This is a genomic window from Raineya sp., assembly GCF_053497555.1.
This window is the reverse complement of record NZ_JBRCWE010000016.1, coordinates 1-49,666: the sequence shown is the minus strand read 5'-3', so window position 1 is coordinate 49,666 and position 49,666 is coordinate 1. Positions and strand designations below refer to the sequence as shown.

Below are 49,666 nucleotides of genomic sequence, written 5' to 3'. Positions count from 1 at the left end.
AGGAGGGGAACAAGGGGTGGTTTAAGTTATTAAAAATAAAAACTTGATAATCAAATTTTTAATCTTGCAACTCACGTTAAACGAACTAATTACTTGCCAGAGGCAGATTATACATCAAAATTTGGTTTAGTCCGTAAAGTACAAGTTTTGGGACTGCAAAAGTACCTGCTTTTTTGATATTTTCAAAATAAATACTATCTCCACCACATAAAATAGTTTGCAGGTCGGGGTGTAGGATTTGATAATACTCTCGCAAGCTATGGATTTCGCCTTTTACACCATTTACCGCACCGCTCAATATGGCTTCTTCGGTGGTGCTGGCTGTGATAGGCACTTCTTGTTCAGGCTTCCATTCTACAAGAGGTAATTTTTGAGTAAATTCGTGCATAGCTTTGAGCCTCATTCTCACGCCTGGGGCAATCATTCCGCCCATAAATTTGTTATCGGCAGTTACAAAGTCGTAGGTAATGCAAGTCCCTAAATCAATAACAAGGCAGGGTTTATCAGGAAAAAGGGCTTTTGCTCCGATTGCCGCCGCCAGCCTATCTGTTCCCAGCGTTTGCGGACTTTTGTAGCAGTTTTCAATAGGAACAGGTACGTTGTTATCAAAAATAAGCGGCTTTTTGGGTAGCTTTCCTGCAAGCAAATCAGTATCTTTTCTTACGGAACTTACAATAAAATTATCGGCATTGTAGCTTTCAATAGTTCGTAAAAGCAAATCGGTATCGGTAGTTTCCAGCCCTTCTACGAGCCGATTGTCTTCAAAAAGGGCTGTTTTAGAGCGTGTATTTCCTAAATCTATGGCTACGTTTTTCATTGGAAGTCAGCTTTTGATGTTTGGGTTCATAGGCTTGGTTTGAAAGTTTGAACTTTCAACCTATAAACTCTTATTTTTTGGCTCAAAATTAGCAAATATCATTCCAAACAATCAAGAATTTGTCTAAAAGATTTTGCATAAGGAAAACATTTTTTTACAGATAAAGTTGTATTTTGCAAGCAAAAAATATTTCAACCCTAAAATTTACTTCTATGGCAGATGCTTATATTTATGATGCACTTCGCACACCACGTGGCAAAGGCAAAGCCGAAGGTGCTTTGCATACCATTCAACCAGTGGAATTGGTGAGTACCTTACTGAAAACATTACGAGAAAAAAATCAGTTGGACACAAGTCTGATTGAGGATATTATTTTGGGCTGTGTTACACCTATTGGTGAGCAAGGAGCAGATATTGCTCGTACGGCGGCTCTGGTGGCGGGCTATGCCCAAACTACCGCAGGTGTACAAATCAATCGGTTTTGCTCTTCGGGCTTGGAGGCTATCAATATGGCGGCGGCATACATTATGTCGGGACAGATAGAAGCTATCATTGCGGGTGGGATAGAGTCTATGTCAAGAATACCTATGGGCTCAGACGGAGGAGCCTTATTTACCAGCCCTGCCGTTATTGCTAAGCATAAAATTGTACCACAAGGTATTTCAGCAGATTTGATTGCCACTAAATACGGCTATTCTCGCACCGATTTAGATACTTATGCCGTTCATTCGCATCAAAGAGCCTTTAAGGCACAAACCGAAGGGTACTTTAAGAAATCGGTTGTTCCTGTAAAAGACCAAGCAGGTTTTGTGATTTTAGATAAAGACGAAACCATTCGTCCTGATACTACTTTGGAAACTCTTGCCAAACTGCCACCTTCTTTTGCAATGATGGGGCAAATGGGCGGTCTGGACGGCTTGGCTCAGTTGCGTTATCCCGAAGTGGAACGCATAGAACATTTACATCACGCAGGAAATAGCTCAGGAATTGTAGATGGGGCTTCTGTTACGCTTTTGGGTAGCAAAGCATTTGGTGAAAAAACAGGCTTGAAGCCAAGGGCAAAAGTAAAGGCTTTTACTATCATTGGCTCTGAACCTACCATTATGCTTACGGGTCCTGTGCCTGCGGTGCAAAAGCTCCTTAAAAAACAAGGTATGCAACCTAATGATATTGACTTGTATGAGGTAAATGAGGCTTTTGCAGTGGTGCCTTTGTATTTTATGGATATGCTTGGCATTGCTCACGATAAAGTAAATGTAAATGGTGGTGCTATTGCAATGGGACACCCTCTTGGAGCAACAGGCTCTATTATTTTGGGTACGCTTTTAGATGAATTGGAGCGAAGAAATCTGCAAACAGGCTTAGCAACACTTTGCATAGGTGGTGGTATGGGTATCGCTACAATTATTGAACGAGTGTAAATATCAAGAAGGTCGGTAACTACCGACCTTCTTGATTTAGAATCTTACTTCGTAAATAGCTCTAATGGGAATTATTCTGCCTCCTTTTAGGGTAATAACATCTTCGCAAATAGCCCAAATGGTGGTATGAACATAGAAATTTTCGCTATTCACATCACGGAAGTAAATAAAGACTTTTTGTTGGTACAGATTGCCCAATTTTAAGCCTTTTTCTATGTTTATTTGCCGTAATTTACGTTCCTCTTCCGAGGTAAGCACATCAAACTTGGTAAAAGAGAATAGGTGTAAATCCTCTTTGCCAACTTCCTTACAATTGAAATTTAGTAGCTTCATAAGCATAAGAGTTTTAGGAAGTTCATAAAAAAATAAAAGTCATCTCTATAACTAATGTTTGAGCAATTTTGTTTTAGAAAAGCGATAACTTATTAAGAAAAGCGGCTTTGCTTTGGTAATTAAATGTGAACTTTTCCGTGAATGGTATAAGCAAAAACCCTTCATACTGCACGTATGAAGGGTTTTTAGTAGCGGAGGCAGGACTCGAACCTGCGACCTTCGGGTTATGAGCCCGACGAGCTACCAACTGCTCTACCCCGCGATGTAATTTGCGAGTGCAAAGGTACGAATAAAAATCTATTCTGCAAATTTTTTTGCAAAAATTTTTATTTTTTTGCAAAGCATATTACAAAAATATACCTTTGCAAGACCTTGAAGTTAAATTTTATGCAGTATCAAAGTCAGGATATAAGTCGTTACAATTTTTTAGTTACAGGTGGGGCGGGCTTTATAGGCTCTAATATTGTTGCTTATCTACTTGATAATCAAGTAAAAAAAATTAGAATTTTAGATAATCTATCTACGGGCTATCTGAAAAATATAGAACCTTTCCTGAGCCTTCCGAATGTTGAGTTTATTCAGGGAGATATAGCCTCGTCAGAAGTGTGTTTGCGTGCTTGCGAAGGGATTGATTATGTATTTCATCAAGCCGCTTTGGGTTCAGTGCCTCGTAGTATTCAGAATCCACTGGCAAGCCACGAAGCCAATGTTACAGGCTTCCTAAATATTCTTTGGGCTTGTAAAGAAAACAAAGTAAAACGCTTGGTATATGCCTCTTCTTCTTCTGTATATGGCGATAGCCCCATTTTACCCAAAAAAGAACACCAAATAGGCAAGCCACTTTCGCCTTATGCTCTTACCAAATCTATCAATGAGCAATATGCAGAAGTATTTGCACGTGTGTATGGCACGGAAAGCATAGGCTTGCGTTATTTCAATGTTTTTGGCTACAATCAAAGTCCCGAAGGGGCTTATGCGGCAGTGATACCACTTTTTATGAAAGCCTTGCTAGCTCAAAAATCGCCTATCATACACGGCGATGGCAAGCAAACACGCGATTTCACTTTTGTAGAAAATGCTGTACAAGCCAATATCAGAGCAATGTTTGCAGAAAACCCAGAAGCGGTAAATCGGGTGTATAATATTGCTTGCGGAGAGCAACTTTCGGTGCTGGAAATTTTTGAGATACTAAGAGAAATTTTTGCTGTCCAGATAGAGCCTCAATTTACAGAGCCTCGTAAAGGCGATATTCGCAATAGTCTTGCCGATATTTCTGATGCCCAAAATCTTTTGGGCTATCAGCCTACTATTTTTGCCAAAGAAGGCTTAAAACTCACGGCAGAATGGTTTAGAGAAAATCTTTAAGCCGTAGCTACGATTTTGAGAATATCCTCAACAATTTCTCTGCTATTAGAAAGGCGTGGAACTTTGTATTGCCCGCCTAATCTGCCTTTACGTTTGAGCCACTCATAAAAAGTACCCGCAGGCAAACTATGTACAATAGGCTTTTGCAGAGCTATATCCTGATAGCGTTTGGCATCATAATCGGAATTGACTTCTCGGAGGGTTTTATCTAAAATTTCTATAAAAAAATTTAAATCGGTAGGTTGTTGTTCGAACTCTATGAGCCACTCGTGTCCGCCTTTGGTGCCATCGCCTATGTAAATAGGACAAGCAGTGAAATCTACAATGGTAGCGTGTGTGTATTCGCAGGCTTTGGCAATGGCTACATCTGCATTTTCTACCATTAGCTCTTCGCCAAAAGCATTGATAAAGTGCTTGGTTCTGCCTGTAATCTTGATACGATAAGGATTGAGCGAAGTGAATTTCACAGTATCACCAATTCTATAACGCCAAAGCCCACCATTCGTAGAAATAACCATAGCGTAGTTGGTATCTGCTTCTACTTCTGAAATGGTAAGTGTTTTGGGGAACGGCTTATCCCATTCATCAATAGGTACAAATTCATAGAAAATGCCATAATCCAGCATCAGAAGCATATCGTCGCGGCTCAAATCGTCTTGTAAGCCAAAAAAGCCCTCGGAAGCATTATAGACTTCCATATATTTGAGGTTGGGGGCAATTTGGTTGAAAAGTGTTCTGTAAGGCTGAAAAGCCACTGCTCCGTGGAAAAATACTTCCAAATTTTCCCAAACTTCGTGGATTGTTTTTTTACCTGTAATTTCTAAGATTCTTTGCAAAAGTACCACCATCCAAGTAGGCACGCCCAAGAGGCTTGTGATATTCTGCCCAATGGTTTCTTGAGCCATTCTTTCAATTTTTTCTTCCCACTTGGCAAGCATAGCTACTTCAAGGCTGGGGGCTCGGAGTTTTTGAGCCCAAGCAGGTAGTTGTTGCGTAACAACTGCCGAAACATCACCATAAAAAATGCCTTTGGTTTCAAGACTTTCCTGAAAAGTACCGCCTATCCCCAAACCTTTGCCAAACATAAATTTGGTTTGAGGATTATTTTCCAAATACAAGGCAATTAGGTCTTTACCACCTTGAAAATGGCATTTTACAAGCGATTCTCGGGAAACAGGAATAAACTTGCTTCTGGCATTGGTTGTTCCTGAGGATTTGGCAAACCAATGGATAGGGGTACTCCAAAGAATATTTTGCTCGCCTTTCATCATTCGCATAATGTAGGGAGCAATCTCTTCATAAGCCGATACAGGTACTCGTTTGATAAATTGTTCTACATTGCGAATAGAAGCATAGTCGTATTTTTTGCCCCATTCGGTAGATTTGGCTTTGCTGATAAGGTAAAAAAATTGCCTTTCTTGCACCTCGGCAGCGTTTTGCATAAAGTGCCTAATGCGACGATAAGGGAAATGTAAGATTTTTTTTATCAGTGGTAAAGCCAAACGTACTAATCCATTCATACGAAATATAAAATCAGGAAACCAGATTTAGAAAGCAGGAACAATTTTTGAAATAATAACCGCAAAATTATAGTTTTTTGCTTGCAAAGTCAAATTTTGCTTTGCCACAATTTGAAAAATTTGCTTATTTGCGTCTTGCTAAAACGAAAAAGCTATGACAGGAAAAATTGCACTCATTACAGGAGCAACTTCGGGCATAGGGGAGGCTACAGCTCGGCTTTTTGCCCAAAATGGTCTGAAAGTTATTATTTGTGGCAGAAGAAAAGAACGCTTGAAAGCATTTGAAGCGGAGCTTTCAAAAATTACAAAAGTTTATACACTCTCTTTTGATGTAAGCCAGCAAAAAGAAGTTGCCGAAAGCCTTAATTCCCTGCCTGATGAATGGAAAAACATAGATATTTTGGTGAATAATGCAGGAAACGCTCACGGATTAGAGCCTATCCAGTCGGGCAAATTGAGTGATTGGGAGGCAATGATTGATATAAATCTCAAAGGTTTGCTTTACGTAACGCAGTGCGTTTTACCTCAAATGATAGAACGAGAGGAGGGGCATATTATCAATATTGGTTCTATTGCGGGCAAAGAAGCCTATCCTAATGGAAATGTATATTGTGCATCCAAGGCGGCAGTAGATAGCCTTACGAAAGGTATGCGTATAGATTTGAATCCATATGGCATAAGAGTTACGCAAATAGCCCCAGGACTTGTAGAAACGGAGTTTTCGTTGGTACGCTTCAAAGGAGATGCTCAAAGGGCTAAAAAGGTATATGAAGGCTATCAGCCACTTACAGCCCAAGATATTGCTGATGCCATTTGGTATGCCGTTTCGGCACCTGCTCACGTACAAATTGCCGATATGGTCATTTTCCCAACAGCACAGGCTTCTGCAACTATTGTTAGAAGAAAACTATCCTGATTTTCAAGTTTTTGTAGTTGCAGTTTTATATTTCCTTTTCCAACCTTTATAGGGGTTGTAGCCATTGGTATTTTTTTGATAGTAACCTGTACCATCGTAGGGGCGTTTGTCGGGGTGGCTTTTACATTCTACCGAGCAAGCACCTTCGTAGTCCCAGCCACATTTTTCGCAAATACAAACGTGATTGTTGCAATGAGGGTTTGCACAATTTATCATTCTATCACATTCGGTGCCGCAAATGTAGCAATGAGAAATCACTTTGGGATTTACCTTATTGACCTCCACGGCGATTCGGTTATCAAAAACATAACATTTGCCTTCAAAATCTTCGCCGCCTGCTTCCAAACCATATTTAATAATGCCACCGTGCAACTGATAAACGTTTTCAAAACCTTGTTCCAAAAGATAGGCACTTGCTTTTTCGCATTTAATTCCTCCTGTGCAGTAGGTAACAATCTTTTTACCTTTTAGCAATGGGAAGACTTCTTTTACCTTCTCGGGAAACTCTCGGAAGTTTTCAATATCCAGCGTAATTGCATTTTTGAAATGCCCAAGTTTGTGTTCATAATTGGAGCGGGCATCTAAAATGACTACATCGGGGTCATTTTTGAGTTTTTTGAAATCTTCGGGGGAAAGATGAATACCTGTTTTTCGGGTAGGGTCTATGTGGCGTAAGCCCGAATGTACAATTTCAGGCTTTACCCTTACGTGAATTTTCGTAAAGGTATGTCCTTGTACTTTTTCAATCTTAAAATCGGTATTCTTGAAGCGTTCATCAGAAAGAACATAGTCCATATACTTCTGACAGGCTTCTTTGGTGCCAGAAACCGTACCATTCAGCCCTTCGTGGGCAATAATGATACGCCCTAAAATGCCATTTTCAATGCAAAATAAATGATGCTCTTCACGATAGGCTTCGGGGTCGGCAATATGGGTATAGCAATAATACAATAGCACCCAATACTCTTGCCCTTGGGTAAGATTTTGATTTTCCATAAATAACCTTGCGTTTAGCTCTGCTTCAAACAGAGTGGTAAAATTTTTCGCAAAGTTAATATTTGTTTTTGAAACGAAAAAATGATTTTTGTCAGGGAAATTATATCAAAACACAATCTTTTTCCTAACTCAACATAAAGGCAATATCTTCGGCAGAAAACTGCTTAAAAAGACCTTCTTCGGCATTTATCAGATTTTGAGAAAGGGCTTTTTTTCGTTCTTGCAAGAGCAAGATTTTTTCTTCAACACTGCCGTGTGTGATAAACTTGTAGGCAATTACATTTTTGGTTTGCCCTATCCGATAGGCTCTATCAATGGCTTGGGCTTCTACGGCAGGATTCCACCAAGGATCCAGCAAAAAAACATATTCGGCGGCAGTAAGGTTCAGCCCTACACCACCTGCTTTGAGAGAAATGAGAAACACTGCCGTATGAGGGTTTTGCTGAAAATCATTGACTTGCTCTTGCCTATTGGTAGTGGCTCCGTCCAGATAGGCATAACGAATACGATTTTCTTCTAAATATTTACGGAAAATAGCCAAATGTTTCACAAATTGACTAAAAATAAGCACTTTTTTACCTTCGGATAAAAGCGTTTGCAACTTATAGGTAACATCTTCCATTTTGCCCGAAACACCCTGAAAATCCTTGTTGATGAGCTGTGGGTGATTGGCAATCTGACGCAATTCGGTAAGGGCTTTGAGAATAACAAATTGCGATTGAGCTACCCCAAATTTTTCTATTTGCTCTAAAATTTGATTTCTGTGTTTAGATTTGGTTTCTTCGTATATTTTCGCCTGTTCGGCACTCATTTCGCAAAAGGCGATATGCTCCATTTTGGGGGGTAGTTCGGTAGCGACTTGCTCTTTGGTACGCCGTAGAATAAAAGGACTGATGATTTTCTGCAATTTTCCCAGTTGTGCTGTATTTTCTTCTTTTTCAATGGGTTTAAGAAAATTTTTCTTGAAAAAAGATTGCTCGCCCAGCAAACGAGGGTTAGCAAAATTCATCTGCGACCACAAATCCAAAAGGCTATTTTCCACAGGCGTACCCGTGAGCAAAAGTCTTTTTTCGGCTTTCAGTAGGGTTACAGCTTGTGAAATATACGATTGTGGGTTTTTGATTGCCTGCGACTCGTCTAAAATTACATAATTGAAAGCAATTTTTGAAAGTTCCTCAATATCCATTCTCACCACGCCGTAAGAAGTGAAAATTACATCAAATTTGCGTAAAAAAGGCAATTTTTGCTCTCTTTGCGAGCCTGTATAGGTGGTTATTTGCAAAAAAGGTGTAAATTTTTTTGCCTCCAATTCCCAATTATACAGCAAAGAAGTGGGCATAATCACAAGCGAAGGTTTTGAAGTACCTTTTTCTTTTTCATTTTGCAGAAGGGCAAGGGTTTGCAAAGTTTTTCCCAAACCCATATCATCTGCCAAAAATCCGCCCAATCGGTTTTCGGATAGAAAGCAAAGCCAGTTGAAACCTGCTTTTTGATAGTTTCGCAGAGTTGCCTTCAAGCCTTGTGGCAAGGGATAGTCTTGTATTTCTTGCGATAGCAGATTTTTCAGTTTTTCCTGAATATTTAGCTCAAATTCTTCATTTTGGGCGGCTTCTTGCAAAATGGGTAAATGGTATTTTTCTAATCGGATTTCATTGTTTTCGCTTTGAGCCAAGTAAAAAATATCGCCATAACGGCTAAACCATTCATCAGGGATAAGGGCTATTTCGCCATTGGGCAAAGGAAATTCTTTGATATTTCCTAAAATGTAAGGGCGTAATTTTATGAAAGGAACTTCATACTCTCCGAAACGAATAATAGCTTTCAAATCCAACCAATCCGCTTTTTCAGTGGTTTTCAGCGAAATGAAACTTTTACCAAAAAAGTATTTTTTCCCACTTTCAAAGTTTTGCTCCAGAATAATCTGCTCGCTGGGTAAGTTTTCAGCATTTTTTTCAAGCCACTGCAAAGCCTTTTCAGGGGGCAGATAGAGCCTTCCTTTGCTGATTTCCAAATTTTTATTTTTCAGAAACTCAAAAGTGTTCTGTTCAAAAATTTTGTTTTTGATGATTTTACGAAAAAGATAACCTTCTGCGTTTTTTTCTAACTTCACAAAAGCGGGTTTGTGGTCGTTTTCGGCGGCAAATACATAAGAGCCATATCGGAAGAATAGCTCAAACAAAAAATCTACTTCCTGCTCTACGGCTTCGTTTCCTGCTTCAAACAGGTTGTTTTCTGCCACTCTGCAAACTGAGCCAATACGCAAAATTGCCTTTGGAGCAAAACTTTCAGTAATGATTTCAAAGCCGCTCCCTTTGGCAGAAACATCAAAAGAGGCTATCAGAGGCAAAACGAATTTCTGAAAATAGTTTTCTTCTACATTGCGAGGAACATTGATATACCATTTTTGCAAGAAAGGTCGCAGTTTGTTGCCGTCAATGTTTTGTTTGAAATGATACAAAGTATTTTCCAAAAGCAACCAAGCCATCTGGTTGCATAAAATTCGGGCATCTTTGAACTGAAAAGTAAGTTTTTTGCCTTCGTATTGTAAAGTAGGGAAGTAGTGAGTTTCTTTTTCATCTCTTACAAAATGAAACAGCACCGAAACAGGGTTTTGTGCAATCTGAATAGCTTTCCAAGCAGGATTGCCGTCTGTTCCCATTACAAAAAAAGGCTTTTGGTGCGTTTGAATAAGTTTGAGAATTTCGCCAATTCGGCTATCTACAAATTCATCAATGAGTGTTTGCAGGTTTTTATCGCCTTTGGTTTTGTCATATACTTTCAGAAAAAACTCGTTTGGGTGAATCCGTTTGTTGTAAAATTTGCTTACAATGTATTCGGGCTGAATGGCATCGGCAAATTTGATAATTTTGAGGTCGGTTTCGTCTATATTTTTTTGAAACTCTTTGGCAGTTTTCGCTGAAAGGGCTTGATAGGAAAAAGTTAATTCCCCTTTGCTATTGATTTGCACCACAAAAGGGGCTATCAGATAGCCCAAAAATTGATGATTGAAAAGCGAATAAACTACTCGGAAAGGTTGTGAGGTAACTACTTTCATAGCAAAAAACGCTTGGTGTAAGTTTCAAAAATAAGGTTTTCTTTCGTTTGAGCCAAGCGTTTTTTGTAATTTTTGTTTTATGTTTATGTGAATTTTACCATTTTATTTGTAGCGTTCCATAAAACCCTCTGCCATCGGCAGGAATAATGCCCGGACCTGGGTAGCCTTCGGCTCGGCGAGTAAAATAGCTTTCGTTGAGAAGGTTATTGATAGAAAACTCAGCACGAAAGAACTTCCAAGCATACGCAAAAGACCAATCTAAAACTTGATAAGCAGGAATAATACCCTCTATGGCAGAAGCGGTTCGGCGGGTGTTGGTAGCATCAGAAAAATGCTCGGCAGTGTGGGCGTATTGTAGGGTAGTGCTGAAATGTTTGTATTGAAGCGTATTTCCCCACCGCAAAGTAATAGGCGGCACCATTTCTACTTTTCGGTTTCGGATAGCGGTTTCTTGGGTGCTTATGTAGCGGGCATCAATGAGTGCAAAATTGGCAAATACTGCCCATTTCCACGCAGAATTTTCTTTGCCCAAAAGTGGTAAAAGTGAAATTTCTCCGAAAGCCTCTATCCCTATGTTGCGGGCATCGGAAACATTGGTACGAAAGCGATAATCGTTGAATAAGATGGTATCGGTACGCAAAACCTGACCAATTTTGCCGTTGTATTTCAGCAGAAATAGCGTAATTTCGTAATTAAATAAATGGTGAGCTTTGCTTCGCAAGCCTAAATCGGCAGTAAAGCCCTTTTCGTCTTGAATATTGGCATCAATGCGTAAATTAGGGTTATTGATACGCAAATCGGTAAAGTTAATGGCTCGGTAGTTTTGAGAGAAATTGGCATACAATTCTGTTTGGGGCTTCATTTTATAGCTTACGCCCACGCCCGCAAACACAAAACCGCGTTTGCGTGCTAAATTTTCAGAAATTTTGTCTTGTACAATGATATTGCCTGCTCCGTCTTTTACATAACGCTTGTAGTAACCTTCGGCGAAGGTTTGAATATTTTCGTAGCGAATACCCGGGGTAATGCTCCATTTATCATTGATTTGAAAGATATTTTCAGCAAAAAAGGAATAATTCGTATTAGGAAAACGATAGTTAGAATCTTCTACGTCATCAGGATTAAGAAAAGTAAAATTAGCATCAGAGCTGTTTGTGCCGAAACCTTGTTGGGCGGTACTATTGCCTTGGTAGATTCTTGCACCGAGTAAAATTGTATGTTTTTGGTTGGAAACTTTGTAATGATGTAAAAACCTTATTTCGGAGCCAAAATTTTGGAATTTTCCTGCAATTAGGGTTCTTTCTTTGCCAAAATCAGCCACGTTGGCACGTTCCAAATTACCCAAAGCAAGCCTTTGAGCAAGCAAGCCAAAATTACGAATATTGATTTGGCTATTATCGTTGAGTTTGTACGTAAAAAGTAGAGCAAGCAGGTTCCAATCTACACAAAACCAGTTCCTTTCTCTCAATGATTGTCGTGGGTTTTCTTCAAAATTCTTGTCGGTAAGTCCGCCCGGTTGCTGGGCTAAATATTGCATTTTAGTAAATTGCCACGTAGCTGAAAATTTTTTGGAAAAAGCATATTCCAAAGAAGTGTAAAAGTTATGATAATTGAAAGCGGAATTGGGTCGGTAGCCTTTGCCTGTTTTGTAGAGGTAATACGCATAATAGTTTAGTTTGCCGATTGTTCCGCCTGCACTATTAAAAGCACTCCAAAAGCCCCAAGAACCCACCGACTGACGGCTTGTGAGTTCTATTTTTTTCTCACTGCCTCGCTTAAACTTGAAATTCAACATTCCGCCAAATTGCGTGCCATATTGCAAAGAAGCCGCTCCTCGTACAATTTCTATGCGTTCCAAAGCCTCCACGGGAGGCGTGTAATAAGATTCAGGGTAGCCCAAAGCATCGGCAGAAATATCATAACCATTTTGCCGAACATTGAAATTGGAAGTGCGATTCGGGTTCAAGCCTCTGCCGCCGATGCCTAACTGCAAGCCTGCTTGGTCGCTTTCCCAGATGTTCAGCCCTGTGATACGAGAGAAAATTTGTCGGGCATTGTTTGTGGCAAAGTTGGCTGTAAGGTTTTCAACATCAACGACTTCACTTTTTTTCCCTTCGTAAATACCAAAATTTTCTACATTTTGTAAGCGGGTAAGCCCCAAAAGGCGTTCCTTTTCGGCTTGTATGGTAATGGCTTCAATTTCATTTTCAAGGTTTTCTAAAACAATGTTTAGAAATAAATCGCTGTTTAGTTCTATTTCCTGAAAGTAAGTTTTAGCATTTTCGGCAAAGGCAATTAGTACATATTTTCCCTGTGGAACGGCAGTCAGGGTGAAATTTCCATTGGCTTGTACTTGGCTTTGAAATTTTGTACCCTGCAAAGCCACTATCCCCATAGCGATTGGCTCTCGGGATTGCCTTAAAGCGATTTTACCCGAAATATTGAAAGTCTGCCCCCAAGTTATCAAGGGTAAAAGTAACATTGTATAAAAAAGCTGTTTCATAGCCGCAAAATCAAAAGCGAGGCAAAATTACAAAATTTATTTAGACAAAATCTAAACAATGTAAAAAATTTATTTTTTTGTAGAAAACGAATATACTACGAGGGCTACATTTTCTTGGAAATTTGAAAAAAAGCACGTAGAATTGCGTATGTTATGAGTTAGTAATAATTGTAAAACGACACCTTAACAGATAAAAATAAGCAAAAAATGAAGTATCCGAATATACGAGAAGAAGAACTCAAAAATAAAGTAGCACAGGATTACTTTTGGCTTTATGATTGCACTCGAATTATTGGTAATGTAGATTTTTGTGTAAGTATGCTCCAAAGCCAAAAAGAACTTTTTGAACGGGAATCTCTGCTTTGGGCAGAAGCTAAAAAAGGTGTTTCTGATATTTACAAATCTATCGTACAACTTATACTTACCATTGGTAAGGCAAGAACTTTTGATAAACACTTGCCTCCTACATTTTTAGGAGCATTTGATGCCGAAAAAATTGCCTTTATCCCCTATAATGATATTCACGAAGTTTTTTACATCAACGATTTCAACTGGAATGTAACTCCTTCCAACTATGATACTAAAGAGTTTAAGTTCGTTTATGAAAAAGTAAAATCAGTAATTGATACGAAAGCCTTACTTTTTAGCTTCCTAAATGATGACCGAGAGCTAAAAAAATTCATTAAAAACAACTTTGTTGTTGGTAAATTTGGCTTGACCAAAATCAAAATTGATAAAAACAATTTTATGGTCATTTACAACAAATGGTTGCAAGCCGTAAAGCCTACCATTGCTGTTAATTGGGAAGTTGCTAAAAAAAATGGAATTATTGATGGCGATTTTTACCTTGCTGACTTGCTTTCCCAAGAAAATGTTACTTTGAAAGATAAACTTTTCGTTTTACTCAATAAAGATCACTATGAGCTTGACCGAAAGATTGATGAGGCGGGAATGTTTAGCAGTAAAAGAACCGAATTCAAAGATAAACAAGTTGCTCATACGCAATTTTGGAATAAATACCACCGACCCCCAAAAGAAGATTACTGGGATTATATTGTTGCAAGGCGTGATTTGCTTGTTCCGCAAGATGTGAGAGAGCGAAAAGGTAGTTTCTTTACCCCTCAAATTTGGGTAGAGCTTTCTCAAAAATATTTGACTGATGTATTGGGCGAAGACTGGCAAGACGAATATTATGTGTGGGATTGTGCCGCAGGAACAGGCAATTTGCTGGCGGGGCTTACCAATAAGTACAACATTTGGGCTTCAACCCTTGATAAACAAGACGTAGAAGTAATGCACGACCGCATCAACAACGGTGCAAACCTGCTGCACGACCACGTTTTTCAATTTGATTTTTTGAATGATGATTTCTTGCCCCAATCCGAAGGCGGTAAAATGCCCGATAGCCTCTTTAAAATTATTTCCGACCCCGAAAAAAGGAAAAAATTAGTGGTATATATCAATCCGCCTTATGCGGAAGTTTCAAGTGTTGGCGTTAAAGGGAAAGCAGGTGTAAATAAATCTAAAGCCCACGACAAGTATTCAAAAAAAATTGGCACAGCAGGTAGAGAAATTTTTATTCTCTTTTTAGCAAGGTTATTTGACGAATTAAATGGTTGTATAATTGGAGAGTTTTCTAAATTGAAAGCGTTGCAAGGGTCTGCATTTTCAGAGTTCCGTGACTTCTTTAAAGCCGAGTTAGTTAAATCATTTGTTGTTCCAGCTTACACTTTTGACAACGTTAAAGGCAACTTCCCTATTGGCTTCAAAATTTGGAATACTTCTGTTAATAGCCCATTTGAAGAAACACAATCCGATGTATATGATGAAGCAGGTAATTTAATTGGTCAAAAGACCTTTTCTGTTACAGAAAAGAGCGACTTTATAAACAAATGGATTTCCAAATACAAAGTAAAAACAGACTTTATTGGTTTTTTAGTAGGAACTAACGGGAATGACTTTCAACAAAATGGCATTGTTTACATTCTCAACAAGAAGGAACAAATGGCAAATCCAAGGGGCATTTGGATAAGCTCACAAAATTTAATTCAGGCTTCAATTTATTATGCGGTTAGACGTTGTGTTGCTCAAACTTGGCTCAACGACCGCGACCAATTCCTCTATCCAAACGATGGCTGGCAAACCGATACCGAATTTCAAAGCGATTGTTTAGCTTTTACGCTATTTCACGGGCAAAATCGTATTTCATCAAAAGAAGGCACAAATCACTGGATACCCTTCACGGAACAAGAAGTTAATGCCCGAGAAAAGTTTGATAGTAATTTTATGAGCCAGTTCATAAACGGCAAACTGAAAACCGACAATAACGGAAATTTGTTTGGCGACCAAACCCAAAGGACAACGCCACTTGTTTTTTCAGCCGAAGCCCAAGCAGTCTTTGACGCAGGGCTTGAGCTTTGGAAATATTACCATAAACAGCCCAATTGTAATGTAAATGCTTCACTTTACGATATAAAAGAACATTTTCAAGGCAGAAACGAAGCAGGGAAAATGAATCATAAAAGTTCAGACGAAACTTATATGAACCTAATTGGCGACTTGAGAGAAAAACTCAAACAACTTGCCGAAAAAATAGAACCCAAAGTTTACGAATATGAATTTTTAAAGAAATGACAAGATAAGAACAACTGGTACTAACAGCGATTGGGCATAATCGCAGGTTCAGCACTTCGTATGACTTTTTTTCATATAATTGAAGTACGGCTCTTCGTACCAAGTGTAGTGCTAAAAATCCGCTACAGAAGATAACTTGCTTATTGATAGTGTGTTTGAGGACGAAAATTGGGACTAAAAAATGATGGCTTTTTACCAAACGGCTGTGGGAAATTTTTATCGCAAAATCCACTTTTTGGGGGCGAAGGTATCTTTTTCTTTCATTAAATCTATGTGGGGGTCAATGAGCAAACGGCTGGGGTGTCCGTTAAGCGTAACATACACTTCTGCTCTTACTTGGGGCTTGCAAATGCCTTTTTGTTGGTAGTATTTGCCTAAAAAATGAGCAAATTGTAAAATCATATCGGGTTGCATAGCCATTTGTTTTTCCTGATGAGCGTTGAGAAATTCACTATTATCTACTGCACCCTCTCTGCCTGTGCAAGTATCTTTCACGTAAAAAGTAGCCGTTCCTGCTTTTTCCATAAGCATCACACGCCAAGAAAACCGATAGCCCTCCTCTGTCCAAAACAAATTTCCTTCGTATAGCAAATACCGCCAAGGAAATAGAAACTGAAAGATAAAAAATACTCCCAAAAAAATCATTGTTAAAGTTTGGCGTATAGAATATTGTCTTGCTTCTGCAATCATAGGAGAGGTTAAAGGATTTTTTTCAAACTCAAAAAAAATTAGTGTTCCACCAATCATTACAAGGGGGAAAACACCAATCTGAAACAACAGCCCCACAAGCGTATGAAACACAATAACAGCAAGATACGCCCAAATTCGTGTTTTTCGCCACATCAAAAAAAACGGAATGGTACAATCGTAAATCATTCCTGCCCAAGAAAAAACATAAGGAGTGATTTTCCAAGTAAAAATTTCACCTATAATGGGCAGTTTGTCGCTTGCAGGAAGCCAAATTTTAAGCGGTAGAGCATTGATGAGCCAATCGTAATTGATTTTGGCAAGTCCTGCATATACATAAACAATTGTAATTTGCAATTTGAAAATACCTATTACCCAACGAGGTACAAAATAACCTCTTTTCAGCACAGGTGGAGGTGAGGGTATGATACAAAGTAAAAGACAAACTAAACTTACAAAATAATAATGATTGAGATAGTACGTTAGGTCAATTAGTTCGGTGTAGGTGAAAGTTAGAAAAAGGGCAATAGCTGAAATTCTGTACCAAATACGAGTAGCGAAAGCTACCCCCAAAGCGGCGAGTATCATTGCAAAATGCACCACATAGAGCCAAAAACGAGGCAAAGGTTCTACCCATTCAAAACCCCAGTATTTGAAATGAAACATCGGTTCGGTGTAATGGTCTTCTATCCAGCCCAAAGCCATAAAACGTACCGTTCCGAAAACCAGCAATAGCCCAAATGCCAAACGAAAAACCCCTAATGGATAAGCAGGAATAGGGGCTGAAAGATGATGAACAAACTTTTTCATTGTTTGTTTAATTCTTGCATAATTTGTTCTATTTCTTGGGTAAGAATGGGTAGATATTTAGTTATTATTAGCCAAATAATATCACAGGAAACCGTATCATAGCCGTGTATAATCCTATTGCGAGTAGCTATAATTTGCCCTCTTAATGTCTTCAAGCCATACTTTTATGTTTTCCTGCATACACTAATTTCTTTGTCCGATTGAGTATTTCTCTAAATATTTCATTTTTAATAGTTTTAGCCTCTAAAAGGTCGATAGGTCTTTGAAAAATATCCTCTAACGTAAATTTCAAGGAAAAATAATTTTCCGCATAAAGGATAGGGTCTTCGTCATAAAAAGCGACTATAAAGTCTATATCGCTATTTTCATTGAATTTGTTTGAAAGAACTGACCCAAAAACAGATAATTCTTTTACATTGAGCCTTTGACAAATTTGCTCTATTTCTTTTTGGTGTTTTTCAAGTAATTTCATAAATTATTTTTCCTCAAATTTACACAAAAAATCTTTTTGTGTATCAATCTCCATCGCCACTGCTGTATGTAATGGCAATTCCTAAAAGCGAACTCATATCACTTTTGAAAAAACGTGTGTGTTTTTGCAATTCGGTGTGTAATTTGTCAAAAGGTGTAGGGTTAGAGGTAATTTGTTCGGAAATGCGAGGGATTTGAGGAATACTGTTGTAGGTATTCATTACGATAGCCCATTGAGCTTCGGTAGAGGTAATTAGGGTAGTTCCACCTTCTACACTTTCTAAATATTCTTTGAAACCAATGCCGTCGTTGCCGTTTTTATCTTTGCCGTACCAAATATTTTCAATAGCTTTCAAATGCTCGCCTATCATTTTGAGCGTTTTACCCGAATAATACGCTTCTACGCGTGTAGGTTCGGTTTGGGTTTGCCCAGGACGCTTTCCCAAAGGCAAGCCAACTTTGTAATTTTTAATGCTTTCAAAACTTTTAATAAATTCATTGTAAAGTTGTGAAGTACTGCTACCTACGTCTGTGCCTGCATTGCTGATAAATTCGTTGTAATAGCTTCCGTTCCACGCAGAAACTACTTCATCAACACGCGTTTTGATGTTATTTACCACACCTACCAAAAAACTTTTACGATTAGCAGAACTGAAATTGCTTAAAATGTCGGCATTATTGCCATTGAGGTCAAAAATAAGATATTCTACTGCTAAAAAGCCCCGAGCATCACGATTGAAATCATTGAAATTAGCGTTATTGTTGGCAATAAAATTTTCAATTTTAGTTACGGAAACAGGAAAAGTACCGATTTCCTCTATCAATCCCTTGCGAAGCCCTTGCTCGCCTGCGGGACCGAAATTGTAGGCATTCGCATATTGCCAAGTAGTGTAGGCATTTTCCCAGGCTAATTGCAAGGTTTGCAAATTTTGTAATGTAGTATTTTGAACGAAGTTATCCGTAGCGGTTTTAAGTATATTTACCTGATTTTGCAATTCTTGAAAAGCAGGTTTGATAAGGTTTTGAGCGAAATTTTCAAGCATTTTTGTTCTATCAAAGCGGTCAGAAGGTTCAGAGCTTTTTTTCTTGCAGGCGAAGGCAAGTGTTGCGAATAGTACTATACAGAGAAATTTTTTCATTTTACGAAAATTTTGAAATTCAAGAAAAAATACCCTCTCTTTCCTGAAAAAAGAGAGGGGAAAGATATATTTAACGCCCTTGCAGAGCTACCCAATTATTTTTGAAACTTTCAATTTCGGCATTTGTGAAGCCGTAAATGTTTTGTAATTTGCTGATAGCCTGTTGTAATTTAGGCAATTGATTTACGGCATCGGTTACGAACAAATAGCAAGTAGGGGTAGCGTTGTAGGGGGCATTGAAAAGGGTAAGAATTTCATCTATTTGTGCATCGGTGATTTTCTTGTGATTTTGGGGAATAGTCCGAAATCCGTGAATGAAACCAATAGCTTCGCCGAGAGCGTGTAAAGCAGAGCCTTTTTGGGCATCGGTGGGGTTGGTTTGGCTTAATGTTGCTATTACGCTGTGGCAATAATTGATAGCTGTTGCGGCAATGGCTTTTTCCCAAAGCAGTTTAATTTCAGCGATAGCATCATCTCTTTCTTTGTTGTAAGCAGTTCCTGCCTTAATAGCCGCTTGCAATTTGATAAATTGCTTTTTGATTTGCACATAAAGGCTGTTATTATCGTTGATGTCGCTACGACGAGCGGCGTAATTAGCGGCAAATCTATCTCTTACGTTAGCGGGTACGTTGTTTGAACCTGAATTTGAAAAATTAGGTGTTGCACCGAAAATAGCTACCAGTTGGTCGGCAGTGGCTTCGGTGAAATTGCCTGCATTGATAAGGTCAAGGGCGTGTTTGTAGAGGGTAGCTCCGAATTGTCCTTTTTCGATGAGCTGTTCAATTTCCAAGCCGTTTTCATCAAAAAGATAACCGCCGAGTACGCCTCCTTGTCCTGTAGGAGGTGCAGGGGTATAAGAACCTTGTCCGCTGGCTTTGGCGAGTTCATCAAACCAACCGCCTGTGCCTTCCAATCGTCCTTTGTAATAACTTGTGATAATATTTGCCAAACTAGGATTTCCTGCAACAAAAAGATTATCCAAAGCCGTTTTGCTCACCGTAACCGAAGGGTTACGCCCTTTTTGGGCTTCTTGGGTAAGCGTAGCAAGCTGATTGAGAATGTTGGTTTGTACAGAGCTGTTTGCGTCAAAATTTACCCCGTCATAAGTGCTTGGAATTACCAAATCGGGGCGGGGGCTTTCTTTTTTCTTGCAAGAAGCCCAAACAAGCAGAGCAAAGGCGAAAAGATAGGTTATTCGTATCATAACTGAATTTTTTAGGGTTTGAATTGAATTAGAATATTTGCCCCAAAGTAAAAACTTATTTAGACTAAATCCAAATAATTTTAATAAAAAAATGAAAAAAAACACTCAATTATTTGAAATTGAGTGTTTTGTTGCTTTGTGTTTGTGTAGAGCTTAATGCTTATTTTTTAGTGGGGGAATTGGAGATAGGGGCATAATCTCCTCTTTTATATATTTTCGCTTCCTTATCCTCTACAAATTCAAAAGTTGCTTTTTCTTCGTTGTAGCGAGGTTCGTACCACTCGCCTTCAAATTTGATGTAGGGTAAAGAATTTCTTTTTCCCCGCATAATCATTTTTACATCTCCTATATCTAAAAAAACTTCGCCACAATCTACATCAACATCTTCAAAACTAAAAGGCATAAAGTTTTTAGTGTCTTTTTTGATGAATTTCCACCTACCATTTTGCTTGACGGCAATGATGGGATTGTGTATGGTAAAAGTTTCCCCTTTTTTTACACCTAAAATTTTACTATGAAAAGTTTTTCCTGTTTGCTCGTATTCAAAGGGAATAAGCACCTCATTGCTGTTTATATCAATGACGCCCCATTTGCCATTCTTTTTCGCAGAAGTAGTGTGGTCGCAACTGCTGTAAATCATTTCGTATTCAAAGGGGATAAGCACCTGATTATTTTCGTTGATAAGTCCCCATTTTCCATTTTTCTTTACGGCGATGTTGTTGCCTACTGCATAAGTTTCAGCATCTTCGTACTCGTAAGGAATGACTAACTTTTTTTCTTTCAAATCCAGAAAGCCTACTTTTTTATTTTGTACCACTTTTTCTGCCATTAGTTGGGCAGAAAGATTTTGATAACTCGCAAGAGCTATGGAGAACAAGAATACAAGATTTTTCATAATAAGCTATTTAATCCCAATATTTGTTTCCTTTAGTGTCAATATAGCCAAGAATACCATTTTCTACTACCAAGAACAAATCTTTTGAGTATATTAAGTGTAAGAAAACTTCACCTCGGCTACTAACAAAATTTCCGGTAAAATTTTTTCTTAAACTATTCAAAAATTTATCTAATCTATTGTTTTCAATTAACCCAATATCATCATATTTGCAAGGAATTATTGCTTCTCCTTTGTTGCTAAAAATACCCCACTTTTTTTCTTTTTTTGCAAAAATGAAGTCTTTACTCGTGAAAATTTCATCATATTCGCAGGGTAAGACTTCTTGAGCATTTTTTGATATTACTCCTTTTTTTCCATTTTTGACTACACAGGCTAAATTATATGGAAAGATAATTAATTGTTCAGTATCATACATTCTAAAAAGTAAAAATTCGATAAGGTCATATTTGTTGGATGGTATCAATGCTTTCCCATTTAGCTTGTAGATTGCTAAAATTCTATATCCAGGCTTTACTAGTACCAATAAACTATCATTTGAGATAAAGGAAGCAGAATTTTCATCTATTTCAGCTAATTGATTACCTTTCTTATCAAAAATAAGAGTTTTCTTTTTGGCATTATCGATATAGTTGGTATTTGCATCAACATTTACAGTGTCAGGATAGGTAAGAACGGCGGTAAATCCAAATTTGAAATCAGTAGCATACGCATACTTGCAAGGTATGATTTCTTTCCCATTTGCATCAACAAAGCCATATAAAGCACAACTTTTAATAGTTTCAGTTCCTTGGTTACTTACTATTGAGATATATTCAATTTTGCTTGCTACTTTTGCCATTCCTTCCTTAAAATCTTCTATGCAATAATACTTGAATGGAGTAACCAGTTTTCCTTTTTCATCTTTTAATGCCCACAACTCATCTTTTTGAACTTTTGCAAGATTTGTATTAAAAATTAGATTTTCAGGGTTATAGCAATATTTATCAAATTCGTTTTCTATATTACTATTTGATGATAAATATTTTGATGGTTTATTCGTTTCTTTTCCGTTTGTATCTATGTAACTTAATTGATTATTTTTTATCACCACAGCTACACCATTGTTGAAAGGGTAACGAACTTCACTATATTGAAAATTTATGATAACCTTACCTTTTGTATCAATCGTACCCCATTTCTTTCCTTTTCTTACAAAAGCGATATTTTCTCTAAAAAGTTGAACTTCATCATATTCACAAGGTATGATTATTTTTTTGTTTTTATCGCAATATCCCCATTTCATTTGCTTGTTACGATAGGGAATAAGTTCTACTGAACTTTGGCTAAAGGCTTTCTGTTCTAAAAGTAGGTTTATACTGATTAGAACGGAAATAAAAACTACTTTTTTCATATAATTTTGATTTTAAGGTTATTTTGAAACAATATGCTTTTTGGCAATCAATTCATTTTTGATTTGCTTGAAATTTTTGCCATTTGCTAGCTCGCGGGCAACATAAGCCGTAACCACAGGGGCGGCAAATGAAGTTCCTTCGGCATTGGGCAAAACGTGCATAGGCGAAACTTGAAGCTGGTCATAGACGGCAGTGGCATACACTTTTACATTTTTTCCGTAGTTAGAAAAACTTGCCTTTTGTGTGCTTGTTTTGTCTAATCCGCCAACAACGATAGTATTGGGTAAATCTATAACCGCAGGGACGGAAAAAATGGCATCAATATCGCTATTTTCATTACCTGCCCCTATCACAAAAAAAATATCGGGATTTTCTTTGAAAACTTTGTAAAGGCTATCGTGAAAAAGCTTCATCCATTTTTTCATTTTTTCAAAGTTTTCTTCGCTATAAATGCCTAACTCTGTAAGGAATTTTTTAAAGAAATCGGTACGAGCCCCCCAACTAATATTCACAACTTTTACATTATGAGCCTTAAAATATGCCACAGAAGTACGAAATGCCTTATCAAGCAAAGCAACATCTGCTTCAGGACTACCCAAAAGCCTTTTTTTGATATTCTCTAACCATTCAGCTTCTTTGGGTCTATCCACATATTTCAAAAACCCAACGCCTACCAGCTCTACATCGGGATTATTGCGTAGTACAATGCCTGCTACGGCTGTTCCGTGAAAATAACGGGATAAGGTTTTTCCTGCCGAATCATAAATAGGAGTATATTCGTGCAAAGTAGGCTGTTCTTGATAATCAAAACCTATACCATAGACATCATCTACAAAGCCATTCTTGTCATCATCTTTGCCATTAGGAATTTCACGAGGGTTTATGAAAATATTTTCATCAGGAAAGGTGCGAACATCAAAAAACTCCCAAACACTCACGCGAATTTTGGGTTTGGCTTTGCTTTTTTGGGCATCGGCACTCACTAAAAACAGGCTCAATATAATACTGAAAAAGGCTTTTAGCATAACTTTGGAAATTTTACCAAAATTACTTGAAAAAGCCTAAAATGATATACGTCATTTGTGGTATTTTGCTAAATGCCTCTAAACAGCACAAAACCTTCCATATAATTGGGGATTACTACATTTTTCCAATGAAATTTTTCTTGAATAAGTGAGGCAAGGCTCTGCGAGGCTTCTTTTTCGCCGTGAGTGATAAAAGTAATTTTAGGGCTTTGCTTGAAATTTGAAATCCATTGCAAGAGTTCTTCTTGGTCGGCGTGGGCAGAAAGTCCTGCAATGTATTCAATATGAGCTTTTACGGGTACGTATGAGCCAAAAATTTTGATAAATTCTTTGCCTTCTAGCAAATCTCTACCTCTTGTCCCTTCTGATTGGTAGCCCACAAATAAAATAGTATCTTGGCTGTTGGGCAAGCGATTGTAGAGATGGTGCAAAATTCTGCCTCCTGTTGCCATTCCGCTTGCTGAAATAATAATAGCCCCTTTCCTGATTTCATTGAGCGAAATAGATTGCTCCTGACTTTGGTAATAATGAATATTGGGGTGTTTGAGAAAATTGGGTTCTTGCTGAAAGACTTCTTTGGCAAGCGAGTGGCAGTCGTCATATTTGTCGTAAAGTTCGGTTACGTCTATTGCCATTGGGCTATCTACAAAAATAGGAGCATTAGGAATTTCTTGTTTTTCAAGTAGTTGGGTAAGGTAATAAAGCACACTTTGGGTTCTGCCTACGCTAAAAGCGGGAATTATCAAACAGCCATTTTTAAGGGTTTGCCTGACTATCCTACCCAACTCTTTTTCAGGAAATACATCAATATTATCTCGGTTGCCATAGGTAGATTCAATAAGCAAAATATCTGCCTCTTGAATAGGCGTAGGTGGAGGCATCAGAGGGTCTTGGTATCTGCCCAAATCTCCTGAAAATACTATTTTTTTGTTTTCTTTTTCGCCTTTGAGCAGAACTTCAATGATAGAAGCTCCAAGAATATGTCCTGCGGTTTGGAAACGAATTTCTATGGTATCGCTGATTTTTATCCACTGCCTAAAAGGGTGGCTGATGAGTAGTGGAAATACTTTTTGAGCATCTTTTTCATCATAAAGCGGCTCGGGTGGGTTATGCTTGGAATAACCTTTTTTACTAGCGTAAAAGGCTTCTTCCTCTTGCAATTTGGCGGAGTCTAAAAGTAAAATTTTAACCAAATCAAGGGTAGGGTGGGTGCAATGAATAGACTTTTTGTAGCCTTGTTTTACCAAGCGAGGCAAATAGCCTGTATGGTCTATGTGAGCGTGTGTGAGCAAGATACAATCAATTTCAGCGGGATTGATAGGGAAATCAGACCAATTCAGTTCACGTAATTCTTTTTTCCCTTGAAACAAACCGCAGTCTATCAATATTTTGAATTCATCTACTTCCAGTAAAAATTTAGAACCTGTAACTTCTTGCGAAGCTCCCAAAAAACGAATGTTGATATTCATAAGCAAAAAAATTAAGCCAAAATTAAAATGATTTTCAAGATTTACAGGATTTGACTTATTAGCTTTGAGGAATTAGCGATAAAAATTTCAAATCAGCTTTGAAAATTAGGAAATTTGCTTGGAAAGAGCTTGGTTTTTTAGAAAAAAATTTCTTGGGCAAGGCGAAAAGTATTGCAATGAGCTTCTACAATATCGGCAATTCGTTCCGAATAACCGCCTCCCATACTGATAGCAAGTGGAATTTGATTACGCTTGCAAGTTTCCAAAACAAATCGGTCGCGGGCTTTACAACCTTCCAAGCTCAAACCCAATCTGCCGAGCTTGTCGGTATGTAGTACATCTACCCCCGAAATGTAAAAAATAAATTCAGGCTGATGTTTTTCTAATAGCCTTGGCAATGTATTTTGTAAAATTTTCAGATAGGGTTCATCTGTAATGCCATCGGGCAGGGGTATATCCAAGTCGGATTTTTCTTTTTGCAGAGGATAATTTTTCTCGCCGTGCATACTAAATGTAAAAACTTGCCAATTGCTTCTAAAAATTTCGGCAGTGCCATTGCCCTGATGAACATCTAAATCTACTACTAAAACACGCTTTGCCAAATTGTTTTCTAACAGATAGTTGCTTGCTATTGCCACATCATTGAGCAAGCAAAAGCCTTCGCCTCTATCTGTAAAAGCGTGATGTGTGCCACCTGCTACATTCATTGCTATGCCGTATTGTTGAGCATACAAGGCACAATCTATGGTGCCTTGGGCAATAATGATTTCTCTTTCTACCAAACTTTGGGAAAGTGGAAAGCCTGTTTTGCGGATTTCGGATGGAGAAAGTGCAAGATTTTTTAGTTTTTCCCAATAACTTGCTAAATGTGTGTTGGTGATGTATTTTTCCTCAATAGGACGAGGCGAAAAAAAGTTTTCGGTGCTTGCTGAGCCTTCATAGAGCAATTGTTCGGGAATAAGGTCGTATTTGAGCATTGGGAAGCGGTGTCCTTCGGGAAGTGGGTGGCGATAGAGAGAATTCCAAGCTATTTTGAGCATTTCGGCAGTGATATTTAATGAAAAATCTGGCTTTAAGACGTTTGAAAGAACTTATTTCCACGCTTCTACTATCATTTTTTCAACTTCTTTGCTTTGGCTTGAAAAATTAACTCCTACCAAGAAAATTTGTTTTGCATTACTATCCAGATGTTGGTAATATTTTTTTTGATGAATTTGCTCTATCGCTTTTTCGGCACTTTCATCAAGTTTGAACTCAAAAATATAGATTCGGTTTTGGTAAGAAAGTATCGCATCTAATCTACCTTTGGAAGTACGAACTTCTGCTTTGACGAAGTAGCCTGCAAGTTTGAGAGCTAAAAATACAATAGAATGATAGTAGGCTTCTTTTTTGGCAAGGAAAATTTCGGCAGGAATATCAGCAAAAAGTTGGTTGAGTGTTTGCTCAAAAAGCTCAAAGTCGTGGTTATGAATAGCACGAGCTAATTTCTTAGCATTTACATCACTACGAGGATTTTCTGAAAATGCAGTAATCAAGTATTGTAGCATAGATTGCTCTACCTCTTTGTTGGGATAATTAAGTAAAAAGTTGCCAAAATCATCTTTTTCGGCAATAGTAAGATAGCCCGTTTGGAAAAGTAAAGTTTCTGTATTGAGGTTATCAATATCAAAAGTATTGATACCCGCCAAAGAAATAGAAGTTTGGGATAGATTGAAATAAAGTCTTTCTTTAAGTTTTTGGATAAGAAACTTGGGCGTACCTGATTCAAACCAAAAATTGTAAAATTCTTTTTGAGTAAGGAAGCGTAAAATAGAAAAAGGGTTATAGACTCTTTCACGGGCATTCCAAGAATAGCCGTTGTACCATTCCTTGATTTCACTAAGAAGCTGGTCTGTGGATTTGTTTTGATACTCGGCGGCTTTTTGGATATGTTTTTCAAAATAAAATTCTAACTCTTTTTGCGTATAACCAAGCAAATTGTGAAAATCGCTGTAAAAAGTTAGGTCAGTGAGATTATTGAGGTCGGAAAAAAGAGAAACTTTGGTAAAACGCGTAATACCCGTTAGCAAAAAAAAGCGAATATATTGCGAGTTTCCTTTGATGATGCCATACAAAGCCCTCAATACCTCTCGGTGTATGTAGGCTTGCTCATTTTGGTAAGTTTCAAGTACATCAGTAATAGGCTTGTCGTATTCATCAATAAGAATAACTACTGCCTGATTAGCTTGCTTATGGAGTTTCTGGATAAGCTCTGCGAATTTGCTGCCAAGGGTAGTTTCTACCAAACTGACCCGATAATTTTGGGCAATATCATCAAGTTTATCGCTGATTGCTTTTTCTAAGCCTTTTCCTCTGAAATCCAAGCTACTAAAATCCAAATGAACAACAGGAAAAGACTGCCATTCAATTTTATCATAAATAAAAAGCCCTTCAAAAAGGTGTTTTTTGCCTAAAAAAATTTCTTTAAGCGTGCTAATAAGTAAAGATTTTCCAAAGCGGCGAGGTCTTGAAATAAAGAAAAACGAACCTCCTGAACTGATGAGCTGAAAAATAAATTCAGTTTTATCTACATACACACAGCCACGCTTCCGTATTTTCTCAAAATCTTGCTCACCTACGGGCAAAAGAGGAAGGTTTGTAGGCATCATTTTTAGGTAATTTAGATATTTTCATTCCAAACGCAAACAACTTTGTTTTTCAAACTATCCCAATGATACGCTCACGCCCTCTAATCGCTCTAAACTTTCCAAAAGTTCGTTTTCTATGCTTATAGCATATTTTTGGGAAAAAGTTTGCACTTGCACATTTTCTTTACTATCCCATAGTATCATTTTGAGGGGTATTTTGCCTTTGTTTTCTTGCAAAAGTGTTTCCAGCTCAGCGGCTAAACGCTCCGAAAGGTGTTGTAAATCTACTTGTAAAATAAGACTTTTGATAAGTTTTTCGCGGGCATCTGTCAGAAAGTCAATAGTCTGAACTCTAAACTCAAATTCCTCGCCATTGTAGCGTTTTTGGATTTTACCTTTGATAAATAAAAGAGCATCTTGCTTGACAAAAGGCGAAAATTTGGCATAATCCGAACCGAAAAGGCTTATTTGCAAACTGCCATCGTAATCTTCTATTTTGAAAGTGGTGAAATAATTACCATTTTTGGCTTGTTTGGTCTGCACTTCCGTAACAATACCTGCAATAGCAATTTCTTTATCCTTGTAAAAAGGTTCGGGATTTTCTTCGCTTTTAGGTCTGAAAATATCTTTCAGGCGGCAAGAAGTGAATTTCTCAAGCTCAATTCTATGAGCATTGAGCGGATGCCCCGATATGTAAAAACCTACAACTTCTTTTTCCTTGTTCAGGCGTTCCAGATTGCTCCAAGTATTATAGTTTTTAGGTACTTTGGGCGGAGGAATGAGTTGAGCCGTGCCACCCCCAAAAAGCGATTGCTGAGCATTGCTTTTTTCTGCTTGAATGGCATTGCCATAACGGATTAGCTTTTCAATAAAAGTGGCTTCTTCATCTTTTTCTTTGGCAAAATAAGCCTCACGAGGAATTTCTTTGAAACAATCGAAACAGCCCGATTGAGCCAAACTCTCCAAAGCACGTTTATTGACCGACTGCAAATTTACTCTTTCTACAAAATCAAAAATAGATTTGAACTCACCATTTTTCTGTCTTTCTTCAATGATATTAGCAACGGCAACTTCGCCAGCTCCTTTGATAGCCGCTAGTCCGAAGCGAATTTGTCCCTTTTTATTTACACTGAACTTATCGGCACTTTCGTTGATGTCGGGTCCCAGCACCTCTACACCTTGCTTTTTACACTCTTCCAAAAAGAAAGTAATTTTTTCAATGTTGCCCATAGAGTGTGTAAGCACCGAAGCCATATATTCAGCGGGGTAGTGTGCTTTCAGATAGGCAGTTTGAAAGGCAATAAGTGAATAAGCGGCAGAGTGAGAGCGATTGAAGCCATATTCGGCAAAACGCTCCATTATGTCAAAAATCTCATTGGCTTTCTTTTCATCAATATTATTGAGTTCTTTTGCTCCTTTTACAAATTTATCGCGTTCTTTTGCCATTTTCTCTTTATCTTTCTTACCCATAGCCCTACGCAATAAATCTGCTCCGCCAAGCGTATAGCCTGCAACAATCTGAGCCGTTTGCATAATTTGCTCCTGATACACCATAATACCGTAGGTGTGCTTCAAGATAGGCTCTAAAAGGGGGTGAGGATATTCTACGAGTTCTTTGCCGTATTTACGATTGATATACACGGGAATAAAATCCATAGGACCAGGGCGGTATAAGGCGTTCATAGCAATCAAATCCTCAATATTGGTAGGTTTGAGCTTACGAAGCCAAGTTTGCATACCCTCGGACTCAAACTGGAACGTGCCGATTGTATCGCCTTTTTGGTAAAGTTCAAAGGTTTTTTTATCGTCAAGGGGGATTTTATCAATATCAATTTTTATACCGTGATTTTTATGTATTAAATCAATGGCATCGCGTAGGATAGTGAGGGTTTTTAGCCCCAAAAAGTCCATTTTGAGCATACCCGCCTCTTCAATTACTTTGCCATCAAATTGTGTAATCAGTAGAGGGGTTTCGGGGTCGGTACAAACAGGGATATAGTTGGTAATATCATCAGGGGCAATGATAATTCCTGCGGCGTGTACGCCTCGGTTGCGTACAGAGCCTTCTAGCACCAGAGCTTCTTTCAGAACGCGACTGCGAAGGCTATCTTCCTGCAAAATTGCCTTAATTTCAGGTTTTTCGTACTCATCTTTGAGTTTCGTGCCCGGCTTATCGGAAATAAGTTTGGCAAGTTCATTGGTTTCGTTGAGTGGCAGTTCCAGCACTCTGCCCACATCTTTGATAGCCATTTTTGCCGCCATTGTGCCATAGGTAATGATAGAAGCCACTTGGTTTCTACCATATTTTTCCACAACATAGTCAATAACTTTTTGCCTACCTTCGTCATCAAAATCGGTATCAATATCGGGCATAGAAACGCGTTCGGGGTTCAGGAAACGCTCAAAAAGCAAATTGTACTGAATGGGGTCTATGTTGGTAATGCCAATGCAGTAGGCTACTGCCGAACCCGCCGCCGAGCCACGTCCCGTACCTACCCAAACCCCTAGCTCGCGGGCGGCATTGATGAAATCTTGTACAATTAGAAAGTAACCCTCAAAGCCCATTTTTTGCATTACTTCCAGTTCGTAATGGAGACGTTGCTCAATTTCTGCTGAAAGCGAGCCGTATTTGCGTCTTGCCCCTTCAAAAGTAAGGTAGCGGAGATATTCAAACTGCGATTGAAAGCCCTGTGGAAGTGGGTAATTGGGCATTAGAATATCCCGTTTGAGTTTGAGATTTTCTACTTTATCGTAAATTTCATTTGTAAAATCCAGAGCCGTAGGAACATCAGCAAAGAGCGTGTTCATTTCGGCTTGAGTTTTGAAATAAAATTCGTTGTTGGGAAAAGCAAAACGCCCCTTGCTACTTTCTTCATCTGTGGCTTTGGGGTCCGAAACTTTGGCACCCGTATTGATGCAGAGCAAAATATCGTGGGCGGCGGCATCTTTTTCATCTACATAGTGTGAGTCGTTGGTGGCAATTACTTTTAAGTTGTATTTTTTGGCAAAACGCAAAAGTACCTGATTTACATCTTCTTGGCTCATACCATTGCCATTTACGTTTTCAATGTGGTGGCGTTGGAGTTCAATGTAATAATCTTCACCGAATACATCAATCCACCATTGAAGCAGTTCTTCGGCTTTCTGCTCACCCTCGTACATTATTGCCTGCGGGATTTCGGCACCCAAACAGCAAGAAGTAGCAATCAGCCCTTGATGGTATTTCAAAATTAGTTCTTTATCAATGCGAGGATATTTGGCATAATAGCCTTCAATAAAGCCCAAAGAGCAAAGTTTGGAAAGATTTTTATAACCTTCGGCATTTTTGGCAAGTAGCAACTGGTGATAGCGTTTATCTTTTTCGCCTTTCTTGAAATTTTTTTGAAAGCGGTCTTTGACAAGGTAAAACTCACAACCTACGATAGGTTTTAGTCCTTGGGCATTGGCTTCTGCTACAAACTTAAAAGCCCCGAACATATTGCCGTGGTCGGTAAGGGCAAGGGCTTTCATACCATCATTTTTGGCTTTTTTCATCATTTCTTTAATACTTGCCGCTCCATCAAGTAGCGAAAATTGCGTATGGCAGTGCAAATGCACAAAAGGGATAATTTGGGACATAGAAAAGAATGATTTTGAAGGTGCTAATTTCGTGAAAAATAGTTTTTGAGCAAAACGGATTTAGCAATTTTGCAAAAACTTGTAAATAGCTCCTTCTTTGAGCGAATAATGAGAAACGCGAATTTGTGAGATATGATATTTGCTAAGTACAAAGTCCAGAAGGCAAGAAGCAACGACAATCATATCGGCACGCATTGGGGTCATTCCGGGTATAGCGAGCCTTTCGGCGTGGTTTTTTTCTAAAAATTCTTGAAAAATAACTTCAAATTCGGCTCGTGTGAAGGCACTTTCTTTGGCATTGTAGTCTAATTTTTGATGCTTTTTGATGTGATTGATGTCATCAATAGTATCAAAAGTTCCCGAGCAACCAATAAGCACTTCAATAGGGTAAATTTTTAGTATTTCGGAAAGAGGGGAGAGGGTTTGTTCTAAAAAATCATTGAGAGCTTGTCGTTCGGAAGGGGTAATTTTTTCATTTTGCATAAATCTATCTAAAAGCCTTTGAGCTCCGATTTCAAAACTTTGTTTCCATAGCATTTTTTCGGCATTGCATACAATAAATTCCACACTACCCCCGCCAATATCCATAATGAGGGCATTGCCTTTTCCAATTTTGAGAGCGGCTTTAACGCCATAATAAATCAGCTCCGCTTCTTCATCACCCGAAATAACCTGTACCTGCAAGCCTGTTTGCTCACGTACAATTTCAATCATTTCTTTTTGGTTAGAAGCATTCCGAAAAGCACTTGTTGCAATAGTCAGGGCGTTTTCGGGGGCTATTCCATAATACTGCAATACCTCGCAAAACTGATGAAGGGCTTTGAGCAGACGTTCTTGGGCGGCTTCGGTAATAAAGCCATAACTGATACCGCCTTCACCTATTTTGGTAGCTATTTTTTCTTTGTGTAAAATGCGAAAAGGGGTAAAAATTTGCTGTTGGGCGGGCAGTTCTACCACAAGCAAATGAGCTGTATTGGTGCCAATATCAATAGCGGCAATATTTTTGGCAGTATCCGAATAATCTTTTACTTTTGGGCGATATGAGTGCAGAGTGTTCATAAAAACGACTGCAAAATTAGTTTTTTTGAGCGAAACTCAATCAAAATCAATGTGATTTTTTTGTTAAGAAATTGAGCAAATTGCTTGCCAAATGTTACTGAAAGTTATTTTTTTAGTTTTGGGCTTGCTATTTTTTACTTTTTCATTGGCAGTTTGGCAGGTTTCTTATGAAAGTGTCCTAACTTGGGTAGCCCATAGTTACCCTTTCGATGAAGCTCAATGGAAAAAACTTACTTCTCAAATCCTAAATCCTCAAAACTTTCGGTATGTTCAAATTTTTAGCACTTTTGGTGGTTTGCTTTTGGCTTTGATAAGTTTTTGGATACAAAGGAAAGTCCTGCAACTACAAAGTTTCCTTGAAAGGCTCAAGCAAGATTTTTTGCTAAAAGTATCATCATTTTGCTATTCGCTCCAAAAAATGAACAAAATTCAGAAAATAACAATTGTTATTTTCTTGCTTGTAAGTATTCTGTATAACAGCTTTTTGCTAAATTTCAAGATAATCCACATTGATGAGGCTTTTAGCTATGTTCATTTTGCAAGCAAAGGTTTCTGGGTTTCAGCACTTTATTACCCCAATCCTAATAATCATATTTTGCTTAATCTTTGGGTAAGCCTTTGGGAAGACTTTTTTGGAAACAAATTGTGGGCAATTCGCTTGCCTTCAATGCTTTGCTTACTTTTTTTGCAGATTTTGCTATTTCGTTTTTTTCTGAAAAGAAATTCATTTCAGGTGGCTCTGGCTTTGGTACTTATTTTTACCTTGCTTTCACCGATACAGGCATATAGCGTAAGTGGGAGAGGATATCTGTTGCTTACACTTTGGGTTTGGCTTAGCGGGAATGCTCTTTTGCAAATTCTTGAAAAAGTACCCCAAAACAAAAGGGCTGTTTGGGAAAAAATCAGTTTTTTTTTAGCGAGTATTGCAGGTTTTTATACGATACCGCTTTTTCTATATTATTTTGCGGGCTTTTTGCTTTCGTTTGCGGGGATTGTTTTACTTCAATTCAAAAGCTATAAAAATCTCATATTCAAAAATTTAATGCTTCCCGTTTCAAGTATTTTCGTGGCGGTATTTTTCTTGTATTTGCCTATTTTGTTGCTCAATGGTTCTGAAAATCTTTTGGCTACTTCTTGGCAAAATGAGGCAGGTAAGCAGTTTCGTGAATCTTTTTGGAGTTATTGGCAAGATTTTGGAGATTTTTGGCTGGGGATAGAAGGGGCTTATGCTGTTTTTTTACTATTGCTACTACTTGGTTTTGCAGTTTTTCTAAAAAGTTCGTCCCAAACTTCACTTCAAACAAAATTTTGGTTACTCTTAATGATTTCTGCTCTGATTTTGATGATTTTACAACAAAAACTCTTACCCCAGCGAACTTGGATAGCTATGGCAATTCCTCTTGTATTTGTTCTTGAAAATTTTTTGATACGTATTCCCAAATTTTATCAAAACCTATCTTTGGCTTTTACCATTTCCGCTCTGATTTCTCTGCAAGTTTATCAAGTGCGTACCTATCCTCAAATTCATTCGGCTTATGTAGATTGTTTTCAAAAAATAAGAACTTTAAGACTTAAAGCAAACGAAAAAATATTCAGCAATGATTTGATTTATCAGAATTTGATAGCTTTTTACAATTTGCAAGAAAAGTGGGGCGTGCAGGTAGATTATAGCAATAAAAATAAAAATTACGATTGGGTGATTTTGGATAAATCGCTTGATGTTCCTCTGAACCTAGCAAATTATCAAAAGGTGCAAGAAACAGCTTGGGTGGAAATTTGGAAATATCAAAAGTGAGAGACCCCCTCTCTAGTAATTACAATTATATCATTCTGTTCTATTTGGGTGATAATTTGAGAAAATAACTCCTTAAACACTTGTTTTAATTCTTTTGTGCTGATATTTCCAGTTTTTACGAGTATTAGTTTATGTGGCTCTTTTTTCAATGCGAAACTATCCCAAAAGTCCAAGTCTTTTGAAATTACAACTAACTTATTTTCAATAGATATTTTAATGATTTCATTATCTTTGGTATTGTTTCCTTCTGGTAAATCAGTTGTATGAATAGCCTCATAGTTATTTTCTATAAAGGCTTTACAAAGAGAAGGCGGCAGCTGAGCATCAACTAAAAATCTAAGCGACATTCAAATTTGATGATTTTAATTTTATTACTTCAACAGCGTACTGCAGACAAGCTAAAACATCTTCACGAGTAAGGTCTGGAAACTCTGCCAACAGGTCTTCCATAGTATCTCCACCAGCCAAATATTCTAAAATACTGGACACCAAATAGCGAGTATTGCGAATAGTTGGCTTGCCGTGGCAAACCTCACTGTTTAATGTGATACGATTGAGTAAATTTGCCATTTTGATAAGATTTACAAGATTTCTTAAATTCTTATTTGACGCTATTTTTTTTACAAAAATAAAAGTTTTTGTGAATTAAATCAACAAGTTAGTGTAAATCGTATTTCATATGCATTCTAAAAAATTCACCACTTTTTGGCTTAGTTGATTTTTTTCAAATTCTTTTTCAGCAAGTTTTCGGGCATTGGCTTGGGCGGTTTGCAAAAGATTTTTATTTTGTAAAAAAGGCTGAATTTTCTTCCTAAATTCATCGGGCGAGCCTGCATAAAAACCACATTCGTGTTTTTCTACTAAATCTTTTATCCAGCCTTTGGTGTTGGTAATGCACAATTTTCCTGCCGCAATGCCATCAAAAAATTTATTCGGACTGCATGTTTCTAATGATGGATATTCGGCAAAACTTACATAAAAGGCATCTACACAGGCGAGCATTTCGTTGAGTTCGTGTTTGGGTTTCCCTGCAAAAAAATACACATTTTGAGGAGCTATTTTCTGCAATCTCTTTTTTTCGGAGCCTTCGCCAATAACCCAAAATTCTATTTCGGGGTGTTTTTCAGCAACTTGTAGAAGCCTTTCCAAAGCATTGGCTTTGCCCATACTGCCAAAATAAGCTATTCGGAAGGGTTCGTTTTCCTTTTTCTTATTTTGAGGGAAAAATACTTCACAATCCGACATATTCGGTACGCATAAGATGGGTTTTTTGGGCACTATTTTGCGTACATATTCCTGCATCGGTGGCGAAAGCACTATAATCTTTTCAGCATTTTCATAAATCTTTTTTTCAAGCCAAAAGAGAAATCTCTGAAAAAGTTTGCCTTTTACATAGCCCATTTCTATGGGTACAAGAGGCCACAAATCTCTAACTTCAAAAATATAAGGAATTTTCTTGATTTTTTTCAGAAAAAGTGCTATAATGCCCACTGAAAGAGGGGTAGAAGTAGCATAAATTGCAAAAATATTTTGGATATTCAAACTTTTTTTCATAGCTTTCAGCATAAATTTTGCAAAAGCTACTACTCTTCGCCAAGCACTCATTTCTTGCTTGTACGGAACATTTAGATAGTGTATGTTTATTTGTTCAAAGTTTTTTGTATCGTTTTTACTACCTATTGTGATAATTGCAATTTCAAAGCCTTTTTTTTGCATTGCTTCGGCTATGTACCAAGACCTATGCGAACCGTTTTCAGTAGGTAACTTGAAATATTGGTGTAGGTAAATTATTTTCATAGTTTCGTAAAGCTAAATAGATGTTACAACAAAAATTTTAATATGTTTTATTGAGAAAGCACAAAATTTGTAGATTTGAAAAATATTTTTTCTGTTGGCTTAAATGTAAGTAATTTTTGAAGTAATGCCCAAATCTAATTTTATTATTGACTTTTTTAGACCTAAAACTATTTTTTCTCTTGAAGAAAAAATCTTTTATGTTATTTTTTGGATGGCGGTTTTGAGCCTTGTAGCGGCGATTCCTATTAATTTTTCAGTTGGCTTAACTCTAATAGGTTGGTTTTGTGTAGTGAGTATCTTCGGATATGTAGGCATTTATTATCTTGCTTTTCGCAAAAATAAGTTTTACCAAGCCAATGTTTTATTTTTTGTATTTACTGCACTTTTGCTTGCCTACTTTTATTTTGGAGGTGGAGGGGTGCAAAGCCGTGTTCCCTTGTACTTTGTAATTTTAGGGGTTATTGCACCATTATTGTTGCCTGTCAAGTGGCATTGGAAGGCAATCGGTTTGGTTTGCTTGGCTATTTTAGCTCTCACCATTACAGAATACTTTTTCCCCGAACTTGTAGTGCCTTATCCCGGAGAAAGGCTATACATTTTTGTGGATATGACTGCTACGCATATCATTCTCACTTTTACAGCTTTTATGAATGTTTGGATTGTGAAGAAAAGTTATGATGAGAACAGCAAAAGTTTGGCTATCAAAGAGAAGCTAATTATACAGAGAAACATAATTCTCGGTGAGTATTCTAAAGAATTAGAACAAAAAAATAAAGAGCTGGCTATGTTGAATGAATCCAAGGATAGGCTTTTTTCTATTATTGCCCACGATTTGCGTAGTCCATTAAGCTCATCGGAATCTTTGGTAGAACTGGCTTATCAAGGGGACTACCCCTTGGAAAGTCTGAAAGAACTTTTGCCCGATATGTATCAGAATTTGAATTATACGCTCAATTTGGTAGATAATTTGCTCTATTGGGCAAAAAGCCAATTAGATAATGCTGAACCTACAATGAAAGATGTAGAATTGAATAAATTTCTGATAAGTATTTTTGATAACTTGCAACTCATTGGGCGGTACAAACAGATAAAACTGATTTTAAATATTGAAAAAACAGAAGGCATCATAAAAAGATGTGATGAGCAGATGCTTGCTATTATGTTGCGTAATATCTTTTCCAATGCAGTAAAGTTTTCTTCCCAAGTCAGTAAAATTGTTGTAAGTACCGATTTGGATAATAAGTTTCTTAAAATCAGTGTTTTAGATGAAGGGAAGGGCATATCTGCTGAAAATCTGAAAAAAATCCGTGCAGGTGTGCTTTTTTCCAGCAAAGGTACAATGAACGAGAAAGGCACAGGCTTGGGCTTGAATTTGGTACAAAGTCTAATTAGAAAATGTGGGGGTTTTATGGATATTCAAAGTAAGGAAAATCAAGGAACTACGGTAGTACTGCATTTTCCTATTAGTATGGTAGTGAGCCAAAGTAGAACTTCTATGGAAAATTATTCATAGCAGTAGAAATTTTGTGTAAGTTTTTGTATTTTTCCGAGCTTTCCTATTATTTTTGCAAAAATTTGCACAGCTAAAACTACAATGAATCTGCAAGATTTCAAGAATATCTATTTTTTGGGAATAGGTGGAATAGGAATGAGTGCACTGGCAAGGTGGTTCAAGGCGAATCAGTTTTGCGTTTCAGGTTACGATAAAACCCCTTCTCAAATTACGCAAGAGCTTATCAGCGAAAATATATCGGTTGTATTTGAAGAAGATACCCGTCTTATTCCAAATAATTTTACAACTGAAAACACTTTAGTAGTTTTTACGCCTGCCATACCGCAAGAAAGCCCCCTTTTGCAGTTTTTTAGAGAAAAAGATTACAAAATTCTCAAACGTGCAGAGGCTTTGGGACTTATTACCCAAGATAATTTCACGATTGCTATTGCAGGCACTCACGGCAAAACGACTACTACCTCAATGGTAGCTCATTTACTTAGTTTTGCTCAAAAACCTGTTACGGCTTTTGTGGGGGGCATTACGCAAAATTATGCTACCAATTTACTTTTAAGCAACGAACCCAATGCTTATGTAGTTGTAGAAGCCGATGAATACGATAGGTCTTTTCTGACCTTAAATCCTAATATTGCTATCATTACGGCTACCGATGCCGACCATTTGGATATTTACCAAAATCCTTCGGCAGTGCAAGAGGCTTTTGAAATGTTTGTCAGAAAAATCAAGACGAATGGTGTTTTGTTCTATAAAAATGGCTTGCCTCTGAAAATTGAAAACCAAGTTCATTCTGCTACTTTTGGCTTGCAAAAAGGTGAGTATCAGGCAAAAAATATCCGCATACAAGAAGGAAATTTTGTTTTTGATGTGCTTACTCCGCAAAGTATTTTAGAAAATGTACATTTACAGGTGCCCGGCTATCATAATATTTTGAATGTGCTTGCCGCTATTGCAGTAGCTCAAAATCTGCAAATACCTGATGAAACAATTGTCAAAGCTGTTGCCGAATTTAAGGGTGTAAAAAGGCGTTTTGAATACATTTTGAAAACCGACAAAATTATTCAAATAGATGATTATGCTCATCACCCCGAAGAAATTCGTGCTTTCCTGACAGCGGTGCGTATGCTTTACCCCGAAAAACATCTAACAGCTATTTTTCAGCCACATTTGTACACACGTACCCGCGATTTTGCCACTGAATTTTCGCAGGCTCTTTCGCTTGCCGATAGGCTCATTCTTTTGGATATTTATCCTGCACGCGAAAAACCCATTGAAGGCGTTCATTCTAAAATGCTTTTAGAAAAAGCTCAAACAACTGAAAAATTACTTTGTACCAAAGAAAATTTGCCTATTATTTTGCAAATGATTGATTGCGAAATAGTTGTAACTATTGGGGCAGGCGATATTGATAGGCTCGTACAGCCTATCCGTCAGGTTTTGGAAAAAAAATAAACTTTCTTTGCAGTCTTACAAATCTTTTTGTAAGTTTGAAAAGAAAAAGCATAAAACAATGGATGGTATATTTGAACTTTTGCCCTACATTATTGCAATTATTATCTTTTTGGTACGTGTTTTTGGGGGTAATAAAGAAACCGAGCCTGCTCCTGCTCAAGAACAAGAAACTTTGCCCAAAAAAACTCAGACTGCACAAAACAAAAGTACCAAAACTACCCTTGATGACTTGCTCAAACAAGTAAAAAAGCAAATTCAAGAGGCTGAAAAAGAAGCACAAAAGCTCTCCGAAAAGCCTAAACAACAAAAGCAACCCCGAAAAAAGAAAGTTTTGGACGTGGTAAATCCTGAAAGGGGGCTAACTGATGAACAAAGAAAAGGCGACCAACATTTTTCGCCTTATCAAGTCCAACAAAAAACACAATCCCCTTTTGCCAAAGTGCTCAAAAACAAAGATACTTTCAAACAAGCAATTATTGTTAGCGAAATCCTGAACCGAAAATACTTTTAGCAAGCTATGAAAAAAATTCTATCGTATATTTTACCTTTGGGCATAGGCATTGCCCTTTTTTATTTTCTGATAGTACCCAATTTAGATTGGAATGAACTAAAAAAATCCTTTACCGAAGCCAACCCGCTTTGGCTTTTGCTTTCGACAGTATTTGCTCTCATTAGCCATTGGGCAAGAGGAGTGCGTTCTTGTATGTTGCTTGCTCCTTTGGGCTACAAAGTGAGGGCATTTCCTTCGTTTTTGGCGGTTATGGTGGGCTATCTGACTAATTTAGCCTTGCCACGAGCAGGCGAAGTGGCTCGCTGTGGTGCTTTACAAAAAATGGAAGGAGTGCCTGCTCAAATTACTTTTGGTACGGTGGTTACTGAAAGAATAATAGATGTTTTCATATTGCTGGGTCTGGTGCTTTCGGTGCTGGCTTTGGAATTTGGGCGTATTAGTCAGATTTTTTCGGAATCTTGGGAAGGGCTTTTTAGAAAAGTATCAGTAGAAAAATTATATTGGATTGCCTTTGCAGGTGGCTTACTGCTGGTTTTAGGGGCAATAGCGATATATGTTTTGAGAAAAAAAATCCGTATTTTCCTGCAAAGTCGTTTAGGAAGTTTTTTGAAAGGTGTTTGGCAAGGAATTATGAGTTTCAGAGGAGTGCAAAATAAACCCTTGTTCATTTTTTATACCCTACTGATTTGGGTAATGTATTATTTGATGTCTTATGTACTTTTTTTCATCAGACCTGAAACAACTTCACTCAACCCTTTACAGGCTCTTGCTATTTTGGTAATGGGTGGGATTGGTATGGCTTTACCTGTACAAGGAGGTATAGGGGCTTACAATTTGCTTGTAGGCAAAACCTTGGAAAGTTACAAAATTGCCCCCAACCCCCAGCAAAATATCACTCTGAGCAGTACCATAGGAACTTTTATGCATATTGTTCAGACGCTTGTAGTGCTTGTATTTGGAGGTTTGGCTTTTATACTCGTTTGGTTTGTAAGCAAGAAAAGTACGGAGTACCAAGTACAGGGTAATGAGTAACGAGTACAGAGTACAGAGTATTGAGTATTCAGTATTGAGATGTAGTATCAACTACCAATAACTATGAATTTTGAAACTTCCATAGAATACGTAAAAGGCATTGGACCCCAGCGAGCCGATATTCTTAAAAAGGAACTTAAAATATTCACCATTGCCGACCTTATACAGCATTATCCTTTTCGCCACGAAGACCGCTCCCAATTCCATAAAATTTCTGAACTACACGCCGATATGCCTTATATTCAGGTAAAAGGCAAAATAAAATTCACCGAAACCGTAGGCGAGGGTAGCAAACAGCGTTTTATTGCTTATTTGCGAGATGAAACAGGCGATTTGGAACTAATTTGGTTCAAAGGTATTGTGGGCATCAAAAAATTCATTCAAATCAATCAGGAATATATTGCCTTTGGCAAACCCAATGAATTTAATGGTAAAATTACTTTGCCACACCCTGAAATTCAAATCTATAATCCCCAAGAAATCAAAGAGCAAGGCACACTCTTTCCTGTGTATCATACTACGGAAAAAATGAAACAAAAAGGCTTGGATAGCAAAGCTCTTGCCAAAATTATACGAGGAGTGTTGCCCGAAGCTATTAAACTCATACGCGAAACTCTACCCGAAGAAGTCTTACAACAACACCAACTTATTGCTAAAAAGGAAGCTATTGCTAACATTCATTTTCCCAAAAGCATAGAACTTTTGAAAAAAGCCGAATACAGGCTCAAATTTGAGGAATTATTTTATACACAAATTCGTCTTATTCGTCAAAATCTTTATCGCAAAGAAACCTATCAAGGGTTTTCGTTCAAAGATACCTCACTACTGACCGATTTTTACAAAAATCATTTAGAATTTGACCTCACAAATGCCCAAAAGCGTGTAATTCGGGAAATTTACAAAGATGTAACCTCGGGCAAGCAAATGAATCGCCTTTTGCAAGGAGACGTAGGAAGTGGAAAAACAATAGTGGCTTTTATTGCAATGCTTTTGGCGGTAGGTAATGGCTTTCAGGCTTGCCTAATGGCTCCTACCGAAATCCTTGCCGAACAACACTACCAAGGTCTCAAAAAATATGCCGATAAACTCAACATTCCCATTGATATTCTTACAGGCTCAAGTACAGGGGGCAACCGAAAACTTATCCACGACTATCTGGAAAGCGGCGATATGAAAATTTTGATAGGCACACACGCCCTCATTGAAGAAAAAGTAAAATTCAAAAATTTAGGGCTTGCCATTATTGATGAACAGCACCGCTTTGGTGTTGAGCAACGCTCCAAACTATGGCATAAAAATCAGGCAATTTTTCCCCACGTACTTGTAATGACTGCCACACCCATTCCTCGTACCCTTGCAATGACACTCTACGGAGATTTAGATGTTTCTATTATTGATGAATTGCCCCCAGGCAGAAAGCCTGTGCGTACTGTACATCGTTACGATGCTCATCGCCTCAAAGTATTTGGTTTTATTCGTGAAGAAATCCGAAAAGGTAGGCAAGTGTATTTCGTGTATCCACTGATTGAAGAGTCGGAAAAATTAGAACTCAAAAACCTGATGGACGGCTACGAGAGCATTACAAGAGCCTTTCCCGAATATGCCGTTAGTATAGTGCACGGACAAATGAAACCCAAAGACAAAGATTTTGAAATGCAACGCTTTGCTCGTGGCGAAACGCAAATTATGGTCGCTACCACAGTGATAGAAGTAGGGGTAAATGTTCCCAACGCTTCCATTATGGTTATTGAAAATGCCGAACGCTTTGGGCTTTCGCAACTTCATCAGTTACGGGGTAGAGTAGGGCGAGGCTCAGAGCAATCGTATTGTATCCTGATGACTAAATATGAACTTTCCAAAGAGGCTCGTGAGCGTATCAAGATTATGGTAGAAACCAACGATGGTTTTGAAATTGCTAATACAGACCTTCGCCTACGCGGACCCGGCGACCTGATGGGTACGCAACAAAGTGGTATTTTAGACCTTCTTATCGCAGACCTTGCCAAAGATGCTTCTATTTTGGAGCAGGCTCGCCAAACTGCCTTCACTATTTTACAAGAAGATGCCGAGCTAAAACTCTACAAAAACGCTTGCATCAAATACCAACTTGAAAGCCTCAAAAAAAGCACAACCAACTGGGCAAGGATTTCGTAAAAAATTAACTTTTTTTTTTACATTCAAAAAATAATCAGTTAATATAAACATAGTAACATTGCAACATAAAAAATTATGTTCAACTCTAAAAATCTATTACTATGAAAAAAACAACTCTTTTCCCCGCTCTATTGCTAACTTTTGCAATGGCTTTTTCTACTTCTTGTAAGAAAAAAGAAGACCCCAAACCTTGTTTTAGCAATGAAATAGCAGGTAATTATGTAGGAGAACTAACTGAACAGCCCGCTACTGTTATTGCTTCGCCAAACGCAGGGGTTAGGGTTACGGTAGATGCTTGTGATAAGCTAACAATCCAAGCAACTGAAGTAGGAGGTTCTTATGCAAGAACTTACCGAATAACTTCTCTTACAACTGCCAATGGAACAAGCTACACTGCTAAAACAGATAGCAATAGTGAGGCAACTATTCGTTACAATGCTTCTACCAAAAGAATTGAAATCACTATTGAGCCTGGTTTCACCTTCAATGGTACTAAATAAAATCTAAAAACTTGGGGCTAATGCCTTTGCGTTATTAGCCTCCTTTCTTATTTGCACCTAAAAATTTCTATAAACTTAAAACCTAAACCTTTATGAAAAAAACTCTTTTAATTTTCGTTTTATCTTTATTTTTTGCTGGTTTGAGTAAAGCTCAAACAAATATTGGTCTAACTATCGGACCTCAGTTTATTTCAAGTGAAGGATTTACCGCTACGGGCTTTGGAGCCAATGCAATGGTTAAATTTAATGTAAGTGATAACCTGCGTGCAGGCGGTAACTTAGGCTTCAATTCTTGGTCAGGTGTAAATGTTATTCCTATCACTGGAAGTATAGAATATCTTTTTGGAGGTGGTAACTCTAAATTCTATCTTGGAACAGATTTAGGTGCTTACATTTTGAGTGCCAATGTTGAAGGATTTAGTGCCTCTGCAACACGTTTAGGAATAGCTCCTTATGCAGGGTTTGACTATTCTTTTAGTGATAATTTGGCTTTTACTTCAAACCTAAAATATAATCTTATTTTGGGCGATGGAGGAAGTGCAGGTTTTCTTGGCTTGAATCTTGGAATTTTATTTAAGTTGTGATTTTGGGTAAGGTTAGTAAATTAGGCGGTTGATAGAAATATCAACCGCTTTTTTATCCAAACAAACCTACTCCATTTTCTTGGGTATTGGTTTGCGTTTGGGGTTGCAAGAGTGTGATTTCTTTGAAATTCTGTATGGGCAGTTTATTTCCTACGGCTTTCCAGCCTTTTACTTCTGCCAAGATGTCCAAATCATACACAAACTCGCTTACAACTTTTTCACCTGCTTTCTGATATTTTATTTTTACTTGTGGCTCAGGCTCGGTACTTACCAGCAACATCTGCGAAGCAGGGTGTTCGTTGATAAAGCTGAAAATTTTATCTTGTGTGGAAGTTTCAATACGAAAGCGTTTTACAAAATATTGCCCGTGTTCGCCACTGAAATAAATGCAAGAAAGCACCTTTTCAGGATTAAATTTTTCAACCAAAGCCACTTGCAAGGGGTCAAAGCGGCGTAGGTCGTAGTTTTTGATTTCGTAACTGCCCTCTTTGTAAATAACCAAAATTTTATCTTCTCCTTCAAAACCGCCCAATAGTACGCCTTTGTTTTGTGTATTCAGTTCGCCTGTGAGGGTATCGTACCAAATTTGGAGTTTGCCAAGCGTAGAAATACCTTCCGAAATTTTTTCAATTTTTTTCACAGGATATTTGGTGAGAATATTTCCCATACTGCTTCTGCCTTTGATATCCAGCGTGGCAAAATCATATTCAAAAACTTTGTTTTTAGCTTTACAATTGGCAGAAAGCGTGATGCGTATTTTTTCGGCTTCGCCATTGGGGTTTGCCGAAAAATACAAAACCTTTGATTTCGCTTCGCCTTTGGTTAGGTCGTATTCTTTATCTCGCGTAATGCCGCCTATCTGAAAGCGTTTTACGTATGTATTGCCCGCCAGCCCATCACGATAAGCCATATTGTAGGTCATTCGGTTATCGTTTTTATTGAAAACCGCCACGTGGATAATATCTTTGCCTACGAAAGTTTTTTCTGCAATTTTAGTAACCAAAAATTTGCCATCGGTACGGAAAACAATAATATCATCAATATCGGCACAATCGCAAACAAATTCATCTTTCTTTAAGCCATAGCCTACAAAGCCATCGGTTCTATTGACGTACAATTTGGTATTATTTGCCACTACTTGTGTTGCCTGAATAGTGCCGAAAGTTGCTATGGTGGTTTTTCGCTCTCTACCTTTTCCGTATTTTTTGAGTAGGTTCTTGAAGTACAGAATAGCGTAGTCGTTCAGATTGGCAAGATTATTTTCAGTTTCTTCTAAATCGCTTTGAAGTTTTTGAAGTTCTTGTTCTGCTTTTTGGCTATCGTATTTAGAAATACGTTTGATTTTGATTTCAGTAAGTTTGGTAATATCTTCATCGGTAATAGCCCTGAAAAAGTTTTGTGTAAAAGGCTCAATATGGGTGCGTATGATTTGTAAAATCGCTTCCCAAGTTTCAGCATCCTCTATTTTTCGGTAAATTTTTTGCTCAATAAAAATTTTTTCCAAACTCAAAGCCAAAATTTTCTCTTGCAAAGTATTTTTTTGTAAGGCAAGTTCTTTTCTTAAAAGCTCTTTGGTGTTCAAAGTAGAAATTCTCAAAATCTCATCAACACTTGTAAAAATAGGCTTTTTATCAACAATCACGCAAGCATTTGGAGAAATCGAAACTTCACAATCGGTAAAGGCATAGAGGGCATCAATGGTAATTTCGGGTTCAACGCCTTGTGGTAAGGTGATGAGAATTTCAACCTCTTTGGCAGTATTATCTACAATATTTTTGATTTTAATTTTGCCTTGTTCCACCGCCTTCAGTACTGATTCTATGAGGCTAGTGGTAGTAGTGCCATAAGGAATTTCACGAATGACAATCGTTTTATTATCAATTTTTTCAATTTTAGCTCTAATGCGTACTTTTCCGCCTCTGGCTCCCGACTTGTAATCGCTTACATCAATGATGCCCCCCGTAGGGAAGTCGGGTAAAATTTGAGTATTTTTACCTTTGAGAATATCAATAGAAGCCTCAATGAGTTCGCAAAAATTATGTGGTAAAATTTTGGTAGAAAGTCCTACGGCAATGCCTTCCACACCTTGTGCTAAAAGTAGTGGGAACTTCATTGGCAGACTAATGGGTTCTTTTTTTCTGCCATCATAAGAAAGTTGCCACTCGGTAGTGGCAGGATTGAAAGCCACTTCCAAAGCAAATTTGGTGAGACGAGCCTCAATATAGCGGCTTGCGGCGGCACTATCACCTGTACGTATATCGCCCCAGTTTCCTTGTGTATCAATGAGTAAATCTTTTTGTCCCAGTCCAATCATTGCCTCCGAAATTGCCGCATCGCCGTGAGGGTGGTACTGCATTGCTTGCCCAATGATATTGGCAACTTTATTGTATCTGCCGTCATCTATTTGATACATAGCGTGTAAAATGCGTCTTTGCACGGGCTTTAAGCCGTCTTCAATCGCAGGAACGGCACGCTCTAAAATTACATAGGAAGCATAATCTAAAAACCAATTTTCAAATAAATCGCTGATAGGTACTAACTCTTTCGTCATAGCTTATGATTTTGCTTGCAAAGTTAATGGATTTTGGGAAATAGAAAGTTTTTTATGCAAAAAGCACTTTTTCTGCGAAAATTTTATCTTTGACGACCACGACGGCAACTAGGTTGAGCATTTCTTTGCTTTGCAGGATAGCATCGTTTTGGTAGTAAAGCAAGATTTGATTTTTAGCTTCTTGCATAGTTTGAGAGAGTTTGTGTTCATCTTCTTTTTTGAGGTATTTGAGTTCAATAGCGAATTGTTGGTGCTTGAAAGGGTTGTTGGGAGCGATACAAAGCTCAATATCAATGTAGTTGCCATTTTGGGTTTCTCTTTCAGAAATTACGTTGAAAATATTGGCTTGAATGAGGTAGGCAATGATAGCCATTTTGATATGTTTTTCGTCAAAGCGTAAGAAATCTCTGTTAGAGAGGTTTTGCAGGAGTTTTTCTACGAGGGAGAAAAACTTTGAAAAATCGCCTGAAAGAGCCATATCAGCGACAGCCATTTGAATATCATCAGGGAAGGAATAGAGGAGTTGAGCATTTTTATAGAGTAATTCTGCGTAATAGTGCCAGTAGAGTTCGGCAATGACTTTGTTGGGCATTTTGAAGCGAATGATTTTATTGAAAGCGGTTTCCTGAATGGTCAGGTTTCCGAGGTAAAACAGGAAGTTGATGAAATCTTTTTTGCTGAAATCATTTTCAAAGTTAAATTGATAAATGATTTCACCTTGCACGAAACCATTTTCAAGAACCTCTTGCAAGACGGTGATATTATTTTGCCAGTTAGCGACTTTGAACATTTGTTTGAGTTTTCCGTAGTCGGGGGCGATGTTGGGGTCAAGCATTTGAAAGGGGTACATTTGTTCATCTTTGAAATGCTTTAAGAAGTAGAGTACCATATCGGAGTTGTAGATGCTATTGTTACTGAAGGGATAAAATTTATATCCATTGTAATATTCACGCAAGTCATTCAAGATAGCATCTTCTTGCTTAGGGTTTTGTAGGGTAAGATTAAGCAAATATCTAACTTCTGCTTCTTCAAAGCCCATCATTGTTTCAAAATCTTTGTGTAAAGTAAGATGACTAACGATATTGAAACCACTGGTAAGGCTATCCATAGTCATAGGGGAGACGCCTGTGATGAAAAATCTTTCAATTACACCCAATTGTGTGGCATTTTTGAGTGCTTCGTAAAATTTGCGTACATAGCCATTTGAGGAAACGGTTTCTTTGAATTCTTGAATACTTCGGATTAAAATTTCGTTTGTGAAGTGGTCATATTCGTCAATGAGCAAGTAAATTTTATTTTCAGAATGATTGATGGCATAAAGTTCAAACAGACTTTTTACAACCAAATCAGGACTGCTTTGTGAGCCAATTTCTTTGATGATTTCATCATTGAATAAATGGTATTTCATACAAAAAGCCCTGACTTGCAAAGAAATTGTTTTGAGAAACTCTTGATAACTTTCTTCGGGAGTAGAAGTGCTAATAGCACTAAAATTAAAAAACAAGATACGATAACTATTGGCAAGTGGAGTAGGATTTTTTCCGATATAATACTTACTGAAAAGCTCTTGGAATTGATTTTTTCGTCTAATATCGTAGTAATGTTCAAGCAGAGAAACAAATAGACTTTTACCAAAACGGCGAGGACGCAAAAAAGATACATATCGCTCTTGCTTTTTTTCTAGCAGTTCAATAAAATGCGTTTTATCTACATAGACATAGTTTTGGGTGGCTACTTGTGCGAAATTGCTAATACCATAAGGAAAAAAAACTTCTTGCTTGCTCATAAGTCGGCTTGTTGGAATATCTACAAAATTAGGCAAAAATACTGATATGCTGAAACAAAATTCGCCATCTTGTTCATAATAGTTTTACACTAAAAATTTTGCCTTGAATGGATATTTTCATAAGTTTGGCTAAACTCATTGTATGGCTACTCAATTTTCTAAAAATAATCCTCGCATACTCAATGCCTGGACAATGTACGATTGGGCAAATTCGGCTTTTTCACTTGTAATTGCTTCGGCGGTATTTCCTGGGTACAGCGAAAGTGTTACCCGAACCCCTGATGGTTCAAACATTATCAGTTTTGCAGGTTTTACGCTGAAAAATACCGTACTTTTTGAATATGCGGCTTCATTGGCGTTCTTACTGATAGCTATTTTAAGTCCATTACTTTCTGCGATTGCCGATTACAGCGGAAAGAAAAAAGGGTTTATGCAGTTTTTTTGTGTAATGGGTTCGCTGGCTTGCTTGATGCTATTTTTTTTCAAAGATACGCAATCTTTACATTGGGGCGTATGGGGGTATATGCTCGGTTTGATTGGTTTTGCAGGAAGTATCGTTTTTAATAACTCCTATTTGCCCGATATAGCCACCGAAGATAAATTTGATGCTCTCAGTGCCAAAGCCTTTGCTCGTGGGTATATTGGCAGTGTGATTTTGCTAATTTTCTCGCTTGCTCTCATCATTTTTCGTGAAAAATTAGGTATTCAAGATGCTACACTTGCACCAAGAATTTCTTTCGCTCTCACAGGAATTTGGTGGTTGGGTTTTGCTCAATACAGCTTTTATTTTATGCCTAAAAATGTTTATCAGAAAAAAGCAGAAGGCAGTTGGTTGCTCAATGGCTTTAAGGAACTCAATTTGGTTTGGAAAAAACTGCAAACGTTGCCCTATCTCAAACTTTTTATCGTGGCTTTCTTTTTTTACAATATGGCTTTGCAAACCGTAATGTATTTAGCTACTTTTTTTGCCAAAGAAGAAATCAATTTAGAGCAACAATCGCTCATAATGGTAGTTTTAATTATTCAACTGGTGGCGGTGGCAGGCTCTTATTTGTTTTCAAAAATTTCAGAAAAAAAAGGCAATACACTTTCCTTGCGAGTAGCCGTAGGAATATGGATAATCATTTGTATTTGGGCTTATTTTGTAAAAGCTGAGATGAGTTTTTATGCACTGGCAGGTGTTGTAGGGCTTGTAATGGGGGGCATACAATCGCTTTCAAGAGCTACCTATGCCAAACTAATGCCCGAAACCACCGATACGGCTTCTTTTTTCAGTTTTTATGATGCCACTGATAAAATATCCACAGCCTTGGGCATTTTTGTCTATGGGGTTGTTCATCATCTTACAGGTTCTATGCGAAATAGTGTGCTGGCACTGCTTTTATTTTTTGTTGTAGGTTTGCTGATACTTGTCTTTATTCCTTCCAGAAAGTCTTACAAGTAAAAAGTCTACAAAACAGGGTTTTCATCACAGAAAATAGCCGTTTTGTAACAGATAACTTGAATTTGTTTTGCGGAATAATTTATTTTGAAAAAAATCATTTTGCGTATGAAACGATACATTCTATCAATTGTTTTATGCTGTGGCTTGCATTTGGGCTATGCTCAGCAACAACAAGAAATGATGATTATCACTACTGTTGAGTATATGGACTTTCTTGATGGTAGTTTTTCTAAAATGTATGTAAATTATCCCGATGGGAAAACCGAAGAGATTGATTTGAAAGGACTTTGGTCTTTTGGACGCTACATCAGCGAAAAAAAGGTAAAAGCAAATGATAAAATTGTGATGAACAAAATCAATGAGCTTTTGAAAATGGGCTGGAAAATTGCAATGGTAAGTTCTTCTACACAACCCCGAACCAGCGAAGCAAATGCTTCTCCCAGCTCCATACTCACTCGCTATATTCTGATAAGGAAGTTGTTTAGGATTGAAAAAGATTTCCAATGAAAGTTGTATATTTAGGTGCTGAAACTAAAATATTACTTTTCATGGAAATCTTAAGCAAAGATAATATAAAAAGGTATATAATACC

At 37.7% G+C, this 49,666-nt stretch carries 38 protein-coding genes and 1 tRNA gene; 14 read left to right on the top strand and 25 right to left on the bottom strand.

The window, feature by feature from the left end:
- Positions 1-85: 85 nt before the first annotated feature.
- Positions 86-817 carry a type III pantothenate kinase gene (locus ACWITO_RS01860; protein ID WP_448528313.1) on the bottom strand — a complete coding sequence of 244 codons (732 nt, stop codon included), beginning with the start codon at positions 815-817 and terminating at the stop codon, positions 86-88.
- Between the two features lie 212 nt (positions 818-1,029).
- On the opposite strand from ACWITO_RS01860, the gene ACWITO_RS01855 reads away from it, so the two are divergent.
- Positions 1,030-2,238: an acetyl-CoA C-acetyltransferase gene (locus ACWITO_RS01855; RefSeq protein ID WP_448528312.1), complete on the top strand. Its 1,209-nt coding sequence runs from the start codon at positions 1,030-1,032 to the stop codon at positions 2,236-2,238.
- Positions 2,239-2,274: 36 nt separating this feature from the next.
- Here ACWITO_RS01855 and ACWITO_RS01850 read toward each other — a convergent pair whose 3' ends face one another.
- Positions 2,275-2,571 (bottom strand): hypothetical protein, encoded by a 297-nt coding sequence (locus ACWITO_RS01850; protein ID WP_448528311.1) that lies wholly within the window; start codon positions 2,569-2,571, stop codon positions 2,275-2,277.
- A gap of 189 nt (positions 2,572-2,760) precedes the next feature.
- A tRNA-Met gene (locus ACWITO_RS01845) sits at positions 2,761-2,833 on the bottom strand.
- A gap of 125 nt (positions 2,834-2,958) precedes the next feature.
- On the opposite strand from ACWITO_RS01845, the gene ACWITO_RS01840 reads away from it, so the two are divergent.
- A complete protein-coding gene (locus ACWITO_RS01840) occupies positions 2,959-3,936 on the top strand; it encodes an SDR family oxidoreductase (RefSeq protein ID WP_448528310.1) in 978 nt (325 codons plus the stop codon).
- On the opposite strand, the gene ACWITO_RS01835 is transcribed toward ACWITO_RS01840, so the two are convergent.
- The gene (locus tag ACWITO_RS01835) at positions 3,933-5,456 is read right to left on the bottom strand and encodes a GH3 auxin-responsive promoter family protein (RefSeq protein WP_448528309.1); all 1,524 of its coding nucleotides are present in this window, start codon (positions 5,454-5,456) and stop codon (positions 3,933-3,935) included. The two genes, ACWITO_RS01840 and ACWITO_RS01835, sit on opposite strands and share 4 nt — an antisense overlap.
- Before the next feature lie 154 nt (positions 5,457-5,610).
- Here ACWITO_RS01835 and ACWITO_RS01830 point away from each other — a divergent pair, with 154 nt between their 5' ends.
- Entirely contained in the window at positions 5,611-6,372 is a 762-nt protein-coding gene (locus ACWITO_RS01830) for an SDR family oxidoreductase (protein WP_448528308.1), read from the top strand.
- Between the two features lie 3 nt (positions 6,373-6,375).
- Here ACWITO_RS01830 and trhO read toward each other — a convergent pair whose 3' ends face one another.
- From trhO to ACWITO_RS01815, 3 genes are all read right to left on the bottom strand, one after another.
- The gene (gene trhO, locus ACWITO_RS01825) at positions 6,376-7,368 is read right to left on the bottom strand and encodes an oxygen-dependent tRNA uridine(34) hydroxylase TrhO (RefSeq protein WP_448528307.1); all 993 of its coding nucleotides are present in this window, start codon (positions 7,366-7,368) and stop codon (positions 6,376-6,378) included.
- A 124-nt stretch (positions 7,369-7,492) separates the two neighbouring features.
- Positions 7,493-10,423, bottom strand: coding sequence for a DEAD/DEAH box helicase (locus ACWITO_RS01820; RefSeq protein WP_448528306.1), 2,931 nt, complete (start codon positions 10,421-10,423; stop codon positions 7,493-7,495).
- Between the two features lie 94 nt (positions 10,424-10,517).
- A complete protein-coding gene (locus ACWITO_RS01815; RefSeq protein ID WP_448528305.1) occupies positions 10,518-12,905 on the bottom strand; it encodes a TonB-dependent receptor domain-containing protein in 2,388 nt (795 codons plus the stop codon).
- 228 nt (positions 12,906-13,133) lie between these two features.
- Between ACWITO_RS01815 and ACWITO_RS01810 the strand changes: the two genes are divergently transcribed.
- Positions 13,134-15,560: a hypothetical protein gene (locus tag ACWITO_RS01810; protein WP_448528304.1), complete on the top strand. Its 2,427-nt coding sequence runs from the start codon at positions 13,134-13,136 to the stop codon at positions 15,558-15,560.
- Positions 15,561-15,776: 216 nt separating this feature from the next.
- Here the strand turns inward: ACWITO_RS01810 and ACWITO_RS01805 are convergent, their stop codons facing one another.
- From ACWITO_RS01805 to ACWITO_RS01745, 13 genes are all read right to left on the bottom strand, one after another.
- The gene (locus tag ACWITO_RS01805; protein WP_448528303.1) at positions 15,777-17,057 is read right to left on the bottom strand and encodes an HTTM domain-containing protein; all 1,281 of its coding nucleotides are present in this window, start codon (positions 17,055-17,057) and stop codon (positions 15,777-15,779) included.
- Positions 17,054-17,212, bottom strand: a complete 159-nt coding sequence (locus tag ACWITO_RS01800) for a HepT-like ribonuclease domain-containing protein (protein WP_101358457.1) — start codon at positions 17,210-17,212, stop codon at positions 17,054-17,056. Before ACWITO_RS01800 ends, ACWITO_RS01805 begins: the two co-directional genes overlap by 4 nt.
- Positions 17,209-17,529 carry a nucleotidyltransferase family protein gene (locus ACWITO_RS01795; protein ID WP_448528302.1) on the bottom strand — a complete coding sequence of 107 codons (321 nt, stop codon included), beginning with the start codon at positions 17,527-17,529 and terminating at the stop codon, positions 17,209-17,211. Before ACWITO_RS01795 ends, ACWITO_RS01800 begins: the two co-directional genes overlap by 4 nt.
- 43 nt (positions 17,530-17,572) lie before the next feature.
- On the bottom strand, positions 17,573-18,667 hold the full coding sequence (locus tag ACWITO_RS01790; protein ID WP_448528301.1) for an imelysin family protein: 1,095 nt from the start codon (positions 18,665-18,667) through the stop codon (positions 17,573-17,575).
- A gap of 70 nt (positions 18,668-18,737) precedes the next feature.
- Entirely contained in the window at positions 18,738-19,871 is a 1,134-nt protein-coding gene (locus ACWITO_RS01785) for a DUF4856 domain-containing protein (protein ID WP_448528300.1), read from the bottom strand.
- Between the two features lie 160 nt (positions 19,872-20,031).
- The gene (locus ACWITO_RS01780; protein WP_448528299.1) at positions 20,032-20,766 is read right to left on the bottom strand and encodes a WG repeat-containing protein; all 735 of its coding nucleotides are present in this window, start codon (positions 20,764-20,766) and stop codon (positions 20,032-20,034) included.
- Positions 20,767-20,776: 10 nt separating this feature from the next.
- On the bottom strand, positions 20,777-22,159 hold the full coding sequence (locus tag ACWITO_RS01775) for a WG repeat-containing protein (protein WP_448528298.1): 1,383 nt from the start codon (positions 22,157-22,159) through the stop codon (positions 20,777-20,779).
- A gap of 18 nt (positions 22,160-22,177) precedes the next feature.
- Entirely contained in the window at positions 22,178-23,185 is a 1,008-nt protein-coding gene (locus ACWITO_RS01770; protein WP_101359761.1) for a S8 family serine peptidase, read from the bottom strand.
- 68 nt (positions 23,186-23,253) lie between these two features.
- Positions 23,254-24,654, bottom strand: a complete 1,401-nt coding sequence (locus ACWITO_RS01765; RefSeq protein WP_448528297.1) for an MBL fold metallo-hydrolase RNA specificity domain-containing protein — start codon at positions 24,652-24,654, stop codon at positions 23,254-23,256.
- A gap of 137 nt (positions 24,655-24,791) precedes the next feature.
- Positions 24,792-25,694, bottom strand: a complete 903-nt coding sequence (locus ACWITO_RS01760; RefSeq protein WP_448528296.1) for a histone deacetylase family protein — start codon at positions 25,692-25,694, stop codon at positions 24,792-24,794.
- A 51-nt stretch (positions 25,695-25,745) separates the two neighbouring features.
- Positions 25,746-27,302 carry an AAA family ATPase gene (locus tag ACWITO_RS01755; RefSeq protein ID WP_448528295.1) on the bottom strand — a complete coding sequence of 519 codons (1,557 nt, stop codon included), beginning with the start codon at positions 27,300-27,302 and terminating at the stop codon, positions 25,746-25,748.
- Positions 27,303-27,356: 54 nt separating this feature from the next.
- A complete protein-coding gene (dnaE, locus tag ACWITO_RS01750; protein WP_448528294.1) occupies positions 27,357-30,899 on the bottom strand; it encodes a DNA polymerase III subunit alpha in 3,543 nt (1,180 codons plus the stop codon).
- 60 nt (positions 30,900-30,959) lie between these two features.
- Positions 30,960-31,958, bottom strand: a complete 999-nt coding sequence (locus ACWITO_RS01745; RefSeq protein ID WP_448528293.1) for a Ppx/GppA phosphatase family protein — start codon at positions 31,956-31,958, stop codon at positions 30,960-30,962.
- Positions 31,959-32,049: 91 nt separating this feature from the next.
- Between ACWITO_RS01745 and ACWITO_RS01740 the strand changes: the two genes are divergently transcribed.
- Complete coding sequence (locus tag ACWITO_RS01740) at positions 32,050-33,753, top strand: hypothetical protein (protein ID WP_448528292.1); 1,704 nt, start codon at positions 32,050-32,052, stop codon at positions 33,751-33,753.
- Here the strand turns inward: ACWITO_RS01740 and ACWITO_RS01735 are convergent.
- The 3 genes from ACWITO_RS01735 to ACWITO_RS01725 all read right to left on the bottom strand — a co-directional run bounded on the left by ACWITO_RS01735 (position 33,744) and on the right by ACWITO_RS01725 (position 35,550).
- Entirely contained in the window at positions 33,744-34,100 is a 357-nt protein-coding gene (locus ACWITO_RS01735; protein WP_448528291.1) for a DUF5615 family PIN-like protein, read from the bottom strand. The genes ACWITO_RS01740 and ACWITO_RS01735 overlap by 10 nt on opposite strands.
- Entirely contained in the window at positions 34,090-34,323 is a 234-nt protein-coding gene (locus ACWITO_RS01730; protein ID WP_448528290.1) for a DUF433 domain-containing protein, read from the bottom strand. Before ACWITO_RS01730 ends, ACWITO_RS01735 begins: the two co-directional genes overlap by 11 nt.
- 105 nt (positions 34,324-34,428) lie before the next feature.
- Entirely contained in the window at positions 34,429-35,550 is a 1,122-nt protein-coding gene (locus ACWITO_RS01725) for a glycosyltransferase family 4 protein (RefSeq protein WP_448528289.1), read from the bottom strand.
- 124 nt (positions 35,551-35,674) lie between these two features.
- On the opposite strand from ACWITO_RS01725, the gene ACWITO_RS01720 reads away from it, so the two are divergent.
- From ACWITO_RS01720 to ACWITO_RS01690, 7 genes are all read left to right on the top strand, one after another.
- Positions 35,675-37,063: a sensor histidine kinase gene (locus ACWITO_RS01720; protein ID WP_448528288.1), complete on the top strand. Its 1,389-nt coding sequence runs from the start codon at positions 35,675-35,677 to the stop codon at positions 37,061-37,063.
- An 81-nt stretch (positions 37,064-37,144) separates the two neighbouring features.
- Positions 37,145-38,512 (top strand): UDP-N-acetylmuramate--L-alanine ligase, encoded by a 1,368-nt coding sequence (gene murC, locus ACWITO_RS01715; RefSeq protein ID WP_448528287.1) that lies wholly within the window; start codon positions 37,145-37,147, stop codon positions 38,510-38,512.
- A gap of 58 nt (positions 38,513-38,570) precedes the next feature.
- Positions 38,571-39,023: a hypothetical protein gene (locus tag ACWITO_RS01710; RefSeq protein ID WP_448528286.1), complete on the top strand. Its 453-nt coding sequence runs from the start codon at positions 38,571-38,573 to the stop codon at positions 39,021-39,023.
- Between the two features lie 6 nt (positions 39,024-39,029).
- The gene (locus ACWITO_RS01705; protein ID WP_448528285.1) at positions 39,030-40,055 is read left to right on the top strand and encodes a lysylphosphatidylglycerol synthase transmembrane domain-containing protein; all 1,026 of its coding nucleotides are present in this window, start codon (positions 39,030-39,032) and stop codon (positions 40,053-40,055) included.
- A 63-nt stretch (positions 40,056-40,118) separates the two neighbouring features.
- Positions 40,119-42,209, top strand: a complete 2,091-nt coding sequence (gene recG / locus ACWITO_RS01700) for an ATP-dependent DNA helicase RecG (protein ID WP_448528284.1) — start codon at positions 40,119-40,121, stop codon at positions 42,207-42,209.
- A 101-nt stretch (positions 42,210-42,310) separates the two neighbouring features.
- Complete coding sequence (locus ACWITO_RS01695) at positions 42,311-42,709, top strand: hypothetical protein (protein WP_448528283.1); 399 nt, start codon at positions 42,311-42,313, stop codon at positions 42,707-42,709.
- A 92-nt stretch (positions 42,710-42,801) separates the two neighbouring features.
- On the top strand, positions 42,802-43,293 hold the full coding sequence (locus tag ACWITO_RS01690; protein WP_448528282.1) for a hypothetical protein: 492 nt from the start codon (positions 42,802-42,804) through the stop codon (positions 43,291-43,293).
- Positions 43,294-43,345: 52 nt separating this feature from the next.
- Here ACWITO_RS01690 and ACWITO_RS01685 read toward each other — a convergent pair whose 3' ends face one another.
- On the bottom strand, positions 43,346-45,844 hold the full coding sequence (locus ACWITO_RS01685; RefSeq protein ID WP_448528281.1) for a DNA gyrase/topoisomerase IV subunit A: 2,499 nt from the start codon (positions 45,842-45,844) through the stop codon (positions 43,346-43,348).
- A gap of 52 nt (positions 45,845-45,896) precedes the next feature.
- Positions 45,897-47,630 carry an AAA family ATPase gene (locus ACWITO_RS01680; protein ID WP_448528280.1) on the bottom strand — a complete coding sequence of 578 codons (1,734 nt, stop codon included), beginning with the start codon at positions 47,628-47,630 and terminating at the stop codon, positions 45,897-45,899.
- A 142-nt stretch (positions 47,631-47,772) separates the two neighbouring features.
- Here ACWITO_RS01680 and ACWITO_RS01675 point away from each other — a divergent pair, with 142 nt between their 5' ends.
- A complete protein-coding gene (locus tag ACWITO_RS01675; protein ID WP_448528279.1) occupies positions 47,773-49,074 on the top strand; it encodes an MFS transporter in 1,302 nt (433 codons plus the stop codon).
- Positions 49,075-49,179: 105 nt separating this feature from the next.
- Complete coding sequence (locus ACWITO_RS01670) at positions 49,180-49,581, top strand: hypothetical protein (RefSeq protein ID WP_448528278.1); 402 nt, start codon at positions 49,180-49,182, stop codon at positions 49,579-49,581.
- Positions 49,582-49,666 lie beyond the last annotated feature (85 nt).

Bases quoted from the DNA above. Each gene is read 5' to 3' on its own strand.
- ACWITO_RS01795 (WP_448528302.1), bottom strand. From the start codon at position 17,529: ATGAAATTACTTGAAAAACACCAAAAAGAAATAGAGCAAATTTGTCAA.
- ACWITO_RS01670 (WP_448528278.1), top strand. From the start codon at position 49,180: ATGAAACGATACATTCTATCAATTGTTTTATGCTGTGGCTTGCATTTG.
- ACWITO_RS01740 (WP_448528292.1), top strand. From the start codon at position 32,050: ATGTTACTGAAAGTTATTTTTTTAGTTTTGGGCTTGCTATTTTTTACT.
- ACWITO_RS01830 (WP_448528308.1), top strand. From the start codon at position 5,611: ATGACAGGAAAAATTGCACTCATTACAGGAGCAACTTCGGGCATAGGG.
- ACWITO_RS01840 (WP_448528310.1), top strand. From the start codon at position 2,959: ATGCAGTATCAAAGTCAGGATATAAGTCGTTACAATTTTTTAGTTACA.
- ACWITO_RS01835 (WP_448528309.1), bottom strand. From the start codon at position 5,456: ATGAATGGATTAGTACGTTTGGCTTTACCACTGATAAAAAAAATCTTA.
- ACWITO_RS01760 (WP_448528296.1), bottom strand. From the start codon at position 25,694: ATGCTCAAAATAGCTTGGAATTCTCTCTATCGCCACCCACTTCCCGAA.
- ACWITO_RS01850 (WP_448528311.1), bottom strand. From the start codon at position 2,571: ATGAAGCTACTAAATTTCAATTGTAAGGAAGTTGGCAAAGAGGATTTA.
- ACWITO_RS01820 (WP_448528306.1), bottom strand. From the start codon at position 10,423: ATGAAAGTAGTTACCTCACAACCTTTCCGAGTAGTTTATTCGCTTTTC.
- ACWITO_RS01680 (WP_448528280.1), bottom strand. From the start codon at position 47,630: ATGAGCAAGCAAGAAGTTTTTTTTCCTTATGGTATTAGCAATTTCGCA.
- ACWITO_RS01775 (WP_448528298.1), bottom strand. From the start codon at position 22,159: ATGAAAAAAGTAGTTTTTATTTCCGTTCTAATCAGTATAAACCTACTT.
- recG (WP_448528284.1), top strand. From the start codon at position 40,119: ATGAATTTTGAAACTTCCATAGAATACGTAAAAGGCATTGGACCCCAG.
- ACWITO_RS01860 (WP_448528313.1), bottom strand. From the start codon at position 817: ATGAAAAACGTAGCCATAGATTTAGGAAATACACGCTCTAAAACAGCC.
- ACWITO_RS01780 (WP_448528299.1), bottom strand. From the start codon at position 20,766: ATGAAAAATCTTGTATTCTTGTTCTCCATAGCTCTTGCGAGTTATCAA.
- ACWITO_RS01785 (WP_448528300.1), bottom strand. From the start codon at position 19,871: ATGATACGAATAACCTATCTTTTCGCCTTTGCTCTGCTTGTTTGGGCT.
- ACWITO_RS01710 (WP_448528286.1), top strand. From the start codon at position 38,571: ATGGATGGTATATTTGAACTTTTGCCCTACATTATTGCAATTATTATC.
- ACWITO_RS01770 (WP_101359761.1), bottom strand. From the start codon at position 23,185: ATGCTAAAAGCCTTTTTCAGTATTATATTGAGCCTGTTTTTAGTGAGT.
- ACWITO_RS01735 (WP_448528291.1), bottom strand. From the start codon at position 34,100: ATGTCGCTTAGATTTTTAGTTGATGCTCAGCTGCCGCCTTCTCTTTGT.
- ACWITO_RS01720 (WP_448528288.1), top strand. From the start codon at position 35,675: ATGCCCAAATCTAATTTTATTATTGACTTTTTTAGACCTAAAACTATT.
- ACWITO_RS01730 (WP_448528290.1), bottom strand. From the start codon at position 34,323: ATGGCAAATTTACTCAATCGTATCACATTAAACAGTGAGGTTTGCCAC.
- ACWITO_RS01685 (WP_448528281.1), bottom strand. From the start codon at position 45,844: ATGACGAAAGAGTTAGTACCTATCAGCGATTTATTTGAAAATTGGTTT.
- dnaE (WP_448528294.1), bottom strand. From the start codon at position 30,899: ATGTCCCAAATTATCCCTTTTGTGCATTTGCACTGCCATACGCAATTT.
- ACWITO_RS01705 (WP_448528285.1), top strand. From the start codon at position 39,030: ATGAAAAAAATTCTATCGTATATTTTACCTTTGGGCATAGGCATTGCC.
- ACWITO_RS01675 (WP_448528279.1), top strand. From the start codon at position 47,773: ATGGCTACTCAATTTTCTAAAAATAATCCTCGCATACTCAATGCCTGG.
- ACWITO_RS01855 (WP_448528312.1), top strand. From the start codon at position 1,030: ATGGCAGATGCTTATATTTATGATGCACTTCGCACACCACGTGGCAAA.
- ACWITO_RS01765 (WP_448528297.1), bottom strand. From the start codon at position 24,654: ATGAATATCAACATTCGTTTTTTGGGAGCTTCGCAAGAAGTTACAGGT.
- ACWITO_RS01805 (WP_448528303.1), bottom strand. From the start codon at position 17,057: ATGAAAAAGTTTGTTCATCATCTTTCAGCCCCTATTCCTGCTTATCCA.
- ACWITO_RS01725 (WP_448528289.1), bottom strand. From the start codon at position 35,550: ATGAAAATAATTTACCTACACCAATATTTCAAGTTACCTACTGAAAAC.
- ACWITO_RS01690 (WP_448528282.1), top strand. From the start codon at position 42,802: ATGAAAAAAACTCTTTTAATTTTCGTTTTATCTTTATTTTTTGCTGGT.
- ACWITO_RS01745 (WP_448528293.1), bottom strand. From the start codon at position 31,958: ATGAACACTCTGCACTCATATCGCCCAAAAGTAAAAGATTATTCGGAT.
- ACWITO_RS01815 (WP_448528305.1), bottom strand. From the start codon at position 12,905: ATGTTACTTTTACCCTTGATAACTTGGGGGCAGACTTTCAATATTTCG.
- ACWITO_RS01755 (WP_448528295.1), bottom strand. From the start codon at position 27,302: ATGATGCCTACAAACCTTCCTCTTTTGCCCGTAGGTGAGCAAGATTTT.
- ACWITO_RS01810 (WP_448528304.1), top strand. From the start codon at position 13,134: ATGAAGTATCCGAATATACGAGAAGAAGAACTCAAAAATAAAGTAGCA.
- trhO (WP_448528307.1), bottom strand. From the start codon at position 7,368: ATGGAAAATCAAAATCTTACCCAAGGGCAAGAGTATTGGGTGCTATTG.
- ACWITO_RS01695 (WP_448528283.1), top strand. From the start codon at position 42,311: ATGAAAAAAACAACTCTTTTCCCCGCTCTATTGCTAACTTTTGCAATG.
- ACWITO_RS01790 (WP_448528301.1), bottom strand. From the start codon at position 18,667: ATGAAAAAATTTCTCTGTATAGTACTATTCGCAACACTTGCCTTCGCC.
- murC (WP_448528287.1), top strand. From the start codon at position 37,145: ATGAATCTGCAAGATTTCAAGAATATCTATTTTTTGGGAATAGGTGGA.